General features: G+C 71.9%; 46 protein-coding genes and 2 pseudogenes (1 of these 48 running past the window's edge). 18 read left to right on the top strand and 30 right to left on the bottom strand.

The genetic code is table 11. The annotated features are described in order from the left end of the window. Together ACIRFL_RS15540 and ACIRFL_RS15535 are read left to right on the top strand one after the other, a co-directional pair. Positions 1-304: the final stretch of a helix-turn-helix domain-containing protein gene (locus ACIRFL_RS15540; RefSeq protein WP_404028434.1), read on the top strand. Its footprint begins 440 nt before the window's first position; 304 of the gene's 744 nt are visible here — the last part of the coding sequence; the start codon falls outside the window, past its left edge; it ends in the stop codon at positions 302-304. 184 nt (positions 305-488) lie between these two features. Further along, complete coding sequence (locus ACIRFL_RS15535; RefSeq protein WP_404028432.1) at positions 489-1661, top strand: 4-hydroxybenzoate 3-monooxygenase; 1173 nt, start codon at positions 489-491, stop codon at positions 1659-1661. A 144-nt stretch (positions 1662-1805) separates the two neighbouring features. Here the strand turns inward: ACIRFL_RS15535 and ACIRFL_RS15530 are convergent, their stop codons facing one another. Together ACIRFL_RS15530 and ACIRFL_RS15525 are read right to left on the bottom strand one after the other, a co-directional pair. Beyond that, complete coding sequence (locus ACIRFL_RS15530) at positions 1806-2474, bottom strand: response regulator (RefSeq protein WP_404028430.1); 669 nt, start codon at positions 2472-2474, stop codon at positions 1806-1808. Further along, positions 2471-3781, bottom strand: a complete 1311-nt coding sequence (locus ACIRFL_RS15525) for a sensor histidine kinase (RefSeq protein ID WP_404028672.1) — start codon at positions 3779-3781, stop codon at positions 2471-2473. Before ACIRFL_RS15525 ends, ACIRFL_RS15530 begins: the two co-directional genes overlap by 4 nt. Before the next feature lie 205 nt (positions 3782-3986). On the opposite strand from ACIRFL_RS15525, the gene ACIRFL_RS15520 reads away from it, so the two are divergent. Both ACIRFL_RS15520 and ACIRFL_RS15515 read left to right on the top strand, forming a co-directional pair. Then, complete coding sequence (locus ACIRFL_RS15520; protein ID WP_404028429.1) at positions 3987-4679, top strand: ABC transporter ATP-binding protein; 693 nt, start codon at positions 3987-3989, stop codon at positions 4677-4679. Next, positions 4676-7036, top strand: a complete 2361-nt coding sequence (locus ACIRFL_RS15515) for an ABC transporter permease (RefSeq protein WP_404028427.1) — start codon at positions 4676-4678, stop codon at positions 7034-7036. Before ACIRFL_RS15520 ends, ACIRFL_RS15515 begins: the two co-directional genes overlap by 4 nt. 173 nt (positions 7037-7209) lie before the next feature. Here ACIRFL_RS15515 and ACIRFL_RS15510 read toward each other — a convergent pair whose 3' ends face one another. Further along, a complete protein-coding gene (locus tag ACIRFL_RS15510) occupies positions 7210-9843 on the bottom strand; it encodes an amino acid adenylation domain-containing protein (RefSeq protein WP_404028425.1) in 2634 nt (877 codons plus the stop codon). A gap of 23 nt (positions 9844-9866) precedes the next feature. Here ACIRFL_RS15510 and ACIRFL_RS15505 point away from each other — a divergent pair. The 3 genes and pseudogenes from ACIRFL_RS15505 to ACIRFL_RS15495 form a co-directional block, all read left to right on the top strand. Beyond that, positions 9867-10061 (top strand): annotated as a pseudogene (locus tag ACIRFL_RS15505) (ABC transporter transmembrane domain-containing protein); the annotation flags it as partial. 40 nt (positions 10062-10101) lie between these two features. After that, positions 10102-10728 (top strand): annotated as a pseudogene (locus ACIRFL_RS15500) (ABC transporter ATP-binding protein); the annotation flags it as partial. Between the two features lie 19 nt (positions 10729-10747). Further along, a complete protein-coding gene (locus ACIRFL_RS15495) occupies positions 10748-11680 on the top strand; it encodes a TauD/TfdA family dioxygenase (protein WP_404028422.1) in 933 nt (310 codons plus the stop codon). A gap of 255 nt (positions 11681-11935) precedes the next feature. On the opposite strand, the gene ACIRFL_RS15490 is transcribed toward ACIRFL_RS15495, so the two are convergent. Next, the gene (locus ACIRFL_RS15490; protein WP_404028419.1) at positions 11936-12844 is read right to left on the bottom strand and encodes a LysR family transcriptional regulator; all 909 of its coding nucleotides are present in this window, start codon (positions 12842-12844) and stop codon (positions 11936-11938) included. Positions 12845-13034: 190 nt separating this feature from the next. Here ACIRFL_RS15490 and ACIRFL_RS15485 point away from each other — a divergent pair, with 190 nt between their 5' ends. After that, a complete protein-coding gene (locus ACIRFL_RS15485; protein WP_404028416.1) occupies positions 13035-13454 on the top strand; it encodes an ester cyclase in 420 nt (139 codons plus the stop codon). Positions 13455-13493: 39 nt separating this feature from the next. On the opposite strand, the gene ACIRFL_RS15480 is transcribed toward ACIRFL_RS15485, so the two are convergent. Beyond that, the gene (locus ACIRFL_RS15480) at positions 13494-14360 is read right to left on the bottom strand and encodes a DUF1963 domain-containing protein (protein ID WP_404028413.1); all 867 of its coding nucleotides are present in this window, start codon (positions 14358-14360) and stop codon (positions 13494-13496) included. Between the two features lie 160 nt (positions 14361-14520). Here ACIRFL_RS15480 and ACIRFL_RS15475 point away from each other — a divergent pair, with 160 nt between their 5' ends. Next, on the top strand, positions 14521-15687 hold the full coding sequence (locus ACIRFL_RS15475) for a PP2C family protein-serine/threonine phosphatase (RefSeq protein ID WP_404028410.1): 1167 nt from the start codon (positions 14521-14523) through the stop codon (positions 15685-15687). Positions 15688-15966: 279 nt separating this feature from the next. After that, entirely contained in the window at positions 15967-16896 is a 930-nt protein-coding gene (locus tag ACIRFL_RS15470; RefSeq protein WP_404028407.1) for an alpha/beta fold hydrolase, read from the top strand. A 379-nt stretch (positions 16897-17275) separates the two neighbouring features. Here ACIRFL_RS15470 and ACIRFL_RS15465 read toward each other — a convergent pair whose 3' ends face one another. From ACIRFL_RS15465 to ACIRFL_RS15395, 15 genes are all read right to left on the bottom strand, one after another. Next, complete coding sequence (locus ACIRFL_RS15465) at positions 17276-18082, bottom strand: ABC transporter ATP-binding protein (protein ID WP_404028405.1); 807 nt, start codon at positions 18080-18082, stop codon at positions 17276-17278. 3 nt (positions 18083-18085) lie between these two features. Beyond that, on the bottom strand, positions 18086-19048 hold the full coding sequence (locus ACIRFL_RS15460; protein WP_404028670.1) for a FecCD family ABC transporter permease: 963 nt from the start codon (positions 19046-19048) through the stop codon (positions 18086-18088). A 59-nt stretch (positions 19049-19107) separates the two neighbouring features. Beyond that, positions 19108-20139, bottom strand: coding sequence for an ABC transporter substrate-binding protein (locus ACIRFL_RS15455; RefSeq protein ID WP_404028403.1), 1032 nt, complete (start codon positions 20137-20139; stop codon positions 19108-19110). Next, positions 20085-20801 (bottom strand): AMP-binding protein, encoded by a 717-nt coding sequence (locus ACIRFL_RS15450; RefSeq protein ID WP_404028667.1) that lies wholly within the window; start codon positions 20799-20801, stop codon positions 20085-20087. The genes ACIRFL_RS15455 and ACIRFL_RS15450 overlap by 55 nt, the downstream gene beginning before the upstream one ends. Before the next feature lie 290 nt (positions 20802-21091). Further along, entirely contained in the window at positions 21092-21694 is a 603-nt protein-coding gene (locus tag ACIRFL_RS15445; RefSeq protein WP_404028401.1) for an RNA polymerase sigma factor, read from the bottom strand. Between the two features lie 226 nt (positions 21695-21920). Continuing rightward, positions 21921-22658 (bottom strand): hypothetical protein, encoded by a 738-nt coding sequence (locus tag ACIRFL_RS15440; protein ID WP_404028399.1) that lies wholly within the window; start codon positions 22656-22658, stop codon positions 21921-21923. 142 nt (positions 22659-22800) lie between these two features. After that, a complete protein-coding gene (locus tag ACIRFL_RS15435; protein ID WP_404028397.1) occupies positions 22801-24480 on the bottom strand; it encodes a right-handed parallel beta-helix repeat-containing protein in 1680 nt (559 codons plus the stop codon). Between the two features lie 259 nt (positions 24481-24739). After that, positions 24740-26911, bottom strand: a complete 2172-nt coding sequence (locus ACIRFL_RS15430; RefSeq protein ID WP_404028394.1) for a glycoside hydrolase family 3 N-terminal domain-containing protein — start codon at positions 26909-26911, stop codon at positions 24740-24742. Between the two features lie 117 nt (positions 26912-27028). Beyond that, a complete protein-coding gene (locus tag ACIRFL_RS15425; protein WP_404028664.1) occupies positions 27029-28621 on the bottom strand; it encodes an FAD-dependent oxidoreductase in 1593 nt (530 codons plus the stop codon). A 363-nt stretch (positions 28622-28984) separates the two neighbouring features. Next, the gene (locus ACIRFL_RS15420; RefSeq protein WP_404028392.1) at positions 28985-30022 is read right to left on the bottom strand and encodes a LacI family DNA-binding transcriptional regulator; all 1038 of its coding nucleotides are present in this window, start codon (positions 30020-30022) and stop codon (positions 28985-28987) included. Further along, positions 30019-31155, bottom strand: coding sequence for an ABC transporter ATP-binding protein (locus tag ACIRFL_RS15415; RefSeq protein WP_404028389.1), 1137 nt, complete (start codon positions 31153-31155; stop codon positions 30019-30021). The genes ACIRFL_RS15420 and ACIRFL_RS15415 overlap by 4 nt, the downstream gene beginning before the upstream one ends. Further along, entirely contained in the window at positions 31152-32210 is a 1059-nt protein-coding gene (locus ACIRFL_RS15410; RefSeq protein ID WP_404028388.1) for an ABC transporter ATP-binding protein, read from the bottom strand. Before ACIRFL_RS15410 ends, ACIRFL_RS15415 begins: the two co-directional genes overlap by 4 nt. A gap of 115 nt (positions 32211-32325) precedes the next feature. After that, positions 32326-33219 carry an ABC transporter permease gene (locus ACIRFL_RS15405; RefSeq protein ID WP_404028661.1) on the bottom strand — a complete coding sequence of 298 codons (894 nt, stop codon included), beginning with the start codon at positions 33217-33219 and terminating at the stop codon, positions 32326-32328. A gap of 15 nt (positions 33220-33234) precedes the next feature. Beyond that, positions 33235-34218, bottom strand: a complete 984-nt coding sequence (locus ACIRFL_RS15400) for an ABC transporter permease (protein ID WP_404028658.1) — start codon at positions 34216-34218, stop codon at positions 33235-33237. A 74-nt stretch (positions 34219-34292) separates the two neighbouring features. Continuing rightward, positions 34293-35954 carry an ABC transporter substrate-binding protein gene (locus ACIRFL_RS15395; RefSeq protein ID WP_404028385.1) on the bottom strand — a complete coding sequence of 554 codons (1662 nt, stop codon included), beginning with the start codon at positions 35952-35954 and terminating at the stop codon, positions 34293-34295. 565 nt (positions 35955-36519) lie between these two features. Between ACIRFL_RS15395 and ACIRFL_RS15390 the strand changes: the two genes are divergently transcribed. Both ACIRFL_RS15390 and ACIRFL_RS15385 read left to right on the top strand, forming a co-directional pair. Beyond that, entirely contained in the window at positions 36520-38529 is a 2010-nt protein-coding gene (locus ACIRFL_RS15390) for a beta-galactosidase (RefSeq protein ID WP_404028382.1), read from the top strand. Positions 38530-38654: 125 nt separating this feature from the next. Next, positions 38655-40649 carry a hypothetical protein gene (locus ACIRFL_RS15385; protein WP_404028379.1) on the top strand — a complete coding sequence of 665 codons (1995 nt, stop codon included), beginning with the start codon at positions 38655-38657 and terminating at the stop codon, positions 40647-40649. Positions 40650-40694: 45 nt separating this feature from the next. On the opposite strand, the gene ACIRFL_RS15380 is transcribed toward ACIRFL_RS15385, so the two are convergent. The 3 genes from ACIRFL_RS15380 to ACIRFL_RS15370 form a co-directional block, all read right to left on the bottom strand. Continuing rightward, positions 40695-41276 (bottom strand): EamA family transporter, encoded by a 582-nt coding sequence (locus ACIRFL_RS15380; protein ID WP_404028376.1) that lies wholly within the window; start codon positions 41274-41276, stop codon positions 40695-40697. A 27-nt stretch (positions 41277-41303) separates the two neighbouring features. Next, positions 41304-41534 carry a hypothetical protein gene (locus tag ACIRFL_RS15375; RefSeq protein WP_404028373.1) on the bottom strand — a complete coding sequence of 77 codons (231 nt, stop codon included), beginning with the start codon at positions 41532-41534 and terminating at the stop codon, positions 41304-41306. A 125-nt stretch (positions 41535-41659) separates the two neighbouring features. Beyond that, the gene (locus tag ACIRFL_RS15370) at positions 41660-42562 is read right to left on the bottom strand and encodes an MBL fold metallo-hydrolase (RefSeq protein WP_404028370.1); all 903 of its coding nucleotides are present in this window, start codon (positions 42560-42562) and stop codon (positions 41660-41662) included. Positions 42563-42715: 153 nt separating this feature from the next. Here ACIRFL_RS15370 and ACIRFL_RS15365 point away from each other — a divergent pair, with 153 nt between their 5' ends. The 3 genes from ACIRFL_RS15365 to ACIRFL_RS15355 all read left to right on the top strand — a co-directional run bounded on the left by ACIRFL_RS15365 (position 42716) and on the right by ACIRFL_RS15355 (position 44965). Beyond that, on the top strand, positions 42716-42925 hold the full coding sequence (locus ACIRFL_RS15365; RefSeq protein WP_404028368.1) for a hypothetical protein: 210 nt from the start codon (positions 42716-42718) through the stop codon (positions 42923-42925). Next, the gene (locus ACIRFL_RS15360; protein WP_404028365.1) at positions 42912-44336 is read left to right on the top strand and encodes an amidase; all 1425 of its coding nucleotides are present in this window, start codon (positions 42912-42914) and stop codon (positions 44334-44336) included. Before ACIRFL_RS15365 ends, ACIRFL_RS15360 begins: the two co-directional genes overlap by 14 nt. A 65-nt stretch (positions 44337-44401) precedes the next feature. Then, positions 44402-44965, top strand: coding sequence for a TetR/AcrR family transcriptional regulator (locus tag ACIRFL_RS15355; RefSeq protein WP_404028363.1), 564 nt, complete (start codon positions 44402-44404; stop codon positions 44963-44965). 65 nt (positions 44966-45030) lie between these two features. Here the strand turns inward: ACIRFL_RS15355 and ACIRFL_RS15350 are convergent, their stop codons facing one another. Further along, on the bottom strand, positions 45031-45972 hold the full coding sequence (locus ACIRFL_RS15350; RefSeq protein ID WP_404028361.1) for an alpha/beta hydrolase family protein: 942 nt from the start codon (positions 45970-45972) through the stop codon (positions 45031-45033). Positions 45973-46121: 149 nt separating this feature from the next. Here ACIRFL_RS15350 and ACIRFL_RS15345 point away from each other — a divergent pair, with 149 nt between their 5' ends. Beyond that, complete coding sequence (locus tag ACIRFL_RS15345) at positions 46122-46502, top strand: MerR family transcriptional regulator (protein WP_404028358.1); 381 nt, start codon at positions 46122-46124, stop codon at positions 46500-46502. A 75-nt stretch (positions 46503-46577) separates the two neighbouring features. Here the strand turns inward: ACIRFL_RS15345 and ACIRFL_RS15340 are convergent, their stop codons facing one another. Both ACIRFL_RS15340 and ACIRFL_RS15335 read right to left on the bottom strand, forming a co-directional pair. Then, positions 46578-46787, bottom strand: a complete 210-nt coding sequence (locus tag ACIRFL_RS15340) for a 4-oxalocrotonate tautomerase family protein (RefSeq protein WP_404028355.1) — start codon at positions 46785-46787, stop codon at positions 46578-46580. 65 nt (positions 46788-46852) lie between these two features. Beyond that, positions 46853-47620 (bottom strand): SDR family oxidoreductase, encoded by a 768-nt coding sequence (locus ACIRFL_RS15335; RefSeq protein ID WP_404028352.1) that lies wholly within the window; start codon positions 47618-47620, stop codon positions 46853-46855. 79 nt (positions 47621-47699) lie between these two features. Here ACIRFL_RS15335 and ACIRFL_RS15330 point away from each other — a divergent pair, with 79 nt between their 5' ends. Next, the gene (locus ACIRFL_RS15330) at positions 47700-48578 is read left to right on the top strand and encodes a helix-turn-helix transcriptional regulator (protein WP_404028656.1); all 879 of its coding nucleotides are present in this window, start codon (positions 47700-47702) and stop codon (positions 48576-48578) included. 95 nt (positions 48579-48673) lie between these two features. Further along, the gene (locus ACIRFL_RS15325) at positions 48674-51442 is read left to right on the top strand and encodes a sialate O-acetylesterase (RefSeq protein WP_404028349.1); all 2769 of its coding nucleotides are present in this window, start codon (positions 48674-48676) and stop codon (positions 51440-51442) included. On the opposite strand, the gene ACIRFL_RS15320 is transcribed toward ACIRFL_RS15325, so the two are convergent. From ACIRFL_RS15320 to ACIRFL_RS15305, 4 genes are all read right to left on the bottom strand, one after another. Next, entirely contained in the window at positions 51390-52403 is a 1014-nt protein-coding gene (locus ACIRFL_RS15320; protein ID WP_404028347.1) for a sugar-binding transcriptional regulator, read from the bottom strand. The genes ACIRFL_RS15325 and ACIRFL_RS15320 overlap by 53 nt on opposite strands. A 156-nt stretch (positions 52404-52559) precedes the next feature. Then, entirely contained in the window at positions 52560-53162 is a 603-nt protein-coding gene (locus ACIRFL_RS15315) for a TetR/AcrR family transcriptional regulator (protein ID WP_404028655.1), read from the bottom strand. 214 nt (positions 53163-53376) lie between these two features. Continuing rightward, on the bottom strand, positions 53377-56247 hold the full coding sequence (locus ACIRFL_RS15310; protein WP_404028345.1) for an FAD-binding and (Fe-S)-binding domain-containing protein: 2871 nt from the start codon (positions 56245-56247) through the stop codon (positions 53377-53379). 30 nt (positions 56248-56277) lie between these two features. Beyond that, positions 56278-57447 (bottom strand): anhydro-N-acetylmuramic acid kinase, encoded by a 1170-nt coding sequence (locus ACIRFL_RS15305; protein ID WP_404028342.1) that lies wholly within the window; start codon positions 57445-57447, stop codon positions 56278-56280. Between the last annotated feature and the right edge of the window lie 224 nt (positions 57448-57671).

Genomic DNA, 57671 nt, shown 5'->3' with positions numbered 1-57671 from the left:
CCTGCACGCCGACCCCGCAAGGACCGCGACCCTGGCCGAGCTGGGCCGCATCGCAGGAGCCAGCGAGCGCACCCTGAGCCGTCTGTTCCACACCGAACTCGGCATGAGCTTCCACCGCTGGCGCACCACTTTGCGCATCCACCACGCCCTGGCACACCTCACCGACGGCATGTCGGTCACCGACACCGCGGTGGCGTGCGGGTGGTCCAACCCGTCGAGCTTCATCGACGCCTTCAGCGAGGTCGTCGGCCAGACCCCGGGCAGCTACCAGGCAGACCTGCGCAACAGCCCGACGTCGCCGTAGCGGGCGGGCCCGCCGACCGCGTCAGGTTGGCGGGTTTCCGGTACCGGGTGTCCCTTCACCGGTGGTCGATGACCGACCTCGCGTTCCACAGTGGTGATCAGTGCGCCGCGCCACCGGGCGGGCACGGCCGTCCGCCTTCTGGCACGTTCGGCCCCCTTTTTCTCTGCGAGGAGTTCGAAAACACATGATCAGAACCGGCAAGGACGCGACCGTCGTGATCGTGGGAGGCGGCGTCGCCGGACTCGCACTCGGCACGTTCCTGCTGCGGAGCGGCATCGGGTGCACAGTCCTCGAAAAGCACAGCCGCGCCTACGTGGAACAGCGCCAGCGGGCCGGATCCCTCGACGCCGACGGGGTACGCGTGCTGCGCGAGTGGGGCATCGGCGAGGTCGTGGAGGGCTACGGCCACGGTGACTCCGGGTCGGGCATGCCGCTGCTGATCGACGGGGTGCGGCGGCAGTGGCGGACGGGCGACGACGACGCGGATGACGTGGACGGCGCGTACTGCCCCCAGCAGGTCCTCGTCCGGAACCTCATCAAGGTGTTCCTCCGAGACGGAGGCGATCTTCGCTTCGAGGCGGCGGACGTGTCGCTCCACGGCATCGACACCGAGCACCCCGAGGTTCGCTACCGGGACTCCGCCGGCGCGACGAAGACCGTCGGCTGCGACTTCGTCGCCGGCAGCGACGGCTACCGTGGCGTCAGCAGGACGGCCGTCCCCGCCGACGTCCTCACCTGCTCCGCCCATGAGTTCGGGTACGCCTGGCTGTCGGTCATGGCGGAGGTGCCGGCGGATCCGCTGGCCGTGCTGGCAGTGCACGAGCGCGGCTTCGCCGCGCAGATCACCCGCGGTCCGGACGCGAGCCGTCTCTACTTGCAGTGCCCGCTCACCGACACCGTCGAACAGTGGCCGGACGAACGCGTCTGGAGCGAACTGGAGGCTCGTTTCGGTCAGCCCGTGGCACCCAGGGGTCCGATCACGAGCAAGCAGGTCGTGCCGCTGCGCGCGGTGGTGTTCAGCCCCATGAGCTACGGCAGGCTCCATCTGCTCGGGGACGCGGCCCACCTCATCCCGCCGATGAGCGCGCAAGGCATGACTCTCGCCCTTCACGACGCCGATGTATTCGCCCGGGCGGTCGTCCAGCAGGTGGAGAAGCACGATTCCACACTGCTCGACACCTACTCCGACACCTGTCTGACCCACACATGGCGGCGGCAGGCGTCCGCGGTCTGGATGACCGAGACGATGCACGACTCCGGTGACACCTCCTACGCAGGGGAGTTCCGCAAGCAGATCGCCCGGAAGAACCTGGAAACCATGCTGGAGCCGTTGCCCGTGCATCGCCCGTCCAGGTGATTCGGCGAACGGCCGGACGGCTCCGACCGGTTCGGGGCGCCCCGGGTTCCACACGATGCGGCGCGCGCCGGCGGCGCAGGAACCGGCCGCCCCGCTGCCGCCGGCCGTACGACCGCCGCCGTTCGACCCGTGGCGGCGGGCGTGTCACCCTCCCGTGGGTGTCACCAGCCCCGTCTCGTAGGCGATGACCACCGCCTGGGCGCGGTCGCGCAGGTTCAGCTTGGTGAGGATGCGGGAGACATGTGTCTTGACGGTGGCCTCGGACAGCTGGAGGCGTTCGGCGAGTTCGGCGTTGCTCAGGCCCTGGGCCAGTTGGCGCAGCACGTCGAGTTCCCGGGGAGTGAGCGCCGCAAGGCTGCGGTGCAGCGCCCGGCCCTCCGGGTCCCGGCGGGCGAACCGCTCGACGAGCCGACGGGTGATGGCGGGTGCCAACAGGGCGTCGCCCGCGCGGACCGTGCGGACGGCGGCCACCAGGTGTTCGGGCGTGACGTCCTTGAGGAGGAAGCCACTGGCCCCGGCGGACAGCGCCGCGTACACGTACCGGTCGAGGTCGAACGTGGTCAGTATGACCACCCGCGGCTCGTCGGGGGCGCCGGACAGGATCCGCCGGGTGGCCTCAAGGCCGTCCATCTCGGGCATCCGGATGTCCATCAGCACCACGTCCGGCCGGGCGGCGCGGACGGTGTCGACGGCTTCGAGGCCGTTGGTCGCCTCGGCGACGACGTCGATGCCGTCGGCGGTGAGGATCATCCGGAAACCGGTCCGCACCAGCGCCTGGTCGTCGGCGACCACGACGCGCAGCGGTTCCGTCACACTTCCTCCAGGGGAATCAGGGCCTTGACCCGGTAGCCGCCCAGGGGGCGCGGTCCGGTGCGCAGGGTGCCGCCGTAGAGGGCGAGCCGTTCGCGCAGGCCGATCAGTCCGCGCCCGTTGCCCCCGGCCGCGGTGGGACTCGGACCGCCGCCCGTGTCGCTGATCTCTACGGTGAGCCGATCGGCGGCGTAGTCGACGAAGACGGCGGCGCTGGCGCCGTGTGCGTGCTTGACGGTGTTGGTCAGCGCCTCCTGCACGACCCGGTACACGGCCAGGCCGACGCCGTCGGGCACCGGGCGCGGGGTGCCGGTCACCGTCAGCTCCACCGGCAGGCCGGCCCTGCGGGTGCGTCCGACCAGGGCCTCCACCTGGTCGAGGCCGGGCTGCGGGACCAGTTCCGCGCCCGGCTCCGGGGGTGCGGAGCCGGGCGAATCCATCGTCAGCAGGCCCATCACGTGCCGCAGTTCGCCCATGGCGGACCGCCCGCCCGCCTCCACCGCGAGCAGCGCCTCGCGGGCCTGCTCGGGCGAGGCGTCCATGATCTTGCGGGCGGCGCCGGCCTGGATGACCATCATGCTGACGTTGTGCGTGACCACGTCGTGCAGTTCCCGGGCGATCCTCGCGCGTTCCTCCTGGACCGCGCGGTGCAGGGCCTCGGCCTGTTCGTGCTCGACCGCGGACAGCCTGGCCCGGCTCTCGGCGGCGCGCAGCTTCCAGGCGCGCAGCCCCAGCGCGGCCATCATCATCGGCACCAGGATCAGCAGGGGCGCGTACTGCGTGGGCACGATGGGCACGGCGGGCGCGACGCTGACGTACTGCGTGGGCGGCGTGCCAGAACCCGCGTCGCCGACCGTGCTGACCAGCAGGACCGCGACCGGCAGGCTGGCCAGGGTCGCCACCCGGTAGGGGCTGTAGGCGGCGGCGCTGTAGGCCGCGATGACGCAGGAGTAGAAGGTGAGGCGGGCCGCGCTGTCCGGGGTCAGGGCGGTGGCGGCCATGACGGTCCACAGCACGGCCAGCGGCCATCGGCGGCGCAGCACCAGCGGGGCGGAGGCCAGGAACGCCAGGCTCAGCAGGGCGACCCAGTCCACCGGCCGGTCCGGTGAGTCGATGGGGACGGGGCGGTCGTGCCGCGCCTCCCAGCCGTGCAGGTTGTCCAGGACGTACTGGGCGGCCGCGCCGCACAGGACGAGAGCGAGCACGAGGTCGAACAGTCTGCCTCGGCGGGTCTGGATCGGCGGCGGCCCGGTGGGGCGGGTGAGCGCGCCGACTGCCTCCCGCAGGCGGTCCCGCACCGACGTCTTCATCACCGGGCCATTGTGTCCGACCGGCCGGGCCGCGGGCATCCGTCCCGGCGGTGGGCGGGTCATCCCCGGCGCGTACATCCCAAGGATGACGTCTGTGGGCATCATCCGCGCGCGGTACGGAAGTTACCCCGCTGGACCGTCGTGCCCCGGGCCGCCCCCCGCCTAGCGTGAAAGGCGCCCGATGCGCGGACCGAGGGAGAGGCCCATGACCACACCGGTGATCGAACTGTGCGACGTCAGTCGCCGCTACGACGCCGGGCCGCCGGCACTGCGGGACGCCTCACTGACCGTGCGGGCGGGTGAGTCCGTGGCGATCCTCGGTCCGTCCGGCAGCGGCAAGTCGACGATGCTGAACCTCATCGCCGGCCTGGACCGCCCGGACAGCGGCACCGTCAGCGTGGACGGGGTCCGCGTCGACCGGCTCGGCGAGGCCGGCTCGGCCAAGTACCGGCGCTCGAAGATCGGCATGGTCTTCCAGTTCTTCAACCTGCTCGACGACCTGACCGTCCTCGACAATGTGGTCCTTCCCGCGCAGCTGGCCGGCATGAAGCGCCGCGAGGCGCAGCGCCGTGCCGGGCAGCTGCTGGAGTCGCTGGGCATCGCCCGGCACGCCGACGCCTTCCCGGGCCGGCTGTCCGGCGGTCAGCGGCAGCGGGTCGCCGTGGCCCGGGCGCTGATGAACCGGCCGCCGCTGCTGCTCGCCGACGAGCCGACCGGTGCGCTGGACTCCGCCTCCGGCGAGGACGTCGCCGAGCTGCTGCGGGAGCTCAACGCCGAGGGGCAGACCATCGTCGTGGTCACCCACGATCTGGCGCTGGCGCAGTCCTGCACGAAGCGCACCGTCCAGCTGGTCGACGGCCGGATCACCGCGGACGTGCCCGCGGAGGCCGCCCGATGAGCGCTCTGGGCCGGGTGGTCCGCTCCGGTGTGGCCCGCCGCCGGGTGCCGACGGTGGTGATCGTGCTGGCCACGATGATGGCGGTCACCGCGTCCGTCCTGGGCGGTGCGCTGCTCGTCGCCTCCGACGCGCCCTTCGACAAGGCCTTCGCACGGCAGCACGGCTCCCATCTGACCGCGCAGTTCGACGCGGCCACCGCCACTGCCGCCCAGCTGTCGGCCACCGCGGACACCGCGGGAGTCGACACCTCGTCCGGCCCGTTCCCCACCGCGTCCGTCACACCGCACATCAACGACGCCACCGTGGCGCCGTTGTCGGTCGTCGGCCGTAATTCCCCCGGCGGTTCCGTCGACCGGATCGCGGTCACCGAGGGGCGCTGGGCGAACGGGCCGGGCGAGATCGTGCTGTCGGCCGACTCGGGGCTGATCGCGCCCCTCGGCCTTGAGTTCCGGTTCCCGGACCTGCCGGGCGGTCCCACGCTGAAGGTGGTCGGGGTGGCCCGCTCGGTCAGTCGTACGGCGGACGGCTGGGTGACGTCGTCCCAGCTGGCCGCGCTGACCCCGGACGGCAGGCCCGCCGGGTACCAGATGCTGTACCGGTTCACGCGGGCCGACACGGCCGCGCAGGTCGACCGGGGCCGGGCCGCCATCGCCGCCGCCGCGCCGAAGGGGGCGATGGCCGGTGCGCAGTCCTGGCTCGCCATCAAGAAGGTATCGGTGCGGGACACCTCGCTCTTCGTGCCGTTCCTGGTGGCGTTCGGGATCCTCGGCCTGGTGATGTCGGTGCTGATCGTCGGCAACGTGGTCGCGGGCACGGTCGGGACGGGGCTGCGCCGGATCGGCGTGCTCAAGGCTGTCGGGTTCACGCCCGGTCAGGTGGTCCGTGCCTATATGAGTCAGGCGCTGCTGCCGGCCGTCGTGGGCACGGTGCTGGGTGTCGTCGCGGGTCATCTGCTCGCGGTGCCGGTGCTGTCGGAAACCGCCGACGCGTACGGCACGGCGGGGCTCGGCGTCGACTGGTGGGTCGATGTCGCCGTGGTGGCCGGGACGCTGGGCGTCGTGGCGCTGGCCGCGTGCGTGAGCGCCTGGCGGGCCGGGCGGCTGCGGACGGTCGACGCGCTGGCCGTGGGCCGCACGCCGGCTCCCGGCCGGGGCCGCCGGGCGGCGCGGCTCGCCGGGCGGCTGCCGCTGCCGCGGCCGGTGACGCTCGGACTGGCCCGGCCCTTCGCCCGGCCTGCGCGTACCGCCTCGGTGGTCGCGGCGGTTGTGTTCGGCGCCGCGGCCGTCACCTTCGCGACCGGGCTGGCCGCCTCGCTCAGCGAGGTGGTGACCGCGCAGGACCACAACGCGGCCGATGTGACGACCGGCGTGAGCGGTCCCCAGGCCGGTCCTGGCGGTCCGGGCGGGCCGGGCGGCGGCCGGCGGTCCGCTTCGGCCGACCCCGCGGCGGTGGACGCCGCGATCGCGGCCCAGCCGGGCACCGGCCGCCACTACGCCACCGCCACCACCGAGGCCACCGTGGCGGGTGTCACCGGGTCCACGAGTGTCGTCGCGGTCACCGGCGACGCCTCCTGGGGCGGCTATGCGATGGTGTCCGGCCGGTGGTTCGAGAAGGCCGGCGAGGCGGTGGTGCCGACGCCGTTCCTGACCGCGACGGACAGCGACATCGGCGACCGGGTCACCCTCCAGGTGGACGGCCGCCCGGTCACCGTGCGGATCGTGGGCGAGGTCCTGGACACCCGCAACGGCGGCATGCAGGTCTTCACCGACGCCGCGACGCTGAAGGCAGCCGCACTGGACCTGGCGGCGTCCAGCCAGTACATCGACGTCAAGCCGGGGACCGATGTGGGCGACTACGTCCGGTCGCTGAACGCGGCGCTGGAACCGCTGGGCACCGTGTCGACCAGCGAGAAGAGCCGCAGCGACAGCGACACCGTCGTCATCCTCAACTCGCTGACCGCGCTGCTGACGCTGATGCTCGTCGCGGTGGCCGGGCTCGGTGTGCTCAACGGGGTCGTCCTCGACACCCACGAACGCATCCGTGACCTCGGGGTGAGCAAGGCGCTCGGCATGACGCCCCGGCAGACCATCGCCATGGTCGTGACCTCCGTGGTGCTGTCCGGGCTGGCGGGCGGACTGCTGGGCATGCCCATCGGCGTGGCCGTGCACGACGCGGTCCTGCCGGCCATGGGCCGCAGCGCCGGCCTGAACCTGCCGGACTCCGTGATCGCCATCTACCACACGCCCGGACTCGTGCTGCTCGCTCTCGGCGGTGTGGTCATCGCGGTGCTCGGCTCCCTGCTGCCGGCGGGCTGGGCGGCCCGCACCCGCACGGCGACCGCGCTACGCGCCGAATGACGGCCGCGGGGCTCGGGGACGGCCGTCCCCGAGCCCCGCGGATCCGGGCGCGCGCCCGGCTCGCCCCTCCCCCGCAGCGGGGGTCCGTCCGCCCGGGCCGGGCGGGTCCCGCTATGAGCAGGGAGTCTCCGATGCGCCGTGCGCCGCTCGGGCCGTGCGCCCGGCCGCCGCTGTCACGCCTGGTCGAGCCACTGCGTGACGGCTTGCCAGACCTGCTCAAGGACCTCGGGCCGCGCCATGCCGGAGTGTTCGCACGGCAGCCCGACCGCAGCCACGGGCCCGGTGGCGTACGGCTCCCACAGCGCCCCGGCGCGGAACCCGGCGGGCTTGCCCTCCTCCGCGACGACCAGCAGGGTCCGTCCGTCGAACCGGCCGAACGTGTGGCCGGACCGGAGCGCCGCGTTGTTGCGGTAGACACGTGCCATGACCCGCAGCTCGTCGTCCGAGAAACCACCGAGCAGCTGGCCCAGTTCGGCGCGGATCCGCGCGACCATCGCGGAGTCGACCTCCGCCGCGTCGGGGGTGCCGCCCGGTCGCTCGGCCGCCGGGTCCGGCGGATAGGCGTCCAGGAGGATCAGCGACACCTGCTCGCCCGCCGCCCGCAGCCGGACGGCGATCTCGTGCGCGGGCGTGCCGCCGAAGGACCAGCCCACGATGTGGTACGGGCCGGACTCCTGTACGGAGCGGATCCGTTCGACATACGCGGCGGCCATCTCCGCGACGGAGCCCGCAGGTTCGCTGCATCCGTCGAGGCCCTGCGCCTGAAGGCCGTAGAGCGGGTGGCCCTCGGGAACGAACCGGGCGAGGGGCATGTAGCACCAGCTGAGACCGCCCGCGGGGTGCACGAAGAAGAACGCCGGCTCGCTGCCGGCGGTGCGGATGGGCAGGAGCCCGCCGAGCGCGTCCCGTACGGAGGACAGACCGAGCGCGCCCATCAGCCGGGCCGGCGTGGGATGGGCTACGAGATCACGCATGGACATCGTCACGCCCCGGGCGCGCAGCCGCTCCCGCAGCGACACCGCGAGCAGGGAGTGCCAGCCGAGCGCGAAGAAGTCGTCGTCGACGGCGACCCGCTCCAGCCCGAGCACCTCGGCGAAGGCCGCGCAGACCGTCTCCTCCAGCGCGCCCGCGGGGCCACGCGCCCCGGTCGCCTCGCCACCCTGGCCGTGCCGGGGCGCGGGCAGCGCCCTGCGGTCGAGTTTGCCGTTCACGGTCAGCGGCAGCGCGTCGAGCACCACCACGGCCGACGGCACCATGTACCGCGGCAGCCACTCGGCCGCGAACTCCCGTACGGCGACGGCCAGGACGTCGGCGTCCTGCCCCGGGTCGGCCGGTACGACGTAGGCGACCAGCCGCTTGTCGCCGGGCGTGTCCTCCCGTACGACGACCGCGGCCTGGCCCACTCCGGCCTGCGTGGTGAGGACGGCCTCCACCTCGCCCGGCTCGATCCGGAACCCGCGGATCTTCACCTGGTCGTCGGAGCGCCCGGCGAACACCAGCCGGCCGTCGGGTGTCCAGCGGGCCCGGTCGCCGGTCCGGTACAGCCGCGTGCCGTTCCCGGCGAACGGGTCGGCCACGAACCGCTCGGCGGTCAGCCCCGGACGCCCGGCGTAGCCGCGCGCCGGACCGGCACCGGCGACGTACAGCTCGCCTGGCACCCCGACCGGGACGGGGTCCAGCCGCTCGTCGAGCACGTACACGCGTGTGTTCACGACCGGCCTGCCGATGGCCACCAGCGCCGCGTCCGCCTCGCAGCGCCACAGGGTGGCGTCGACCGTGGTCTCGGTCGGCCCATAGGAGTTGAACATCGGGTGTGTGCGCGCCCAGCGGGCCATCAGCTCCGGAGTGCAGGACTCACCGGCGACCACCAGCACCGTCTCCGGGTCGACGGCGGACTCGTCAAAGGTGGCCAGGACGGCGGGCGGCAGCGTGACATGGGTGATCCGGTGGGCGGTCAGCCAGCGCGGCAGCGCCTCGCCGAGCCGCTGGTCGGTGGGGATCACCACGAGCGTCGCCCCGGTCAGCAGGGCCATCAGCCACTCCCAGCCGAACGTGTCGAACGCCGCCGACGCGAACTGCCCGACCCGCGCCCCGGGACCCACGCCGAGGTCCCTGTGCTGACCGGCCACCATGCTCGCCACCCCCACGTGGGACACGAGCACGCCCTTGGGCCGCCCTGTCGAACCCGATGTGTAGATGACGTACGCCGGGTGCTCCGGCCGCAGCCCGCCGCGCGCGAGCACCCCGCCCGGCACTCCGCTCGCCGCCTGGGCGAGCGCGAGCGGCGCGTGCTCGTGCACCAGCAGCTCCGCCAGTTGCTCCCGCCGCTCCGACAGGGCCCGCGTCACCCCCGTGTCACCGACGCGCACCCGCACCGGCAGGGTGTTCAGGAACAGCCCGGGAATGCGGTCGGCCCCGGCCCCGGCGTTCATCCGTCCGACAAGGACGGTGCCGAAGACGACGTCGTCCCGTCCGCTCACCGCGGCCAGCACCCGCGCCCACGCCAGATGGAACACGGTGGCCGCGCTCGTCCCGAGCGAACGAGCCGCCTCCCGCACCCGGCCGCCCAGCTCCTCGTCGAGCCGCAGATGCGCCCGCACCACGTCGCGTCCGTCGCCGTGCACGTCCAGCAGCCCGTACGGCGCGGTGGTCTCCTCCACGTCGCCGAGCAGGTCCGCGAAGTACCGCTCGTGCTCCTCCCGCGACACACCCAGCCGCGCCCGGGCCACGAAGTTCCGGAACGGCAGCGGCTCCGGCAGCAGATCCGCACGGCCCGACACGACGGTCACGACGGACGCGGCAGACACGACGGGCACGGCAGCGACCGCAGGTGATCGGGCTGTGTCTGGCGCTGGCCGGGCTGGCCCTGGTCGACGCCCTTGCCGTCTTCGTGCAGAACCGCTGCTCCGGCCGGGTCGGCGAGGGACTGGTGTACGAGCTGCGCACCCAGGTGTTCGCGCACGTGCAGCGGCAGCCGCTGGCGTTCTTCACCCGGGCGCAGACCGGCGCGCTGGTCAGCAGGCTCAACTCCGATGTCATCGGGGCCCGGCAGGCGATGACCACATCTGGTGCCGCGCCTTTACGACCCGCTGTCGGGCGCCGTGCGCATCGGCGGCGAGGACGTCCGCGAAGTGACCCTTCAGTCGCTGCGCGACACGGTCGGTGTGGTCACCCAGGAGGCCCACCTCTTCCACGACACGCTGCGCGCCAACCTCCTCTTCGCCCGGCCCGACGCCCGCGAGCAGGACCTGGTCGACGCCTGCCGGGCCGCGCTGATCTGGGACACCGTGGCGGAGTTCCCGGACGGACTCGACACGGTGGTCGGCGACCGCGGCTACCGACTGTCCGGCGGCGAGAAGCAGCGCATCGCGCTGGCCCGGCTGCTGCTCAAGGCCCCGCCGGTCGTCCTCCTCGACGAGGCGACGGCCCATCTGGACTCCGAGTCGGAGGCGCTGATCCAGCGGGCGCTGAAGACTGCCCTGGCCGGGCGGACCTCCGTGGTGATCGCCCACCGGCTGTCGACGATCCGGGACGCCGACCAGATCCTGGTGGTCGAGGCCGGCCGGATCAAGGAGCGCGGCACGCACGAGGAGTTGCTGCGGGCGGGCGGCCTCTACGCCGACCTGTACCGCACGCAGTTCGCCCACCAGGCCCCGGACAGCATGAGCACCGCCGTGCCCGGCGACGACTGACGGCGAGGAGGAGACCACGGTGACGGACACGACCTGGCTGCCGTACGAGGTGACCCCCGGGGACTCGGGTGTCGAGGCGAGCGCCGCGGGCCTGCTCGACCTGCTCGGGCGCATCGACCTGACCAAGGTGCTGACGGCGGAAAAGGCGCTGGTCCTGCGGGGGTTCGGCATCACACCCGACACCCACGGCGGCGTCGTCGACGCGCTGCTGCCGCGGCGGCTGGCGTACGTCCACGGCAACTCGCCGCGCACCAAGGTGGGCGACAACGTCTACACGTCCACGGAGTATCCGGCGGAGTTCGTCATCTCGATGCACAACGAGCTGTCCTACGCCTCCTCCTGGCCGGCCCGTCTGCTCTTCTACTGCGAGCAGGTCCCGCACACCGGTGGGGCGACGCCCGTGGTGGACGGGGCGCGGTGGCTCCGGTCGCTGGACGCGGAGGTGCGGGAGGCGTTCTCGGCGGGCGTGCGCTATGTGCAGAACCTGCATGACGGCTTCGGGTTCGGCAAGAGCTGGCAGGACACGTTCGAGACGGACGACCGGTCGACGGTGGACGCGCATCTCGCCGGTACGGGCGCAAAGTGGACGTGGACCCGCGACGGCACGCTGCGCATCACCCATCTCGGACCGGCCACCGTACGGCATCGGTTCACGGGCGCGGAGGTGTGGTTCAACCAGGCGGACCAGTTCCACTTCGCGGGCCTGGGCGAGCAGGGCGCCGAGGTCCGGGAGGTGCTGCCGGAGGACGAACTGCCGCAGGCGGTGACGTTCGCCGACGGCCGTCCCGTGCCGCCGGAGTACATCACGCACATCCAGGAGACGGGCCTGAAACTGGCGGTCGACGTGGAGTGGGCGGCCGGGGACCTGCTGCTGATCGACAACGTACTCGTCGCCCGCGGCCGCCGCCCCTTCACGGGCCCTCGGCGGGTCCTGGTAGCCATGTCGGACTGACCCGACCTGCGACCGAGCCGCCGCGGCCCCGGCCGCGAGTCCGGTGGTCAAGCGGCGCAGGTCCCGTGAAGTCCGCCGCGGTTCGCCCGCGCCCCGGAGGGGCGCGGGGCTTTATCGATATGCGGCTCCGCCGCGATGGGGGCCCCTGTTCGAGCGAAGCGGAGAACGCCGAGAACGCCGAGAACTTGGCGGAGCGACCAGCCACGACCGTGCCGCAGACGACCGACGGCACAGCGCGGCGCGCCCAGCGGAGCGCTATGGTTCGCCGGGGTCGGGGCCTGTGAGGTGGTCCTCGGCGGACTTGCGGAACGCCGTCACCAGGCGGCTGCGGTCCGCCGCCCGAGTCGCCAGGACGACATGGCCGGGCTCGACCCCGTGCAGCGGGACCACGGTGAGGTCGGGGCGCAGGCCGCCGGCGTGCAGGGCGGCCGGGACAATGGCCACGGCCTGCCCCGCGGCGATGGACTCCAGCTTGTCCTCGATCGTCTCCACGAGGGGACCGTCAGGTGCGGGGCTGCCGCCGGGCCGCGGGTCGATGCGCCAGTACGCGCTCCACTCGTGATCGGGGAACCGCGGAACGGGCTCGTCGGCGATGTCGTCGAGGGTGACCGATTCCTTGCCGGCCAGCCGGTGTCCCAGGGGCACCAGGAGCATCCGGGGCTCGTCGTAGAGGACGGTCACGTGCAGCCCGCCGGTGTGCAGGGGCAGCCGGGTCACCGCCGCGTCCACCCGGTGGTCGAGCAGGGCCTCGCGTGGCTCGTTCCACTCCAGGTGCAGGGAGTGCACCTCCGCCTCCGGGTGCTTGCCGCGCAGATCGCGCACGGCCGGGGTGATGATCAGGCCCGCGGTGTACCCGATGGTGATCCGGGTGGGCCGGGCGGCGGCCCGGGTGGCGGCGGCGGCCTGGGCGGCCGAGCGCAGCAGCGCCCTGGCACGCGGCAGAAAGACCTCCCCGGCCTCGGTGAGCCGGGTCCCCTGCCGCCCGCGGTCCAGTAGCCGGGCGCCGAGCTGGGCTTCGAGCCTGCGGATCTGCCGGCTCAGCGCGGGCTGCGCGATGCGCAGTTCGGCGGCGGCGCGACCGAAATGCCGGTGTCCGGCGACCGCGATGAAATACCGCACCAGCCGAAGATCGAGGTCCGCCGGCGGCGGATTCAGGTCCGACATGCCTCGACAGCATACTGCCGGACGCCGCCGATGCCCGGGAAAGACCCCATGAGCAGCACTGATGCCCCATCCGTATCACGTGGTGCGGAACAGGTCCTGGACTGCCGGAAGTGCCCGTTCGTAGCGTGAGGTCATGCGCCCGCCGCGGTCCGCGGCACCGGGCCTACCCCAGTCCTGGAGGAGATCCACGATGCCTCTGCACAGCACGAGCCGGGCCGAGACCACGGTCCGGCGTTTGTACGATGCGCTCAGCACCGGTGACACATCGCTGGTGGACGAGGCGCTGGCCGCCGACTGGGAGGCCGTCCCGGGACTGCGGACTCCTGGATCCGCCGGGTGGAAGGCGAGCATCGCTCACCTGCGCGGCGTGTTCACCGACCTGACCGTCACGATCGAGGATGTCGTGGTGTCCGGGGACCTGGTGGCGGTGCGCGCGGTCAGCCGTGGCATCCACACCGGCGAGCTTCTGGGTGTCCCCGGCACCGGGCGCACCGTCGAGTTCCGCGCGTCGGACTTCCATCGCCTGGCGGGCGGCCGGATCGTGCGGACCTGGCATCTGGAGGACTACTTCTCGATCGCCGCCCAGCTCGGGCTCAAGTTCTCCCTGTAGGGCCGCCCAGGGCTGCCCCGGGCGGCAAGTGACCGCCGCTCACACCATGTCGACGTAGACGTAGACCCGGTCGAAGCGGTGTGCGGTCAGGTCGGCGCGGCGGATCACCCAGTGGAAGAGGCCGCCGTCCAGGTGTTCCTCCGCGTCCTCGTCGGCACGCCACGAGGCCAGCAGCGTCCACTCGTCCAGGTCCCCGTCGAGCGGATGATCGTCGCGGGCGGCCTCGACCGGGTCCCAGTTGTGGAAGTTCGGATGACCGCCGAGCTGGAGCCGCCAGCGGGGGCGCCAACCGACCACATGTGACCAGGCGGCGCCCAGCTCGGCCGCGTGCGGCAGGCCCCGGTGGTCCTCGTCGGCGTCGTCGTCGTCGTCTTCGTCCTCGATCCACATTGGCCAGCACCACTGGTGGAAGGTGAAGTCGAGCACCGTCCGCCCGTACGGCTCGTACCAGTCCGGTATGTCCGCGCCCATGGCGCGCTCGACCAGCGGTGTACCGGCGGGAACGTACCGCACGGCGTCGGCCAGGACGGCACCTGATCCGGGATCGGGGTCGGCGAAGAACAGCAGGTGCCCCTCGGTGGGCAGCGGCAGATCGGTCGCCCCGGACGGCAGCGCCGCACAGTCGACGGCGGCGACGAAGCAGGCGTCGGGGAAGGCGGCGCCGGCGGGCAGTAGCGGGTAACCGCCGGTCCTCGCGGCCACCGGCCCCTCGCCGTCCTCCGCCAGATAGACCGCCGGGCGTGCGACACGTATGAACTCCGCCACCGCGTCCGCCGGCAATCCCCGCGCCGCGGCCTCCGCGCGAAAACGCGCGGCCCGCCCTTCCACCGCCCCCTCGGCCGGCTCTCCGCCCAAGTCACCGGCCCCACCGGCGGGTTCGGACCCGCCACGCCTCATCTCGCTCATACCCGGAATCTATCGTGACGCTGTCAGGCGTCTCACGGGGTGTCTCGCCGGTCGACGGCAGAGCGCCGAGGCGACATCCGTGTGACGGTGTCCCGCGCACACCTCCACCGACACGGATACCTTTACGCAAAGACCCCTTCGCCCGAGGAAGTGACGTTTTATGCCGTTGTCCAGCGCCCAGGGCAGGCACGCCACCGCGGTGAGCATCGCCCGTGCGTTCCCGGCGCTGCTGATTCTCGGCGGCGCGGCGGCCGACCTCTTCGCGCCCCAGCCGTACGTCGGCCTGCCGTTGCTGGCGGCGGCTCCCCTCGTGGGATGCACCGTGCTGCGCACACACCGTGGTGCCGCCGTCACGGCCGTCGCGGCCTGCCTGGCGTCGATCGTCGTCGATGTGCTGATCGGCCGCCCGGCAGCGGCCACTTCGGTGGACCTCGCCGTGGTGCTGCTGATCGGCCTGCTGGGTCTGTGGGTCAGCCACCTCATGTCCGTGCAGACGGGCCGGCTGACCGAGGCACGCGACATCGCGGAGGCCGCGCAGCGCGCCGTGCTGCCGGTGCCTCCGGCGTGGGTGGGCTCCTTCCGTGTGGCCGCCCGGTACGAGCCCGCTCAGGCGGAGGCCAGGATCGGCGGAGACCTCTACGCGGTGCAGGAGTCACCCTTCGGTGTGCGCGCCATCGTGGGAGACGTCGTCGGCAAGGGCATGCGCGCCGTGCCCGCGGTCTCCGCCGTCCTGGGCGCGTTCCGCGAGGCCGCGGAGTGCGCTCCCGACCTGGTTGTCCTCGCGCAGCGCCTCGAACACGCCCTGGAGCGGGACTGCCACGCGGCGGACGAGGACTCCGGGTGCCTCACCACCGTCCTGCTCGCCGAGATCCCGGCCGGCGGCGGCAGCATCTCCCTGCTGTCCAAGGGCCACCCCGCCCCGTTCCTCCTGCGAGCGGGCACGGTGACGCGGCTGGAGCCGACCGCACCCGATCCGCCGCTCGGCACCGGACTGGCCGACGCCGTCCCGAACGGTACTCCGGACACCTTTCCGCTGGCCGCCGACGCCGTCGTGCTCATGGTCACCGACGGCGTCCTGGAGGCCCGCAACGGTCAGGGAACCTTCTACGACCCCGAGCCCGACCTCTCCCGGCACACACGGGCCCATCCACGGGACATCGTCGACAGCCTGGTGCGGGACGTGTCGCGGTGGACCGACGGCGAGCGGCAGGACGACCTGGCCGTCCTCGCCCTGTCCCGCCCCGCGCACGGCTGTGGCGGCTCGCGGTCCTCTTCGAAGCAGCCACGGCGGCACCGGAAGCCTCTCTCAACGGTCCCCGGCCGGTGAGCGACACGCGAGGGGGCCGCCGCCGGCCACGGCGGGCGGACGTACGGCTGGGGCGCGAAGACGTCCGCCGCCGCGGCCGGCCCAGCTGCCGGGCGATGGCCGGGCGACATGCGGGACATCACTCCGATGCCGCGCGAACATCACCCGGTTGGATGTCATCGCCGGGCCCGTTCGGTCGACGGGGTGAACGCTGAGGTGCCGTAGGCCCCCATCGAGAGCGAGGTCGATATGACGGTACCCGCGATACGCGGCTCACTGCCGCGAAGCAGGGCGTTGCGCGTGGCGACGGCAGGGTGCGCGGTCGCGGCCCTGTGCACGGCGGCCACGGCTCCCGCGGTGGCGGACGGCGCCGTAAGCGCCGCCAAGCCCACGATCGTCCTGGTGCACGGCGCCTTCGCGGACGGCTCCAGCTGGAACGGCGTGATCGAGCGGCTGAAGCGCCATGGTTACCCCGTGATGGCCCCGGCCAACCCGCTGCGCGGCCTGTACAGCGACTCCGCGTACATCGCCTCCGTCCTGAAGACGATCAAGGGACCGATCGTGCTGGCGGGTCACTCCTACGGCGGTGCCGTCATCAGTACGGCCGCGGTGGGAAACCCCCAGGTCAAGTCCCTGGTGTACATCAACGCGCTGATGCCCGACGTCGGTGAGAGCGGTATGTCGCTGTCCGCTCGTTTCCCGAGCGCCCTGGGCACCGCCACGGACTCCGTGCCGTACCGGACCGCGGGTGCCGGCGGCACCGACCTGTACCTCAAGCGGGACAAGGTGCACCCGGTCTTCGCCAACTGCCTCCCGGAGAGCCAGGCGAACCTGCTGGGCGTCACCCAGCGCCCGGCCGCCACGACCGCGTTCTCCGAGACGGCCAAGGTCGCCGCATGGAAGCAGATCCCGTCCTGGGCGCTGATCGGACGGCAGGACATGACCATCAGCCCCCGGCAGGAGCGCTTCGAGGCCGAACGGGCCCACTCCCACACGCAGGAGATCGACTCCTGCCATGTGTCCCTCATCGCCCGCCCCGACGCCGTGGCCGGTCTGATCCTCCAGGGCGCCGCCGCGGCCGCGGGCAGCGCCGCCCCGCAGCTGGCGCACACCGGCACCGGCGGGCCAAGCGAGCAGGCCCTCGTGCTCGGCGGGATCGCCGCCGTCCTCCTCACCGTCGGCACGGCGGTGCTGTGGCCCGGCCGGCGACCGCGGCACACCACGCGCTGACGGACACGACCGACGACGGCCGCGCGTGCGCGTGACGCGCGGGCCGCCGGCCGCGTGGCGCCCGCACGCGAGCCGGCCTGGAAGCGGTGTTCACGGTGTGGCTCCGGCACGGGCGCCGGCGGAGGGTGCGCGCACAAGGCAACCCACTGCCCGGAGCGGACCGATTCGACCAGCAGCCGGGAGCCGTTACGGGTCTCCACGCGACTGACCTTTCGACGTGCGTCAGGCCCTGCGCCCCTTCCTTGAGCGGCTGAACGCCGAGACGTCCGAGACGGTCCACCTCGGCATCCTCGACGGCACGGCGGTGCGTTTCATCGACGCGGTCGAAAGCCCCCGCGCCGCCGCACGCCTGGGCCGGTCGATGCCTGCGCACTGCGCGTCACGCGGAGAACCCGGTCGCCGGGGTCCGGGTCCGTGCGAGGGGACGGGCCGCGTAGGTGATGCGGATGACACCGTCGGCGTGCCGTTCGGCGGTGGCGCGGACGCCGAAGACGTCGGCGAGGAGGTCAGGTGTGAGCACGTCCAGGACCGGCCCCGCCGCGGCCACGGCTCCGTCGCGCAGGACGACCAGCCGGTCGCCGAGGCGGGCGGCGAGGTCGAGGTCGTGCAGGACGACGAGGGTGGTGACACCGGTGGCGCGGATCAGGTCCAGGAGTTCGAACCGGGCCCGGATGTCCAGGTGGTTGGTCAGCTCGTCCAGGACGAGGAGCCGGGGGTTCTGGGCCAGTGCGCGTGCCAGCAGGACGCGTTGACGTTCGCCACCGGACAGGGAGGCGTAGGCGCGGCCGGCGAAGGGCCTGACCCCGCAGCGGTCGATGGCGTCGGACACGGCCTTGTGATCCCCGGGCCCGTCACGGCCGAGCAGGCCGTGGTGAGGAGCGCGGCCGAGGGCCACGATCTCGGTGACGGTCAGGCCGGTGGTGGCGCCGCCGGCGTCCTGGAGGACGGCCGCGGTACGGCGGGCCGCGACGCGCGGGGACAGTTCCCACACGTCGTCCTCGCCCACCCTGACGGCCCCGTCCGCCGGGCGCAGTGAACGGTAGACGGCGCGCAGCAGGGTCGATTTGCCGCTGCCGTTGGGGCCGACGAGGCCGACGATGTCGCCTGCACGGACCTCAAGGCTCACGTCACGGAGAACAGGGTTGCGGTCCAGGGTGATCCGGAGCCGGTCGACGAGGAGTTTCATGCTTCAGTCCAGGCCCTTGTTGCGGCGCAGCAGCCACAGGAAGAAGGGGGCGCCGAGCAGGGCGGTGAGAATGCCCAGCGGCAGTTCGTTGGGGCGGTTGAGGGTGCGGGAGAGCAGGTCCACAAGAACCAGGTAGACGGCGCCCAGCAGCGCCGTCAGCGGCAACAGCCGACGGTGGTCGGCGCCGATGGTCAGCCGCACCAGGTGCGGGATCATCAGGCCGACGAAGCCGATGCTGCCGGCGACGGCGATGACCGTACCGGTCAGCAGCGTGCTGAGGACCAGCAGGACGGCACGCAACCGGTTGACGTCGACGCCGAGCGCGGTCGCCGATTCGTCCCCGGCGAGCAGCACGTTGAGGCGGCGGCCGAACAAGGACAGCAGTGTGGTGGTGACGAGTACCACGACGGTGACCGTGGGCAGTTGGTCCCACTGGGCGCCCGCGACGCTGCCCAGCATCCAGAACATGACCGTCCGCAGTTCGGTGGGGGTCGCCTGGAGCTGGACGTAGCTGGTCGCCGCGAGGAAGACATAGCCGACGGCGACGCCCGCGAGCACCAGCCGGGTCGGCGCCAGCCGTCCGCGGCGCTGCCCGAGCGTGAACACCAGCGCGCCTGCGGCCACGGCTCCGACGAAGGCCGCCGCCGACACCCCGAGCCCGGCGAGTGCCACTTGGCCGCCGAGCGTGATGACGAGGACCGCGCCGAGCGTGGCGCCGTAGGAGAAGCCCAGCACGATGGGGTCGGCCAGCGGGTTGGACACCACGGTCTGCAGCACCGCACCGGACACGCCCAGGCCCGCGCCGACCAGGGCCGCCAGAATGACCCGCGGTGTGCGGAAGTTCCAGACGATCTGATCGAGCGCGGGGTCGGTGGGTGCCGCCCCGGCGCCGGTGACGTGGTGGAGGACGATGCTCCACACGTCACCGACGGGCACGTTGACCGCACCGATGCTGATCGCCACGATCGTGGTGGCAAGCAACGCGACGGGCAGGAGCGTGAACGCCAGCGGGGCCTGGAGCCGGCTCAGAAGGCGTCCGGGTGCAGCATCTTCGCGACCTTCTCCACGGCCAGGTCGTTGCTGGGACCCAGGTACATCGAGTCGGACAGCGTCACGTAGGTGTTGTTCTCGGCGGCCGGCCACTGGGGGAACTCCTTGAGCAGCTTCTTGGCGTATGCCGCCGGGTCGGGGTCGTTGTAGCTGATGACGACGAGGGCGTCGACGTCGGTGGCGGCCGCCTTCTCCTTGCTCAGGTCGGCGAAGGTGGTCCTGGCAGCGGTCTCGAAGGCGTTGGCGCCTCCGGCCTTGGCGAGGATGTCGTTGATGATGCCGTTGGCGACGACCGAGCTGAAGTCGTTGCTGCCCATGGACATGTTGGAGAAGAGCACCATGACGTTCGGGGTCTTTTCTCCCTTGACCTTTTCGGAGACCGCCGCGATGTTCTTCTCGGACTCGGCGATCAGCTTCTCGGCCCTGTCGCTGACGTTGAAGATCTTTCCCATGTCGCGCAGCAGCTGGTAGCTGTCGGCGACGGTCATCTTGGAGGGGTCGTCGTCGCAGCCCTGCGGGGAGACGTAGCTGCCCGCTCCTACCTGCTTCAGCTGCTCGCGGGTGGCGAAGCCGTTCTTCTGGTCGAAGCCGTACGTGGTGACGGACAGGACGAGGTCGGGGCGCAGGCCGAGCATGGCCTCGCGGGGGATATCGTAGGCCTCGTTGACTTTGACGTTCCCGGTGGGCAGCTTCTTGATGGCCTCGGCCCGGCCCGGCACCTCGGACATGCCGTAACTCTGCTGGTTGGCGACGATCTTGTCCCCGAGGCCGAGGGCAAGCAGCGTGGAGACCTCGGCCACGGAGGCGCCGTTCATGACGACGACACGGCTGGGGGCCTTCGTGAAGGTCTCCTTCTGGCCGCAGTTGTCGAGAGTCACCGGGTAGCCGGTCTTCGCAGCCGCGGTCGCCGTGTCGCTCGCCTTGTCGTCCGACGATGAGCCGCATGCCGCCGTCAGGAGGCAGACTGCTGCGGCCAGGGCGGCGGCGACCGGCCGGTTGATCGGCATGCGGGCTCCTTGCGTGAGGGATGTACGCGTGACGTGAAGGTGTCTGTTGCAGTAGTCGAGGTGAAGTGGCCGTAAGTTCCCGGCACGGTGTTGCCGGTCTCGGTCAGCCCGTAGATCTGGGCGAACTCGCAGTCCAGGACGGCGAGGCTCGCCCCCAGCAGCGCCTGCGAGATCGGGGAGCCGCCGTAGACCGTCTTGCGCAGGGTGGCGAAGTCCCGGGCGCTGACGCCCGGTTCGGTCAGCATCATGCGGAGCATGGCGGGGACCACGCAGACGGTGGTGATGCCGAGACCGCGGATCAGATCCACGGCCTGCCGGGCGGCGAACGCGCGCATCGCCACGACGGTGGTGCCGGCGTTGAAGTTCTGGGTGGCCCACCACAGGCCACCGACATGGAATGCGGGGATGCCGATCAGCGCGATGTCACCGGCCCGCCGGTCGATCCAGTCCAGTCCTTCGCTCGCGAGGGCGTCGCGGATCGCGAAGAAGCTGCGGTGGGCGAGCACGACCCCCTTGGGAAGGCCGGTGGTGCCGCTGGTGTAGAGCTGGGCGACCGGCGTGTCGGGGGTGGGCTCGAACTCCGTTTCCTCATCGGAGTGTTCGGCACGCCACGTGTCGATCGCGCTCACGAGGACGACGGTCTCGGGCGGCTCGGTGGGCAGGCCCTCGGCGATGGGGGTGAACTCCTCCTCCAGGAACAGCAGCCGTATGCAGGCCCCTCCTGGCCGCTACCGCCGTGGCCGGCCGCCGAGTCGGTGTCGCAGTAGGAGTCGGACGAACTGGCCAGGCAGTTCCCACGGCGATCCGGCACGTCGTCCGATCCCTTCGCCGCTCACCGGGCACGGACCGGCCACGAGGCGTGCCGTCGGGTCCCGGTGGCGCGGCCCCTTCCAGGGGGCCGCGCCACCGGGAGCTTCGGCACCGGTGGTCCCGGCGCGGGAAGGCGCCCGGGTCAGGCCGCGTGGCCGCCCGGCGCGTCGGCTTCCTGGAGCAGCCGTCCGAGGGTGGCCCGGGCGCGGGAGACCCGGGAGCGGACCGTGCCGACGGGACAGCCGAGGTGGCCTGCCGCCTCCTCGTACGACAGCCCGACCACCTGGGTCAGCACGAACGCCTCACGGCGTTGCCCGGGCAGCGTCTCCAGGAGGTCGAGCAGGGCCACGCCGTCGTCGAAGCCCGGCAGTCCGCACGGTTGGGTGCGTTCCACCGCCGTCTGCCAGTCGGTGGTGTCCGCGATCCGGGGGCGGACCGCGGCGCGGCGCAGGCTGTCGGCGACCGTGCGACGGGCGATCGACAGCAGCCAGGTACGGGCCGAGGCGCGGCCTTCGTAGCGGTGCAGGCTGCCGAACGCCCGCGCGAAGGTGTCCTGGGCGAGGTCGTGGGCGGTCTGGGGGTCGCCGCTGAGGCGGGCGACGTAGCGCAGCACGTCGCCGTGCAGGGCACGGACGAAGTGGTCGGCCGCGTCGGGGTCCCCGCCACGGGCGGCCAGCGCCCAGGCGGTCGCCGACGCGTCCGCGGCGGCACGATCCACCCGGCAAGCGGGCAGGACAGAGATCATCAGTGATGTCCTCCTCGGGTCTTCCGGGGCCCGGCCCGCACAGGGGCGTGGCTCACCGGCACATGGGGTGCGGCCGTACGCGAGAGGTACGGCGATGCCCGGGGCCGTCAGGAACGTTCTGCTCGCGGTGGCGCGTGGCCGCGCCACCGCGAGGAGCCTGCTGGAAGACCTGCGCGCGAGCGCCGCAGGAAGGGAGGCGGAGCGGGCCCCGGTGGATCCGGCTGTCTCAGCTGACAGCGGCACCCGCGGGCGGCCCCCGGAAGGTGAGGGAACAGCACAGCAGCAGACGCACCGGAGCCGGACAGGCGGCATCGCGGCAGCGGTGCACGGACGGGCGGATGAACGGCGTGGGCAGAGCAAGCAGCAGCCGCAGGGGCGCCGCCAGCCAGGCCGCCGCCGCCCGCAGGACACGGAAGACGGCCCGCTCGCCGTAGGCCAGCCACAGCCCGCACAGGGCCGCGGCCAGGAGGTGCGCGGCGAACATGCCGACCGAGGCGGCACCGCTCATGCCGGCCATGTCGGGCCCGTGCGTCATGCCGGCCATGCCGTGCCCCATGTGCCCCATGTGCCCCATGTGCGCGGACCCCAGGTCCGTGCCGGCCATGGAGCCCATGTCCATGGACCCCATGGAGCCCGGGTCCGTGGCGCTCATGCGCGTGGAGCCGTCGGCCCGGGGCACGGCGGCGGGAGCCGGCACGGATGCGGACACGAGGTTCTGCGCCAGGGAGAAGGTCTCGTGCAGGACCGCCTGTGCGGCGGTCACGACCGCGACGATCACCGTGCGTCCGCGCTCCCGGCCGGCCAGCGACCAGCCGGCCGCGCCGGTCCCGGTCGCCCCCGCCGCCATGGCCCACCAGGGGACGGCGGTCCCCGACATGGTGACGTGTCCGAGGGCGGCGAGCAGCACGCAGGCGGCGGCGAACACGCCGGCCCGCACCGCGCGGCACCACCCTCGGACAGTCATAGTGTGCCCATCCTCGCACCCGGCGCCCGGTGGTCGTCAGGGGATACGGATGAGCACCCGCCTCCCCACTCACCGGCAGGGGCGTGACTCAACTCACCCCAGCACACGGGAACTCGGGGACCGCGGGGAACGACTACCGCGGTTATCCGGCGTCGGCCCCGATGTTCGGCGTGCCCGGAATGGTGGTCCCGTAGTAGTCCACGCCGCCGTTGCCGGACACCGCCACACCCGCACCCAGCGCCGGGGAACCGGACTTGAGGGTGTACGCCTGCGGGCACGGCTGCGGCCCGGCGCCCGAGGCGGGCGACCATGTGCAGGTGCCGCCGGCGCCGGGCGAGGTGAACAGCGGGTCGCCCCACACCGCGCCCGACTCCAGCCCCGCCGCCGCCCACGCGGCGAAGTCGCCGTAGGTCGTGCCGCCCCAGCGCCATCCGGCGGTGTTCGTCCCGTAGTACAGGTTGTGGGACAGTGTCATCCCGGTCTGGTTGTAGGGGTTGTAGTAGAGCTGTCCGGTCTTGCCGAAGCTGCCCTTGTTGGCCATGTGGCAGATGTTGTCCTTGATCTGCGAGCCGCCGGCCCATGTGCCCGCCGCGTAGCCGAACAGGAAGCAGGCGCTGGTGCCGGCCTTCTTGTTGGTGCTCTGGTCCTTGTTGGTGAAGAAGGTGTTGCCGTAGATCGACAGCGCGTTCTTCGGGGCGTTGGGCACCACGTTGAACAGGCCGCCCTGCGCGTTCGCCCAGTCGTCGTTCTCGGACACGTTGTAGCGGAAGGTGTTCGGCCCCCACACCCGCGACCCGGCGGTCGAGGTGTACGCCAGCAGGCCGCTGCCCGCGTTGTGGTGGGTGTAGTTGTACTCCACGACCGAGTTCGTGGTGCCGCCGTCGAGATCGATGCCGTCCCAGTCGCAGCCGGCCGTGTAGTCCGGGACGGGCTGCACGTTGTAGACCTCGTTGTGACGGATCGCCACGTTGTTGGAGGTGTATGACATGATGCCGCTGGCGCCGCCGCACGAGGTCACGTTCGCGCCGATGTCGTGCACCACGTTGTGCTGGATGACCGCGCCGTCCCAGCCGTTCGCGGTGACGGCGGCGCCGGTGCTCTTGGCGGCCATGCCGAGGTGGTACACGGTGTTGCCCTCGACGCGCACGTTGGTGATGTTGACCCCGGAGCCCCAGCCGTAGACACCGGGACCGGCCTGGGAGGTCACGCCGGCGCCGTGCAGTGCGTTGCCGAGGATCTGCACGTCGTCCAGCGGCCCGGTGTTGCCGTTCACCGCGTACCCGAGCACCATGATCTGCCCGCCGAAGGTGCTGCTGCTGCCGCTCGGCGTCGCGAACCCGGAGATGTCCGAACCGGTCACCTTCAGCCCCTTGGTCGCCGTCGACGACCTCTGGTTCTGCAGCAGCACACCGGCCGCGGTCGTCGCGCCGTTGACCAGTTTCACACCGACCAGTTGGAAGCCGCTCACACCGTCGGCGGTGACCGCCGCCGAATAGTCCCCGGTGCAGTCGGAGGTGATAGTGGCCTGCCCGGTGCCGTACGAGGTCACCTTGAACGGTGTCGACGCCGACGAGGCGGGCACGTTGTCACCGTCGAAGACCAAGCAGCCGGAGAACGTCTGCCCGCCCTGGAACGAGACGACACTGCCCTGCGGGAAGGTGAAACCGTTGACCTTCCCGATCGACTTCCACGCCTGGTCCGGCGACAGACCGCTGTTGCCGTCGCTGCCGTTCGGCGACACGTAGTAGGTGGTGGTGGCGGCGTGCGCGGTTCCCGTCGCGGCGCCCGCCAGCAGCAGACCCAGCATTGCCTGGGCCACCATGGCCGCGCATAGTCTTGCCCTCATGCTTCTCCCCTCCGCGCGCCCATGACGACGCACCGACGCGCGGTTGACGACTCGTGGATGAGGCATGCCTCGACAACCACGTCCGGCGCAGCGGAGGTGGCGTCAGGCGACATGTAGCGAAGAGCGACTGCGGACTTCTCCTCGGCGCATCACTCCCTTCGGCCGGGCGGGGTTGCCGCCGCGGGCGGGGGTGGAGGGCGGCGCGGCGGCGGCTGTCGTGCCGCTTTGCCGGTGGTCAGGTGATCAGGAGGGTGTTCCGGGTGTGCGCCCGGGAGCCGGTGCCGGTGTGGAGGTGTATCTCGCCCGGTTCCACGGTGAACGCCCCGGCCGGGTCGTTGGTCCAGTAGCCGAGGTCGTCGGCCCCCAGGGTGAAGCGGACCTCCTTCTCCTCCCCCGCCGCCAGCCGGATCCGGCGGAACCCGCGCAGCCGGCGGACCGGCTGGGTGATGCTCGCGGCCGGATCCTGGACGTAGAGCTGGACCACTTCGTCGCCGGCACGGCCGCCGGTGTTGCGGACCGGGACGGTCACCTCCACTGTCGCGCCGGCCCGCAGTTCCCCGGCCCCGATCCGCTCACGGTTCAGCCGGGGCGCGCCGAGCATGAAAGTGGTGTAGCTCAGGCCGTGGCCGAAGGCGAACTCCGGGCCGTCGGCGAGGTCGAGATACTTCGAGACGTACTTCGCGTCCGCGGCGGCCGGGTCGTAGGGGCGGCCGGTCCGCTCGTGGTTGTAGTACAGCGGGATCTGGCCGACGGCCCGTGGGAAGGTCACGGGCAGTTTGCCGCCCGGGACGACGGCCCCGGTCAGTACGTCCGCGACGGCGGGGCCGGCCTCGATGCCCGGGTGCCAGGCCACCAGGATCGCCGGCACCTCGTCCGCCCAGCCGCCGACGGTGAGGGGGCGTCCTCCGACGAGCACCACCACACAGGGCTTGCCGGTCGCGGCGACGGCGCCGATCAGCTGCTCCTGGGCGCCGGGCAGGCCGAGTTCGCTGCGCACGGCCGCCTCTCCGCTGATCGCGGGCGGTTCGCCCACCACGAGCACGACGGCGTCGGCGGCCTCCGCGGCGGCCACGGCCTCCGCGATGCCGGAGGTGTCGGGCCCTTGCGGGGACACCCCGGCGGCGTGTGTGACGCGGGTGTGGGGCAGTGCCTCGCGCAGCGCGGAAAGGACGGGGACCGCCGCGGGGGCGCCGGGCAGGACCCAGGTGCCGAGCAGGTCACCGGAGTCGGCGAAGGGGCCGACGACGGCGAGCGAGCGCAGCGCCGACGCGTTCAGGGGCAGCACGTCGTCGTCGTTCTTCAGCAGCACCATGCAGCGCGCCGCGGCCGCACGCGCCGCGGCCCGTGTCTCGGCGGTCGGGGCGGTCAGGGCCGCGGACTCCTCGGCGTACGGGCGCTCGAACAGGCCCAGCCGCAGCTTCAGGCGCAGCACCCGGGCCACGGCGTCGTCCAGCCGTTCCTCGCTCAGCGTCCCGGAGGCCAGCAGGGCCCGGCCGTGGTCGACGAAGGTGGTGGACACCATCTCCATGTCCACTCCGGCGGTCAGGGCCCGTCGGGCGGCCTCGGCCTCGTTCGCCGCGTTGCCGTGCGCGATCAGCTCCTGCACACCCGTCCAGTCGCTGACCACGACGCCGTCGAAGCCCCACTCCTGCTTGAGCACGCCGGTCAGGGTGTGCGGGTTGGCGTGTGCCGGTACACCGCTGATGGTGTTGAAGGCGGCCATGACGGTGGCGGCGCCGGCGTCGACGGCGGCACGGAACGGGGGCAGGTAGAGGTTGCGCAGCCGCTGCTCGGACACGTCGACGGTGTTGTAGTCGCGGCCGCCCTCCGCGCCGCCGTAGGCCACGAAGTGCTTGGCGCAGGCGGCGATCCGGTCCGGCGCCGCCAGGTCGGCGCCCTGGTAGCCGCGCACCTTGGCCACCGCGTAGGAGGCGGTCAGATACGGGTCCTCGCCGGTGCTCTCGGCGATCCGGCCCCAGCGTGGCTCGCGGGTGACGTCCATCATCGGGGCGAACGTCCAGTGGGTGCCGTTGGACCGTGCCTCGCGCGCGGAGACCTCGGCGTCCTGCTCCGCCACGGCCGGGTCGAAGGCCGCGGCCTGGGCGAGCGGGATCGGGAATGTGGTGTGGTAGCCGTGGATCACGTCCAGGCCGAAGACCAGCGGGATGCCGAGGCGTGACTCCTCCACGGCGATGCGCTGCAGGGCGTTGCCGGCCGCGGCGCCGACGACGTTGAGCACCGAGCCGAGCAGGCCCTTGCGGGCGGCGGCCTCGGCGGCCTCGGTGTCGGCGCCGCCCGGGCCGGTGTCCCAGGCCCAGGCCAGTTGCTGCAGCTGGCCCAGTTTCTCGTCGACGGTCATCCGGGCCAGGAGTTCCTTGATCCGGGGCTCGTGGTCATGGCCGCTCATGGCGGGTCCTCTCAGATGTGTGATCGGGCCCGCGCCCCGGCTGTCAGGGGACCAGGGGCGCGGGAGCTGTCCGCGGTGCGGCCCGACTGCCGCCCCGGTGGCGTGCGCGGCCGGGCCTCAGTAGTGGTGCGGCCGGCTGCGGATCTCCTCCGGCCAGGCCAGCCGGATGCCGAGCGTGTCGCTGAGCAGCCGCTGGTAGTCGGCCAGTTGGGCCTGGTCGGAGCGGGCCTTGCGGGGTGGCAGGGCCCGGTCGAGGCAGAACGCGGCGAGGGCGCCTGCGGCTTCGCCGATGGACCACTCCACGGGGTGCAGCCGGTAGCAGCCGTTGGTGATGTGCGTGGTGCCGATGTTCTTGTTGGCGGGCAGCAGGTTGTCGACGCGTACGGGGATCAGGGCGCCCAACGGGATCTGGAACGGGTAGGACTCGATGTCGATGTAGGTGCGGCCACCGGTGCTGGGGTGCAGGTCGATGCGGTAGCTGCCGAGGCCGACGCTGTCGTGGAACACCTCGCTCCCGGAGCCCGGCGGCCGGGCCGCGACCCCCACGTGTTGTTCGAGAACGGTGAACTCGGCCTTGATACGGCGCGCTTCGCGGATGTACGGCGTCTTCGCGAGGCCGTCAGCGGTGCCGGTGACATCGGGGCGCAGCCGCAGTCCCGGCCACCCGGTGCCGCCGTCGGGGCGGGGCGCCTCGGTCTGCAGCCAGTACAGGAAGGACAGGGACAGCGCGCGGCTGGCCGCGAGCGCCGCGTGCCGTTGCTCGGCGTCGACACCGAGCAGCGGCGTCTCCCAGTAGTCGATCTGCGGCCAGTTGACGACGGTGAGGTCGGAGGCGAAGGCCCCGGCGGTGAAGTTCTCGCGGGCCAGGATGCGGCGGAACCGCCACAGGTCGAAGTGCTCGCCGGCTTCCCGGTCCGCCCCCATCAGCGCCCAGGTGCGGCGCTTGAGGGTGATCGGGACGACGTCGGTGAAGGAGAGTTGCGGGCCGGGCCAGAACGGGGCGACGGTGGTGCGCCAGTGCTCGTAGGCGGCGGGCCGGTCGATGACATGGTCCTCGCCGGGCCGGTGGTCCAGGGCGAAGCACCAGGACACGGCCTGCTGGTCGTGGGGGTCGGCGGCCTCGGGCGCGTGTGGCTCCCCGGTCTCGTCGCGGCCCTCGGCGCCGATGACGTGCTCGACTCCGGCGAGTTCCAGCAGGTCGCCGAGTTCGGTGGCGTCGGCGACGTAGGCGGCATGCACGGTGATCTCGGGTCCGTCGTGCCGGTGGGCCAGCGTGACGGCCTCGATGCGGTCGCCGTCGGTGTGCGCGGCGACGGGCTCGTAGCCCGTGAGGACGGTGATCGCACCGGAGGACCGCCACGGAGCGAGCATTTCCTCGATGACGGCCACGGCGACGCGCGGTTCGTGGCACATCCGGCTCACGACGCCGAGTCCGGGGTCGAGGAGCGGGTCCCGCGCGGCACCGGGTCTGAGGGGGTAGGCGCGGCGGTAGTAGTCGCGTACCCGGCGGCGCAGTTCGGCGTAGCCGGGCGGGGCGGCCGGACCCTCGATCCAGGGATGCTCGTCGGGCGGTACGGCCTGTGCGGTGAGCTGCCCGCCGAGCCAGTCGGTGGCTTCGGTGAGCACGACCGTACGGCCGAGCCGGGCGGCGGTGAGCGCCGCGGCCACCCCGCCCAGTCCACCGCCGACGACAAGCATCTCGGTTCGCATTTCTGACATGGCGCCTGGGGCTCCTTCTGCCGATGACGGGCGTACCAGGTGGTTGAGCGGTGGTTCGCGCCCGAAGGGGCGCGGGGCTGTATCGATTTGCGGCTCCGCCGCGCGGGCGCGACCAGCCACAACGCTGCCGCACACAACCGACCGCGGATCGCGCCCCCAAGGGGCGCGGGGCTGTATCGATTTGCGGCTCCGCCGCGCGGGCGCGACCAGCCACGACGGCGCCGCACACAACCAACGCCAGGTCGCGCCCCAAAGGTCGCGGCGGTATCGATATCCGGCTCCGCCGCGCGGGCCGCGCCAGGCCACAACGGCGCCGCAGCCGAACGACGGCACAACGCGGCACAACCAGCGGAGCTACACCGCAGCAACCGTGGTGCCCGCGATCACCGGGCATGGCACCAGCAGGCTCCCGGTCCGCTGCTCGGGGTCGTCGAGCATGGCCTGCAGCCGGTCCACGGCGATGCGGCCGATCTCGATGCGGGGGATCACCAGGGAGTCCCACTGCCCGGACAGGTCCGCGGGCGCCGCCTCCAGCACGGCCACGGACACGTCGTCGGGTATCTTCCGCCCCCGGGCGGCCAGTTGCTCGCGCAGGGACTCGGCGAGCCCCACGCTCTCCACCACGATCGCGGTCACCGCGCCGCGCGCCACCTCGTCGAGCCAGGCCGCCTCGATGCCCTGCGCGCCGTGGAAGCCCGGGGAGGTGTCGGTCAGCCCGAGCCGTTCGACGGCCTCCGCGTAGCCGACACGGCGGTCCTCGTAGGGCTCCATCTCCATCCAGTCGCGTACGTAGCCGAGCCGCCGGTGACCGTGTTCCACGAGCCGTTCCACGATCCGCGCGCTCGCCGCCCGGTAGTCGGGGACGATCTGCGGGATCTCGGCGCCGGGCACCTCACGGCGGCCGATGTGGACGAAGGGGTAGCCCTCGTACCAGAGCCGGGCCAGCTCGCCGCGGTCGGTGGAGACACCGAGCAGGATGCTGCCGTCGGCCAGGTTGAGCCGGTTGGTGCCGTTGCGGTAGATCTTGCGCTCGCCGTCGTTGCCGGACCCTGTGGAGGTGAACAGCACCAGGTCGAAGCCGGTCTCCTCGGCCCGCTCCTCGATCCCGAGCAGGAACTCGAAGTAGAAGTCCTCGCGTGCGTGCGGGAAGACGCGCTCGAAGGTGTGCACGCCCAGCAGGTTGTTGCGCTGTTTGCGCATGGCCCGGGCGGCGGGGTTGGCGACGTATCCGAGCTTGCGGACCGCCTCGAAGACCCGCTGCCGGGTTTCCTCCGGGATCCGGGCGGTCGCCGCGTTCCCGCTGATCACGCGGGACACCGCCGACTGGGACACGCCGGCGAGGCGGGCCACGTCCGCCTGGCTGGGTGCCTTGTCACGCCGTCGTGCTGTCACGATGCCCCCTGAAGCGTGTCGCGCCGGGCGGTGGCCGCCGCGGCGTGTGTCGTCTCGGCCAGTTCCCCGGCCCGGCCCTTGACGTGCAGCCAGCACATCGTCCAGTGCCCGTCGCCCAGCTCCGTGCGCGGCGGTGCCTCGCTGCGGCATTCCGGCATCGCGAACGGGCAGCGGGGGTGGAACCGGCAGCCCGTCGGCGGGTCGATCAGGCTGGGTGGCTCGCCCAGCTCGTCGGCCCCCGCGAAGAGCGCGTCGCGGTCGCCCACTCCGCGCTCGGGGTCCGGGGAGGACTCTATGAGCAGTTTGGTGTACGGGTGCTGCGGAGCGGCGATCAGGTCCTCCTTGGGGCCGGACTCCACCATCTGCCCGGCGTACATCACGGCGATCTCGTCGCACAGGTAGCGTGCGCTGGCGATGTCGTGCGTGATGTACAGCAGCGCCAGGCCGTCCTCGGTGCGCAGCCGCTGGAGCAGGTTGAGCATCTCCAGCCGGATCGACACGTCCAGCATGGAGATCGGCTCGTCCCCGAGCAGGACCTTGGGCCGCACGGCGAGCGCGCGGGCGATCACGACGCGCTGGCGCTGTCCGCCGGAGAGCTCGTGCGGGAACTTCGCCGCGAAGTCCGCGGCCGGGGTGAGGCCGATCCGTTCCAGCAGCTCCGTGATCCGCTGCTCGCGCCCGGCGGCGGTCAGCCGCGGCTGGTGCAGGCGCAGCGCGCGGTCGAGGTTGTAGTGGACGCGGTGCAGCGGGTTCAGCGACCCGAAGGGGTCCTGGAAGATCAGCTGCACCTCGGAGTGATAGGCGCGCCGGGCCCGCCGGCTGCCGCTCACGGGCTCACCGCGCAGCACGATCTCGCCCCGTGTCGGTTCGTGGAAGCGGGCCAGCAGCCGGGCGAGGGTCGTCTTTCCACTGCCGCTCTCCCCCACCAGCGCCAGGATCTGACCGGGTCTCAGGCGTACGGTCGCGTCCTCGACGGCCCGGACGACGGAGGTGCGGCCGAGTTGGCCGCGGACGGTGAAGTGCTTGGAGACGTTCCGTGCTTCCAGGACGTACGCCGGTTCCTCGTCCGGCTCTGCCGCCCGCGCCGTCTGCCCCGCGGCGGCGGCCGCCTCCTCGTGCAGGGACTTGCTCATCGGGTCCCGCCTTTCGTCTCACGGCCGGTCTCATTGAGCAGGCAGGCCGCCTCGTGCCCTGGTTCGGGTCCGACCGGCAGCAGTGCCGGCAGCCGCTCGTCGCAGCCCTCGGTGCGCCGCGCGCAGCGTGGGTGGAACGGGCAGCCGGCCGGTGGGCGGCGCAGGTCGGGTGGGGTGCCGGGGATGCCGCGCAGGGTCCGCAGCGGGGCACGCAACGGCGGGAAGGAGTCCCGCAGTCCCTGGGTGTAGGGGTGTTTCGGGGTGCTGTAGAGGGCTGCCGCCTCGCCCACTTCGACGATGCGTCCGGCGTACATGATGGCGATGCGGTCGGCGAGTTCCAGCAGCAGCGACAGGTCGTGTGTGACGAAGACGACCGCGAAGCCCAACTCCCGGCGCAGCCGCAGCACATGGGCGAGGATCTGGCGCTGCATCACGACGTCCACGGCGGTCGTCGGCTCGTCCATCACCACCAGTTCGGGGCGGCAGGCCAGGGCCAGGGCGATGGCGGCGCGCTGGCGCATCCCGCCGGAGAGCTGGTGCGGATAGTCGCGGACCCGGTCGGCGGAGATGCCGACCAGGGCGAGCAGGTCCGCCGCCCGTGACCAGGCGTCCCGCTTGGTCATCGAGCGGTCGCGGGCCCGCAGGACGTCGGCGAACTGGTCGCCGATCCGCATCACCGGATTGAGCGCGTCCATCGCGGACTGCAGCACGATGGACAGCGCCGTCCACCGGTAGCGGCGCAACCGCCTGCCGTCGAGCGCCATGAGGTCGACGGGTGGGGCGCCGTCGCGGCCGTGGAAGAGGACCTGGCCCGCGGTGGTGACGGCGGGCGGGCGCTGCAGCCGGGTCAGCGCGGTGATCAAGGTGGACTTCCCTGAGCCCGACTCTCCCGCGACACCCAGGATCTCGCCCCGGTGCAGGGTGAAGGAGACGTCGGAGCAGGCGCGCACGGGGACGCCGCCGGTGGCGTACTCGACGGTCAGGCCACGGACCTCCAGGACGGCCTGCCCGGCGGGGGCCATGGACGGCCTGTGCTGCTCGGTCTGTACGGTCATCGCAATCCGCCTCCGGGCTGCACGGTCGTCGAACACGGCGGTAGGGAACACGCGGTCAGCGAACACGGCGGTACACAAGACGCGGTCAGCGAACACGGCGGTGCGGAACAGGCGGTCATCGCATCCCACCGCCCGCCCGCGCGAGCCGCTTGGCGCGCCGCACCCTCACGGGGCGTGCGGCCCGCAGCTTGGGGTTGGCGAGTTCGTCGACGCCGAAGTTGACCAGGGCCGCCGCCGTACCGATCAGGGCGATGCACAGGCCGGGCGGTACGAACCACCACCACAGGCCGCGCAGGACGGCACTCTGCTGCTGCGCCGACTGGATCATCGTGCCCCAGCTGATCGCCGAGGAGTCGGAGATGCCGAGGAACGCGAGTCCCGCCTCGGCCATCACCGCGCCGATCATCGCGTGCAGGAACATGGACGCGATGAGGCCGGTCAGATGGGGCAGCACTTCGGCGAAGACCAGTCGGCGGCCGCGTTCGCCGAGCATCCGCATGGCCCGTACGAAGTCACGGTTGGCGATGCTGAGCGCCTGGGCGCGCAGCGTGCGTGCCCCGCCGGACCAGCCGAAGAAGCCGATGATCAGGGCGATGGTGGTGAGCCCGGTGCCCTGCAGATAGCCGGCCACGATCAGGACGAGCGGCAGTACCGGCAGGACGAGGAACAGGTTCGTCAGGAAGTTCAGGGCGGCGTCCACCCGGCCGCCGTAGTACCCGGCCGGTACCCCGACCAGGATCGCCATGGCCGTGCCGACCACCGCGCCGAGCAGCCCGACATACATCGAGCCGCGGGCGCCGGCGATGACCTGGGCGAGGACGTCCTGCCCGAACTGGTTGGTGCCCAGCAGGTGTGCGGCGCTGGGCGGCCGGGCGATGACGCTGGTGTCGTTGGCGCGCGGGTCGAGGCCCAGCAGGCTGTGTGCCAGCCAGGGGCCGAGCACGGCCAGCAGACAGAAGAAGGCCAGTACGGCGAGTCCGGTGCGGACCTTCCAGCCGGTGAGGAACACGGTGCCCAACGCCCGTCACCCTCCTTCTCTGATACGCGGGTCGAGCAGGGCGTACACCGAGTCGGCCAGCAGGTTGGCCAGCAGGACGGTGAGCATGATGAGGAAGAAGACTCCTTGCATGACCGGGTAGTCGCGCTGCTGGAGCGAGGTGTAGAGCAGATAGCCGATGCCCGGGTAGTTGAAGACGACCTCGGTGAGCAGGGCACCGCCGACGACGTGGCCGAGGGCGAGGGCGAAACCGGTGAAGTTCGGCAGGACTGCGTTGCGGGCGGCGTAGCGGAGCAGCACCCTTCGGCCGGACAGGCCCTTGGCCTGGGCGAGCAGGACGTAGTCCTCACGGACGGTGGTCACCGTCATGTTGCGCATGCCGAGCAGCCAGCCGCCGAAGGCCGAGAACACGATGGTCGCCGCGGGCAGCGCCCCGTAGTGCAGCACGCTGAGGAGGAACGACGGGGAGAAGCCGATCGGCAGGTCGGCGTCGTATCCCCCGGACAGCGGGAACCAGCCCAGCAGGAAGGCGAACAGCCACAGTCCGAGCAGCGCCATCCAGAAGTACGGGATGGCCGAGACGAACGTGGTGAGCGGGCTGACGACGGTGTCGAAGCGGCCGCCCGCCTTCCAGCCGGCCACCGCTCCGATGCCCGTGCCCAGCACGAACGCGATCACCGTGGTCGTGCCGACGAGCAGCAGCGTCCAGGGCAGGCCCTGCCACAGCAGGTCGCTCACGGGGGTGGGGAAGTTGCTGATCGAGATGCCGAGATCGAAGTGCGCCAGCCGGCCCAGGTAGTCGAGGTACTGGCGGCCGAGGTTGGCGCCCGGTTCGCCGAAGACCTTCTGGATCGACTCCAGGGCGCTCGGCGACAGTTGCTGGCCGCTGACACGCTGGAGCTTGTCGACGATCGCGGCGGACGGGTCGCCCGGCATCAGTCGCGGCAGGAAGAAGTTCAGGGTGATCGCCGACCAGGCGGCGGCCAGGTAGAAGCCGAGGCGACGGGCCAGGAATCCCCAGCGGCGCGGGGCCCTGGCACGGCCCGCGGCGGGCGCGGCGGAGGCGGCGGGGGCGGTCACCGCGGTCACTTGGCGGCCTGCTTCAGGTTCAGGAGGGTGAGCGTGGTGTCGGGGCCGAGGCCGGGGAACGGCACGTAGGAGAAGTGCTCCGGGGTGGGCCAGCCGGCCCAGTGACCGGCGTTGATGGCTATGAACCAGTAGCTGTTGTAGATGGGGCTGTACGGCACCTGTTCGGCGAGGATCTTCTGGAGCTCGTGCCCCGCGCTCCTCGTCACCGCGGGTTCGTTCGTCCCCAGCAACTTTCCGAGCGCGGCATCGGTGGCCTCGTCCTTCCAGCGCCCGAAGTTGGTGGCGGCCTTCTCACCCAGCGGGCGGTAGGCCCGGCTGCTCAGCGCGCTGTAGATGCCGCCGATGCCGGCACCGAAGGTGAAGTTGATGGTGAGGTCGAACTCGCCGGTCTGCTGCTGCTCGAAGAGGTTGGCACCGGGGGCCCCGACGGACTTCACGTTGATCCCGAGGTGTCGCTGCCAGCTGCGGATCATGATGTTGGCGTACGGGTCCCAGCCGTAGTCCTGGTTGAACGAGAGCTTCGGTGCGTAGGACTTGCCGTCCTTGACCAGTTTGCCGCCCTCGACCTTGAAGCCGCTCAGCGCCAGCTCCTTCTGCGCTCCGGCGGCGTCCACCGGCTGCACCTTGTGGCGGTACTCGGGCAGGATCGCATCGCCGAAGACCTCGTCGACCAGTCCGGTGGGACCGGCCTCCGTACCGGGACGCTGCAGCGTGGTGACGATGTCCTTGCGCGGAACCGTCATCGCCAGCGCCCGGCGCAGATGGACATTGTCGAAGGGTGCCTTGGCGGTGTTGAAGAAGAGGGCGTAGGTGCCACCGGTTGCGTACTTCTGATACAGGTGGCGCGTCGGGTCCTTCGCGACGTACTCCTGCTCGGCTCCGTTCCAGGCCACGAGCGCCCAGTCCACGTCACCGCGCAGCAGTTGGGCCCGTACGGCGTCTCCGCTGGTCGGGACGATCTTGAGCTGCTGCACGGCGAACCGGCCGCCCCAGTAGTCGCTCCGGGCGGCCAGGGTGACCTGCTGGGGTGCGAACCGCTCCAGGGTGAAGGGACCGGTGCCCACCGGGTCGGGGTTGGTCCAGCTCTTGAGGTCCTTCCCCTCCCAGATGTGCCGGGGCACGACCGGCACCTGCACCGATGCGAGCTGACCCAGTTCGCTGAAGGCCGGCCGCTTCCAGTGCAGGGTGACGGTGGTGGCGTCCTTCTTCACGACGCGGTCGTAGGTGGTGCCACCGGTGTTGAACTCGGGGTCCTTCAGCGGAATGCCCAGTGAGAAGGCCACGTCATCGGCGGTCATCGGCTTGCCGTCCGAGAACGTCACGTCGTCGCGCAGTCTCACGGTGAGGGTGGTGCCCGACTCGTCGAACTCCAGGCTCCTGGCCAGCCAGGGCTTGACCTTCGCGCCGTCGCTGTAGTCGATCCGCGCCAGCGGCTCATAGATCAACTCGTTGTTGGGTGACTTCTGGACGGCCGGGCCGAACATGTTGTAGTTGCGGATGAACGTCGTCCCGCCGTCGGTCTTGCCGAACACGAGCGCCCGTGTGCCTTTCCCGCCCGCCCCGGTTCCGCCGGTACCGGCCGTGCAGGCACTCGCTCCGAGGGGGATCGCCACGGCCGCCGCCGCGGTGCGCGCTAGGAAGGCTCTTCTCGTGGGCATGGCTGACTCCTGGCTCCTCGTGAGGGCGGTGCGGGGCGCATAGGAAGGTGCTCATACGTATGAGCATCAGCTGTCGGAGACTCCCGAACTCTGCTTCTACGTATGACCAGGGAACGTACGGAGGTTGCGACACGGCGTCAAGAGTGTGACGTCAAGGTTTTTTGAGCCAACATCAAGCCGCTTGCGGGCTCAACGGGACAGCGGCGGGGACGACTTGCCAGCCACGGCGGATTCGGCCTGCGGCCGGCAGGAGGCTGCTGCGACGCTCCGCCGCCGGCGTCAGCCCACGCATTGACACCCCGGCGCGGCCCGCCTACGTTGAGCGTCCTTGGGTGCGCAGCATCGCTTGCCGCCGCACCGATGCCGCATGGGGCAGCATGACGGGACGTCGTGCGTGCCCCCTTCCTCCCGCTGACGTCCGGACTTCCGATCCCGCACGTTCTCGTGGGCAAGCCGCCCCACCGCGCCGGCCGCCGCACACCCCGTCCCGGCCCCGGCCGCCGCGGCTGACCGCACCGGCCCCACCGATTCGACACCCCGCAGCTCAGGACCGAGGAGTACCGCCATGCCGCGATCCGACCGTGCGCACCCCGCATGGGGCCGAGTCCGGCGTCCCGCCTACGGCGCCGACTACAACCCGGAGCAGTGGGACAGGGCGACCCGGAAGGACGATGTCCGTCTGATGCGCGAGGCCGGCGTCAACCTGGTGACTCTTGGCGTCTTCGCCTGGTCCTGGATCGAACCCGGGCCGGACACCTTCGACTTCTCAGGACTCGACGAGGTCATCGCCCTGCTGCACGAGTCGGGCATCGCCGTCGACCTGGCCACACCGACCGCCGCGCCCCCATTGTGGTTCTCGCACGCTCACCCCGAATCGCTGCCGGTGACAGCCGACGGGCGGACGCTCGCGCCCGGCTCCCGTCAGGCGTACTGCCCCTCGTCACCGGCCTACCGGGAACGCGCCGCGCTGGTCACCCGCCGCCTCGCCGAACGCTACGGCGACCACCCCGCCGTGGTGATGTGGCACATCAACAACGAGTACGCCAACGCCAACGCCCATTGCTGGTGCGCGGCTTCGGCCGACGCGTTCCGCGACTGGCTGCGCACCAGGTACGGCGACGACCTGGACGTGCTCAACGACCGCTGGGGAACGGCGGTCTGGGGCATGCGGTACAGCGACTGGGACCAGGTCGTACCTCCACGCACCAGCACCGGCGGCCTCTCGCCCGGCCTGTGGATGGATTTCTACCGCTTCAGCGACGCCGAACATCTGGACTGTTTCCGCGCCGAGCGTGACATCGTGCGCACCCACTCCCCCGGGCGCTCCGTCACCACCAACTTCATGGCCGGCGCGCTGCGTTGGAGCGACTACTGGCGCTGGGCGCGCGAGGTCGACATCGTCTCCAGCGACCACTACCTGATGTCCGAGGACCCCGACCGCGCCGCCGACCTCGCCTTCGCCGCCGACCTCACCCGTTCGCTGGCCGGCGGACAGCCCTGGATGCTCATGGAGCACTCCACCTCCGCGGTGCAGTGGCAGCCCCGCAACCTCGCCAAGGCTCCCGGGGAAATGGCCCGCAACACCCTGACCCATCTCGCCCGCGGCGCGGACGGCGCCCTGTTCTTCCAGTGGCGCCAGTCCGCCTACGGCCCGGAGAAATGGCATTCGGCGATGGTCCCCCACGGCGGGGAGGACACCAGGATCTTTCGGGAGGCCAAAGCACTCGGCAACACGGTGGCCGGCCTCGCGGACATCGCCGGCAGCACCTGCCCGCCCGCCGACATAGCCCTGCTGCTCGACTACGAAGCCATGTGGGCCCTGCACCTGCCCCACCGGCCCAGCGGCGACCTGACCTGCGGCGATGCGCTGCGTGACTGGCACCGTGCGCTGTGGACCGTGGGACTGCCCTGCGACCTGGTGCCCGCCCCCGGCGAACACCGCCTCCTGCTGGTGCCCTCGCTCTACGCCCTGTCCACCGCCACGGCCCGGGCGTTGGAGGACTATGCGGCACGCGGCGGCCATCTGGTCGTCGGTCCCTTCAGCGGTGTGGCCGACCCGCACGACCGCGTGCACCCCGGCCCGTATCCCGGCGCGCTGCGTGATCTGCTCGGCCTGCGGGTGGACGAGTACCTTCCGCTCGCTGCCGGCGGGACGGTCGGCCTGGACGACGGCTCGACCGGCCGTCTGTGGGCCGAACGCGTCCTGCCCGACCCGGGCACGGAGGTGGAGTGCCGGTTCACCGACGGCCCCGCGGAGGCAGGCCCGGCGATTCTCCGCCGCGGCACCACCCGCTACCTCGCCACCCGCCCGGCACACTCCTCCCTGCTGCGGCTGCTCCCCCAGTGGGCCGCGCACGCCGGCTGTGCCCCGCCGGTCGGGGGCGCCGGACATGGAGTCGAGGTCACCCGGCGGACCGCACCCGACGGCAGGTCCTGGCTCTTCGCCGTGAACCACACCGGGCGGCCGGCGCGGGTCGCCGCAACGGGAGTCGACCTGTTCTCCGGCGTCCGCTCGGCAGGCGAGGTCACCGTCCCGGCGGGGGACGTCGCCGTACTGGTCGAGACCCCTCGGTGACCTGGCCGAGCGGAGCCGCCGGCACCCGGTGCCACCGCACACCCAACAAGCCCTGACAGCATGCGCGATTCAGCGAAGGCACGTATTCCCGCGGCCTTCGGTCGCGTCCGACAGAGAGGTGATCCATGAAGGCCCGACTGTTCGCCGTCATAGGTGCGCTGGTCCTGGGAGTCGTTCCGGGCACCGCCTCCGCGGTGGCCGACCGAGCTTCCGTCGCAGCGGTGGGAGGTGATCCCCTGGCCGCGCAGCCGGTGCTGCTCAACCAGAGCGGCTTCGGCCTCGGCGAGTCCAAGCGGTTCACCGCACCGCGGGCCGAGGACGGCGCGCGGTTCACGGTCACCGACACATCCGGCAGCATCAGATACCGGGGCGAGGTCAAGGGCGGCGTAGGCGAGTTCACCGCGTTCGACCCGCGCGATGCGGGCGACTTCGTCGTCACCGTCACGGGAGTGGCCGGTGTGGGCACCTCCGTGCCCTTCGGGATCGGCGCGTACTGGATCGACCGGGTGTCCTATCGGCGTGCCCTTGAGTTCATGGCGGGCAGCCGGTGCTACTTCGGTGACTCCACCCGCAAGACGGCCGAGCCGGTCAGCGACGAGTACGGCCCGCGCGACTGCATGAAGGGTGTGGCCTGGCGCGACGCGGCTCACTACTCGCGGGAGATCCAGACCCTCGTCGACATGTATCTGGCCAACCCCAGTGCGTTCGAGCAGATACATGTGGACGGCGCCGACTCCACGGGGCTTCCGGTGACACTGCCGGAAGGCACCCCGGACATCGTGCGTCTCATCTACTGGGGTGTCGAGCTGCTTCTGCAAGGAGACGTCAACGATCCCCAGTTGAAGGAGCAGTTGGCCGCGTTCGTGTACGCCTACCCGCAACTCGGCCAGTACATTCCGGCCTCGGTCTACCGGCGGGCCTGCGATCACCTTTTCTCCTCCTGGGGTGGCCCTGCTCGCGATCGGTACCACTGGCAGGCGTTCACACCCCACACGGGCGACCTGTTCCAGGTGTACAAGCAGGTGGGGACGGGAAAGGGGGAGCTGGCTCCGGGTCATTCGGTGTGGCCGAACCTGATGATGTACGAGGTGGCGCAACGCGAGGGCCGTGATGATGCCGGCCGCTATCTGCGTGCCGCTCAGGAGCAGGCCGCCTGGCTGATCGACAACCTGGACCTCTCGGATCCGCGGGTGACCAAGGGCCAGCGGCAGAGTGAGTACGTACTGATCACCGGACTGGTGCAGTTCGCCGAGATGTATCCGGGCGAGTCACCGAAGGGCATCAGGCGGTTCGTCCGGGACTGGGCTCACCTGGTGGTCGACCGCTCGGCCAATCTGTGGGACTTCCGCCGGTACTCCGACGACCGCTGGACGATCCCGGCCTTCACCGGGGGCGGCGCCGACGACCCCAACGAGGTCGGGAACGTGGCTGGTTTCTCCGCGCCGGCACTGGCCGCCGCCCGGCTGCTGGGCGACGATCCGCTGGCCGGCCGACTCCGCGAGATCGCCACGGCGCAGGTCGACAACATCTTCGGCCGCAACCCCACAGGGCGGCACGCTTCGTACGACGCCCCCGACGAACAGGTGGGATTCGAGGGCGTGGAGCACGGATGGTTCTCCGAGTACTACGGTGGCGCGGGGCTGCTGGAGCATGTGCCCGGCGTACTCGACGGAAGCCCGAAGAACGGGCACTACCCCTTCCATCCGGAGCAGGGCAACATCGGGCACACCGAGGGCTGGGTCGCCTTCAACACCGCATGGAACGAGGCGCTGGCCTGGCGGGCGGCCGACCAGTCGCACCTCGAGGTGAGCACCCACGACCGTACCCCCGCACATGTCGTGCGCAGCGATGCGAAGGTGCGGGTCGACCTGGCCGCGCCCTTGAACCTGGACGCCGACGCCGTCGACCGGGGCACCGTCGATGTGCGCGTGGGCGACCGCGGCACCAAGCCCCTGACCGTCACACAGACCGCGAAGAACTCGAAGACGTTCAGTGCCACCCTCAGCCTGCCGGCACTGGGCGCCAGACCTCACGACGTGATCACCGTGACCTACGGCCATGGACCGTTCACGCGGTCGTACTCCTTCACCGTGGCCGGCCCGGAACCCGACACCCACTGACGGCCACACCCTGGATCGGCCCGCGCCTGCACAGCGGCATGCGGCTCAGCCGAGGGCGAGGAGGACGGTGGCCGCCGCCGCGCCCAGCAGGCCGGCGACCTGGCCCCGGTCGACCCGCTCGTGCAGCACGGAGAGTCCCAGGATCACCGGCAGGGCCGGGTACAGGGAGGCAAGGACGACGGCGACCGCGAGCATCTGCTGTCGAGTCGCGAGCAGGTACAGCATCAGCGCCAGGGCCGCGCCCGCTCCGGTCAGGATCGCTTGGGCACGGTGCGTCGCGGGAACTCCTCGGTGCCGCAGTGCGGTGGGCAGCAGGACCGCGACGGCGGCGAGGCGGCCTGCGGCCACCGGCCACAGCCCGGTCGAGGGCCCGGCCTGGGCGAGTGCCAGGTACTGCACGGCGACCCCGATGCTCGCCGACAGGCCGTCCCAGGTGCCTCGGCCCTTGGTCGCGTCCGGGCTGCCCGGGGAGGCGGTCCGCCCGCCGGAGACGAGCCACAGGGCGGGCGCCGTGACGGCGATGCCCGCCCAGGCCAGGGGTGTGGGCCGATCACCGAGGACGAGAACTCCGCCTAATACGGAGAGGACCACGGACGTGACGGCGCTGACGGGCACCACCACGCTCATCGCACCGCGGCTCAGCCCACGGTTGAGCTACAGCATGGCGACGGCGCTGCCGACACCGGAGATGGCTCCCCAGCAAAGGTCGGCAAGGTGGACGGAGAGGGCCGGGACGAGAAGGGCGGCCCCTACGGCGAACAGCAGCCCGCCGAGCTGACCGAGAAAAGTGACCGTGGTGAAGTGGACACGGCGGGACAGGATCCCCCCGACGAAGTCGACGATGCCGTAGCACACGGCGGAGGTCAGCGCGAAAAGGACACCCATTCGCTCAAAGGTGCCCCGATGGGAGGACTCAAAGCCCCCGTGGGCGTGCGCTGTCTGTGGGCCGGGACGAGCGGGATCCGTCGCGGGGCCGGTTGAGGGGGGCGGGGTTTCGGGGAGGGGGTGGGTCAGGGGGCGGGGGAGAGTCGATAGGCGCCCTGGTGGGTGACGACGCGGCCGGCGGTGGGCGGTGCGAAGTGGGTGCCCAGCACGAGCGTGCCGGTGTCGGCGAGGGAGCCGAGCAGGGTGCGGCGTGAGACCTCGGACTGCCGCGGGTCGATGTCGACGCAGGCGCCGATGGCGGGGTGGGCGAACTGGACGGGATGGTGGATGGAGTCGCCGGTGATCAGCGCCGTCTCCCCCTGGCTGGTGAGTGCGACGGCGACATGGCCGGGGGTGTGACCGGGCGTGGGGAGCAGGCGCAGCCCCGGGACGACGTCGACACCTTCGGCGGGGACATCGACGAGGTCGAGCAGTCCCGCCCGCTCGACCGGGATCACGGAGTCGCGGAACATCTGCCGGCGCGCCTCGTCCATGGCGAATCCCGCCCAGAACTCCCTCTCGGTGCGGGAGGTGAGGTAGCGGGCGCGGGGGAAGGTGGGAACCCACTCGCCGTTCACCTCCCGTGTGTTCCAGCCGACGTGGTCGGTGTGCAGATGGGTGAGGATCACCAGGTCGACCGAGTCCGGGGGGAATCCGGCGGAGCCGAGCCGCTGAAGGTAGTCGGTGTTCAGGTTGTGCCAGGCGGGGTTGGCCCGCTCCTTGCCGTTGCCGATGCCGGTGTCGACGACGACGCGCAGCCCGCCGACGGTGAACGCGAAGCTGTGGCTGTCGATGTGCAGCAGGCCCTCGTCGTCGGCGAAGTGGGGGCGCAGCCAGTCCTGTCCGGCGACGAGAGCGGGGGTGGCGCCGGGCAGCAGCCACGGTCCGGTGGCCGGTGGCAGGAGGGCCTCGTCGATGCGGTGGACGGTGATGTCGCCCACGGTCCAGGACGGGACGGTGGGCGGGGCGGTGGCGGATGGAGTGCTCATGAGGGGTGTCTCCCGCGGTCGTCACGGACGGTCAAGCTAAAAGCAACACGTTTGCTTTAAGTCACCGTAGGCCCTACGGTCTACTAACGCAAACACTTAGCTTTTGACGCTTGGGTTTGCTCCGCCGCTCCGATCCCGAGGGAGAGAACGCCGATGTCCGCCGCAGAACTCACTCCGCCCGAAGCGGCCCGCTGGGCCGCACGCGCCGGGCTCCCGCTGCCCGCCGACCGCCACTGCGCGGTCGCGGCCGCCGCCCGTCACATCCACTCCGTCGTCGCGGTCCTGCGGGAGCTGGACTTCGGGGACACCCCGCCCGCCCCCGCCTACCGCGCGGAAGAGGAGAAGCACGTTGCAGCCGTATGAACTGTCCCTGGCCGCGGCGGCCGACGCGATCCGGGCGCGGCGGCTGTCACCCGTCGAACTGGCGGACTCCGTCCTGGAGCGCGTCGCGCAGGTGGAGCCGCGCCTTCAGGCGTACGCCACCGTCACCGCCGAGCGCGCCCGCCGGGCCGCGCGTGAAGCCGAACACGACATCGCGGCCGGCCGCTACCGCGGTCCGCTGCACGGCATCCCCATGGCCCTGAAGGACCTGATCGACGTCGCGGGCACGGCGACATCGGCCGGCTCCCGGGTCAGGGCCGGCCACCGGGCGCGGACCGACAGCACCGTCACCGCGCGCCTGTCGGCGGCCGGAGCCGTCCTCGTCGGCAAGACCCACACCCATGAGTTCGCCTACGGGCTGACCACCCCGCAGACCCACAACGCCTGGGATCCGGACCGGATCGCAGGCGGCTCCAGCGGCGGGTCCGCAGTCGCCGTCGCCGCGGGCACCGCCACCTTCACCCTGGGCACCGACACCGGCGGATCCATCAGGGTGCCCAGCGCGCTCAACGGTGTGGTCGGCCTCAAGCCGACGTACGGCCTCGTCCCCCGCCACGGCGTCACGTCCCTGTCCTGGTCGCTGGACCACGTCGGCCCGATCACCCGCACCGTCGACGACGCGGCCCTGGTCCTGACCGCCCTGGCCGGACCCGACCCGCGCGACCCCGCCTCCCTGACCACACCCACCAGGGACTACCGGCCGGCGCCGGGCACGGACCTGAGGGGGCTGCGCATCGGTGTGCCGCGCACCTACTACTTCGACCACGTCGACACCGGGATCGAAGCCGCCGTCCGGCGCGCCATCGACCAGCTCCAGGCCATCGGCGCACGCCTCGTCGAGGTCGAGATCCCCATGACGCGCTACATCCAGGCCACCCAGTGGGGCCTGATGGTGCCGGAGGCCACCGCCTACCACCAGGGCACCCTGCGCACGGTCCCCGAGCTCTACCAGGCCGACGTCCGCATCCTCCTTGAGGCCGGGGAGCTGATGTCCGCCGGCGACTACCTGCGCGCCCAGCGCTCCCGCACCCTCATGCGGCAGGAGTGGGCCCGCATGATGCGGGACGTCGACGTGATCGCCGCCCCCACCGTCCCGGCGACCGCCGTCGAGGCCGGGCAGGAGACGATCACCTGGGCCGACGGCACCGTCGAAGGCGTCTCCGACGCCTATGTGCGCCTGTCGTCCCCCGCCAACATCACCGGAATACCGTCCCTGTCGGTACCGGTCGGCCATGATGCGGCGGGCCTGCCGATCGGCATGCAACTCCTCGGACGACCCCTCGGCGAGAGCACACTCCTGCGGGTCGGGCACGCCTACGAACAGACCCAGCCCGCCCGCCGGATCGCGCACGCGGCGTGTGCGGTGACGACAATGGCGGCGACGCAGCGGTAGACCGGGCGACGGGTGCCGGCACCGCGGGCCTTAGACGCAATGATTTTGCTTTAAGGTGGTGTGCCATGAGCAGGCAGATGGTGCGCCCCGGCGGGCGCAGCGCCCGGGTCCAGGCATCGGTGCACGCCGCCGTGCGCGAACTCGCCGCGGAGGTGGGCCGGGACGCGCTGACCGTACCGATGGTCGCCCAACGCGCCGGCGTGACACCGTCGACGATCTACCGCCGCTGGGGCGATCTTCAGGAACTGCTGTCGGACGTGGCGGTCGAGCATCTGCGGCCCGAGACCGCGCCCGGGGACCACGGCGGCCTGGACCGCGACCTGACGGCCTGGGCCGAGCAGTTCCTCGACGAGATGGCCTCCCCCGCCGGACGCGCCTACATCCGCGACGCCCTGCTCGGCGACCCGGACGGCTGCAACGCCGGCCAGTGCTCCGCCTACGCCGCCGAACAGATCGACGTCATCCTCGCCCGCGCGGCCCGGCGCGGGGAGGAGACACCCGGCGTCGAGACGGTCATCGACCGCGTCGTCTCCCCTCTGATGTACCGCATCCTCTTCCGCCCGCACGGACTCGACGCCGCGTACGCCCGCCGGCTCGTCGCCCAAGCCCTCGGCCCGAACGGCCGGTGACCCGGAGCGACCGCGCATCGACTGAGGTCAGGGACTCGCTGTCGCCCTGGGACGCGGCGAAGACGTCACTTCGATTCCAGTCGGCCCAGCGGGTGGGCGTCACCGGTGAGCGCGGCCCGTGCCGCCTCCCAGCCGGTGTGGTCGATGCCGGCGATGTGCCGCAGGTAGGCGAGGGTGACCCGCCGGACGAGGGCGACGCGCTCGGGGTTCTCGTCGGTGGTTTCCGCCGCCTCGTAGCCGGCGATGCCGCCGAGGGAGTGCTGGCCGCCATGGACCGTCAACAGGCTCTTGCCGCCGCCGCTGAGGGTGTACGGGTCGGTCGTCCAGGACGGTCCCCGGGTGGAGAGCGGAAGCTCGTCCTTGTCACCGGCGACGACGAGCCCGGGTGCGGTGATGTGCGAGAAGTCCTGGTCGCGCAGCCAGGGAGCGTTCTCGTGGGCGAAGGGCGTCAGTTCGTCGCCGCCCCTGCCGGCGGTGGCCAGCTGGACACTGGCCATGACCCGGGGGTCGGACATGTCCTGCGCGACACCGGTCTGCGGGTCCATGACGCGCAGACCCACGAGGATGCCCGCGGTCTGGCCGCCGAAGGAGTGTCCGGCCGCGACGACGCGACGGTGGTCCACCCGCCCGGCCAGGCCGGGCACCGAGGCCTCCAGCGTGTCGAGTTCGTCGAGGATGCGCTTCATGTCCTGGACGCGGTAGCGCCACAACTGGGGCTTTCGAAGGTCGTCCGCGGCCAGGTGCAGCCTCCTGGAGTCGAGGTGGGTCGCCTGGATGACCACGAAGCCGTGGGAGGCCCAGTGATCCACCAGCGGCGCATAGCCGTCCAGGTGGGAGCCGAAGCCGTGCGCGAACAGCACGATCGGCAGATCGGTGCCGGTGACCGGCGCGGAGACGCGTACGTGCAGGTCCTCGCCGCGCTCCGGTGCGGGCAGTATGACCGGCTTGACCGAGATGATCGGGGTGGGCTCGGGCTCGCTGAGGTCGATCGCCCTGTAGGTGCTCATACGTGTGCTTCTTTCAGGTGTGGCGGGCATATCCGAATCAGGCCGCTCTGAGGCCGACGCGACGGCCGTGATGGCGCACGTCCGTTACGCTAAAACCTCACGTTGACGTGAGAGGCAAGGCGTGGCGCGTACGTCATCAGGGAGAGCACATGCGCATCGGGGAACTCGCCGCCCGGACCGGCGTCAGTGTCCGGGCCCTGCGCTACTACGAGGAGCAGGACCTGCTCGTCGCCGAGCGCAGCACCAGCGGCCAGCGCCACTACCCCGAGAGCGCGATCGACCAGGTGCGGCTCATCCAGCAGCTCTACGCCGCCGGGCTGTCCAGCAGGACCATCGTGGAACTCATGCCGTACGTCGTCGACGGCCAGGCCACTCCCGCCCTGCTCAAGCGGTTGGCGGCGGAGCGCGAGCAGGCCGACCGGCGCATCAGCGAGCTGACCCGTACCCGGGACCGGCTGGACTCGATCATCACCGCCGCCACCGGCAGCATGCTCACCGGCGCTTCCTGCCGGCGGGAAACCACCGCCTAGCAACACCGGTCGGCCGGAGCAGTGACGCCGTGTGGGGCCCGGCCCGCCGGCCGGGCCCCACACGGGTGGTCGGCGTCAGTCGTCGCCGTTGAGCATGGCCGCGGTCAGGATGTTGCCGGCGACACCCCAGCCGCCGTCGGCGACCTCGTCGACGAGCACGACGGTGGTGGGGCGGCCCCGCTCACCGTAGATCTCCGCGTACAGGTCGGTGGTGCGCTCGACGATCTTCTTCTTGTCCTCGGCGGTGATGGTGCCCGCGGGGACCTTGAAGTGGGCGAAAGGCATGGGTTTCTCCTTCGAGTGGGTTTCTTGCGCGGGTTCGGGGGCCGGCCGGTGCTGGCGTGGTCAGCTCACACCATGCCTCCGTTGGCCCGCAGGATCTGGCCGTTGACCCAGTGCCCCTCGGGGCTGGTGAGGAAAGCGACCACGTCGGCGATGTCCTCCGGGGTGCCCAGCCGCTCCAGCGGCGGGGTCTTGGCGAGCCGGTCGATCTGCTCGGGCGTCTTGCCGTCGAGGAACAGGTCCGTGGCCGTGGGGCCGGGCGCGACGGTGTTCACGGTGATGTCCCGCCCGCGCATCTCGCGGGCGAGGATCAGTGTCATCGCCTCGACGGCGCCCTTGCTCGCCGCGTACGCGCCGTACGCGGGGAACTGGGTGCCGACCACGGAGCTGGAAAACCCCACGAAGGAGCCGCCCGCACGCAGGCGCCGGGCCGCCTGCTGGGCGACGACGAAGGTGCCGCGGACATTGGTGCGGTGCACGGCGTCGAGCACGGCGAGGTCGAGTTCGGCGATGGGCGACAGGGCGAGCAGGCCGGCGGAGTGCACGACGACGTCCACGCCGCCGAACTCCTGCTCCGCCCGGTCGAACACCGCGGCGACCGCGTTCTCGTCCGCCACGTCCGCCTGTACACGGATCGCCCGCCCGCCGGAAGCGGTGATCGCGGTCACCGTCTCCTCGGCGGCAGCCGTGTCGTGGGCGTAGCACACCACGACGGCCAGGCCGTCCTGGGCGAGCCTGCCGGACACCGACCGGCCGATGCCGCGTGATCCTCCGGTGACGACGGCGACCCGCGCTGCCGCCGGTCCATCAGCCCGGGCTGGGTGGTTCTCAGTCATGTCCTCCACGATGCGCGGGACTGACCAGCGCAACCAGGGGATGTCATCCCCTGGGTCAATGGCCCTGGCCGCGCACACAATGGAGGGCATGAGGTCTGTGAAACACACCGAGCTGGGGGCTTTCCTGCGTTCGCGGCGTGAACGCATCCGCCCGGCCGACGTCGGGCTGCCGACCGGGCCCCGGCGCCGGGTGCCCGGGCTGCGCCGCGACGAGGTCGCCCAGCTCGCCGGGGCATCGGTGGACTACTACAACGAGTTGGAGCGCGGAGCGGGGTCCCAGCCGTCCGAGCAGATGCTCGCCGCGCTGGCGAGGGCCCTGCGGCTGAGCGCCGACGAACGCGACTACCTCTACCATCTGGCGGACCGCCCGGTGCCCGTGCAGGGTGGGGCGGCCTCGCATGTGCACCCCGGCATGCTCGATCTCCTCGATCGTCTGGCCACGACACCGGCGCAGATCATCACCGACCTGCATGTCACTCTCGTGCAGAACCCGGTAGCGGTGGCCCTGCTCGGGGACCACTCGGGTTTCCGCGGGGCCCGGGCCAGCTTCGTCCACCGGTGGTTCACGGAGCCCGACGCCCGGCGTCTGTACCCCGAAGCCGATCACGAAGCCCAGTCGCGTGCCTTCGTCGCGGATCTGCGGGCCGCCGCCGCGCGCAGGGCCGCGAAGGACACCGAAGCCACCTCGATGATTCATGCGCTGCTCGGCGCCTCCGCCGAGTTCGCCACGCTGTGGGCCGACCACGACGTCGCGTTCCGACGGGACGACCGCAAGCGCCTCAACCACCCGGCGCTCGGTCTGATCGAGGTCAACTGCCTCACTCTGTTCAGCGAGGACGGGCGGCAGCGCCTGTTGTGGTTCACTCCCGCAGCCGGTACGGACAGTTCCGGCCTGCTCGACCTGCTCGCGGTCATCGGCACCCAGGAGATGCCTATTCGTCATGCACAGGAAAGGTGACGCTCTTTATGGGTGACCCTGTTCACCGATGAATGAGCGGATAAGTGAACATAGAAATACGTTTCTCGCGTCGGTTTCTTGCGATCGTGCGGTCGGTGCTCACGGTCGCGTTCATCGCCGCCGGAGCGTCGCTGCCGCCTCCGGTGCAGGCGGCAGCCGTGAGCGCGGCCGATCCGACCGGGTGCGAGACGGTCGACGAACTCTCGGGATATCTCCCGTTGTACGAGCTGAACGTCCCGCGGGCGGCGTACTGGCGGGGCGGTGCCGGTGTTCCCTACGCGGTGAACAGGTCCGTCGGACCGGACAACAAGCCGAGCACGTCGTATCTGGACCGGGTCGCGTACTGCCTGGATACCGTGACGGCCGCGGGCGAACATGAATGGGCCTACGCCTCGTTCGACGCCTTCACCAACAACCCCCGCCTGCTGGGCGTACCGAGCACCACGACCGCGCGGCGGGTGACCGGCCTGACGACGTGGGGCAGCAATGTGAAGCACGTCGAGCGGGCCGACGGCGGGTACATCGAGTTCTGGCCCGGCACCTACCGCGCGACCGCCTCGCCGTCGGTTCCCACCGGCGACAGCACCGCCTACGACTTCTCCGACACGTCGAGGGGTAACGGTTCGGGGTACGGGTCGATGCAGGTGCACAACACCGCCGACCGGGAGACGGTGCTGGCTCTCAACGGATGGAGCCACAGCCGCGGCCGGTACCTGGACATCGGCACGGGCAACCAGAAGACCGGGCACCCGGACTGGACGTTCTCCCAGTCGGGCCGGAGGCTGTCCTCGGCCACGCTGAAGGTGTACGTCAAGCCGGCCGCGCCGAACGCGACCCGGTGCGAGCAGACGGTTGGCGAGCTGGCCGACTACCGGCTGTTGTACGACGCTGAGATTCCCCGGACCGCGGCGGCCTGGGCCCATGGTGTGCCGTACACGGTGGACAATTCGGCGTCGATCCGGGCCCCGATCTCCCGTGTCGCCTACTGCCTGGACGGCATGTACGGCCCCACCCCGGCATGGGCCTACGCTTCCATGAACACCTGGACTCAGGATCCGAAGGCATTGGGCGTGCCGATGTCCGCGACGGTCCGGCGCACCGTCGCCGATCTGACCGTACGGGGATCCGCGGTGCGTCCGTCCGACCACAGCACCGGATACCTGGAGCTGTGGCCGAACCGGTACGGCCCCGGGCTGCCGCCTTCCGCACCGTCCGGTGGCAGTGCCACCAAGTGGGACATCGTCGACACCCCTCGCCCGGCCACCGGGCAGATTCCGGGTGCGGGCGGCTACGGGTCGTTCCAGGTACATGACCTGACGCACCGGCAGACCGTACTCGCGGTCAACGGCTGGGCACACACACCGCAGACACGCGTGTCCGCAGGTGTCGGTACCGCCCCCGTCGGCCAGCCGGACTGGACCTTCGCCGAGAACGCGGGCAGGTGGACGGCACCGCATCTGCGGGTGTATGTGAAACCGGCCGGTGTGGACATCGTCACGGGGCCGACGAACGCACAGCTGTACCCCCGGGACCGGGCCACGAACACGGCGGCGGTCGCGGTGCGCAGCCATGTCACCGACCCGGACGTCACCGCCCTGCACATGAACGTCTACCGTGCGGGCGCGCTCGTCTCCACGCAGCGGGTGCAGGCCGAGGAATGGTGCACGATGAGCGCCCTGATCACCGCGGAGCGGGCCTCCTACACGGTCGAGGTGTGGGCGCAGCGGCCGTCGGGCACAACGCTCGTCCGCCGCGCCACCGACATCGTCGCCGGTGACGTGTACGTCATCGAGGGCCAGTCCAACGCGGTGGCCGCGGGCGCCGGGTATGCCGGTACCGCCAGCTCGACGGACCAGTCGCCCTGGGTGCGCACCTTCGGGTACGACAGCGAGGATCCGGCGCGTTCCGTCCTCGACCGGAACTGGTACCGGGCCACCGGGGAGGGCTCCGAAGGGACCCACACCTCGGTGCGCGGTGCGATCGGTCAGCTCGGGATGCGGCTGGGGCAGGACCTGGCCGACCAGACCGGTGTTCCGGTGGCGATCCTCAACGGCGCGCACGGCGGAAAGCCGTCGACCTTCTTCCAGCGCTCCGACAACGCGCCCACCGACCCGGCCACGAACTACGGCCGGCTGCTCGGCAGGGTCGTCGACGGCGGCCTGGCCGGTGCGGTGCGGGCTGTCATCTGGTACCAGGGCGAGGCGGACAACGGCCAGAACGGCAGACCGACGGCGGCGCGGCACAACGCGAACGTGCGGTCCCTCCTCGCCGACTGGCGGACCGACTTCACCGGCCTCGAACATGTCTACGTCGTCCAGATCCGCAAGCACTGCGGGGCGGTCCGCAGCGCCGCCGTCCAGGAGGTGCAGCGCCGACTCGCCACTGTCGCGGGCACGTCGGTGATGACGACCATGGGGCTGGACGGCCACGACGGCTGCCACTACACCTACCGGTCCGGCTACCGTCAGCTCGCCGACTGGCTGAGTCTGGCGATCCGCCGCGACCTCCACGGCGCCCGGCCGGCCACGCCGGCGGACCCGCCGAACCCGCTGCGTGCGGTCTGGGAGGACCCGGCGCACAACAGGATCCGGATCGACCTCACGGATGCCACGCAGACGCTTCGCTGCGATGCCGGAAGCAAGGCCGACTTCACCCTGAACGGCACGACCGTGAAGGTGGCGGACGTCGGCTGCGGTACCGGCCGGGTGAGCCTCGCCCTGACGGGCCGGGTCACCGGTCCGGTGAGCCTCACCTACGCCGGCCACCCCGGCCGGGCCACCGCCTCGGCGACGCCGGCCACCGCGTGGCTCGTCAACGCTTCGGGGATGGGGCTGCTGGCCTTCGACCGGCTCCCGATCGGCTGACGAGGAGTTCCCGGGCCACCTCGACATCGGTGATCAGGATGTTGATCCACTTGCCGCGTACCGCACCGCGGATCGCGGCCGCCTTGCCGATGCCACCGGCGACGCCGATACGTCGTTCCACTGTGCGGAGCTGGTCCGGCTCGATGCCGATGAGCCGGTCGTTGAACGGCGCGTCGACGGGGTTTCCGGCGCTGTCGAAGTACCGGGCGCAGACGTCGCCCACGGCGCCCAGTTCCTCAAGTCGTGCCTGGTCCTCGGGCGTGATGGCGTTGCCCGAACGGCGCAGCAGGGGTGACGGTTCGAGCGTGCCGATGCCGAGCAGCGCCAGCGTCAGCCGGGACCAGGCCCTCATGGTCTCGGCCATGGCGGGCTCCCGCGACAGCAGGTCGCGCAGTTCCCTGCTGCCGACCAGTGCGGCGGACGGGGCGAACACCGGCCGGGCGCCGGTCAGTTCGGCGAGCCGGCTGGTGAGCCGGGTGGCGTGCAGCTGTACTTCCGGGCTGCCGGACCCGCCGATGATCTGGACGACTTCCTGAGCCACGGAGGACGTCTTGGCGCGCATGACGTTCACCGACTCCAGGAGGGTGGCGCTCCACGAAGAGATACCGATGACATCGCCGCCGGTAAGGGTGGCGTCGAGGTAGGTGGCCGTGGCCGCGGCGAGGGCGGGGATCACGTCGAAACCCGAACCCTCCACCTCCACGACGACGGCGTCGCGCAGTCCGAACCGTTCGACCAGCGCGTCTTCGAGCTCGGCGTGCACGCCTTCGGGGGGCACGACGACGGTGCGCACCACGCCGCGGTCGACGGCTTCCTTCAGGAGGCGGGAGATCCTGGGCTGCGACATGTTGAGGCGGGCCGCGATCTCGGGTTGCCGGATGCCGCGCTCGTGATACATACGGGCCACCTTGACCAGGAGCCGTACGTGATCGGGGCTCGGAGTGGTCGCTGCCGCCGGCACCCTGCCTCCATCCTTCGTGGTCCCGGGGTCGGGCACAGGTACGTACCTGACCTCGCTGACATGCTATCGGGCCCCGGCTCCACCGCGTCCGCCCGGCGGAACACCGCGCCCGCGCCGGCCCGGGTGTGCTCTCGCGGTGCCGGTCCGTGCGGCCGTTCAGCGTTCGTCGGCTCCGGTGACCCGCCGTACCAGGTCCGTCCAGGTGTGCCGCAGACGTGCGGTGCCGGCCTGCCGCTCCTTGCGCAGGTGGTCCATGGTCTCCAGGTCCGTGAAGGCCAGCATGGCGTGGGCGAGCATGTCGTGGTCGCCCACCACCCCCGCCTCCCGCAGAAGCGATGCGACGTGCCGGTGGAAGGCCTGTCCGTAGTGCGAGGTCTTTCGGCGTTCGACGGGGATCTGGCGTGCCAGCGCGGGGCCCAGGTCCGTGTCGTCGGCGAGGCGTTCGATCAGGGCACAGCCGAACGCCGTCAGCCGGTGTGCCGCCGGTGCTCCCGGTCCCAGCGGAGGGGGGCCGCAGGAGTACGCCTCGTGGAACTCGGCCTCGACATCGCCCAGCAGGGCCAGCAGGAGCCCGGTGCGGTCGCCGAACCGGCGGAAGAGCGTGCCCTTTCCGACCCCGGCCGCCTGTGCGACCTCGTGCATCGTCACATGCTCGGCTCCCCGCTCGGCCACCAGGCAGGCAGCCGCCGCCAGCAGCCGGGCCCGGTTGCGGGCGGCATCCGCCCGCTCCCCGGTGGGATCGTCCGGCGTGGGCGTCATCGAGCGCTCCGATAGCCGCTGCCGGGCATCGCTCTCCTCGGGTACGTCCATGGCGTCGGGCGGCCGCCGCTCCACCGGGGCATCGGGCAGACCTCCCGGTGGGCGGCGTCACCTGCGTGATCGTGACCGATTGCCAAGGGTAGCGACGCCGTCGGGCGCCGGCGCCCGTCCCCGGCCCGAGCCGGCCTCGGCCCATGGTCCTAGGCCGCCGTCCTCAGGCGGTGGCTTCGTCGAGGAGTTCCAGTACGTGTCGGTAGGGGCGGCCGGTGGCACGGGTCATGCCCATCTCACAGGTGCGGTTGCAGGAGGCGTACGCGTCGTACGTTCCGGCGGTGATCTCGGCGGCCTGGGCGGCGGTGGCGGCAGCCGTGACCTCCGGGTGGAGCAGACCGCGGTCGCCGGCGAACGCGCAGCAGCCCCAGGTGTCGGGGACGGTGACCTCGTCGCTGACGGCCGCCGCCAGGGTGCGCAACGCGCCCTCGCTGCCCAGGTGCACGGTGGAGCAGGTGGGGTGCAGGGCGAGGGTGCGCAGCCGGCGGGGTCGGGGCAGGGCGGGAAGCAGGTGTTCGGCGGCGAAGACGACGCTGTCGACGAACGTCAGCGACGCGAAACGGGCGCGGTCGGACTCCGGGAGGGCGTCGGGCAGTTGCTCCAGGCCGTGGGTGCAGGAGGAGGCGTCGCAGACCACGGGGAGCCGGCCGTGGTCGCTCGCCTCCCACAGTGCCTGAAGGGTGCGGGCGGCCATGGTCCGGTGTCCGGTGGTGTAGCCCTTGGACTGCCAGGGGGTGCCGCAGCACAGTCCGGCCAGTTCACCGGGCACGGTGACGGCGACGCCTGCCCGTTCACACAGCCGCAGGAACGCCGTCGCCGAGCCCGCCGTCCCGCCGGGAGCGGCCTCGGGGGCGAAGACGCTGCCGATGCAGGCGGCGAAGAACACCGCGTGGGGCGCGGCCGGGCGCCGGGGCGCGGGACGGGCCGGGCCGCCGCGGGGGATGTCGTCCGCCCAGGCGGGGACCAGCTCCTGCGCTCCGAGCCTGCGGGCCGCGCCGGTGGCGGCGCGCAGTGCGGGGGCGGGCAGGGCGTGCGCGGTGTTCAGCACCGTGCGTACGCCGTTGACCGCGGTCGCCCAGTGCCGGGCCGCCGCGTTCCCGGCGCGTTGTGCGGCGGCGCCGTGCCGTTCGGCGCGCAGGCGTTTCATGACCGCGCCGGTGTCGATGGCGACCGGGCAGGCGGTGACGCAGAGGCTGTCGGCGGCGCAGCTGTCGACGGCCGCGTAGGTGTAGTCGGTCTCCAGGGCGCGGCGGCGTTCCTCGTCGCCGGCGGCGGTGGCCAGTGCGATCTCCCGCTGGAGCGCGATGCGCTGACGGGGCGTGGTGGTGGCGTCCGCGGTGGGGCATACGGGCTCGCAGTAGCCGCATTCGACGCAGGCGTCGAGCGCGGGATCGACCTGCGGGACGCTCTTGAGGCTGCGCAGGTGGGCGGCCGGATCGTCCTCCAGGATCACGCCCGGGTTGAGCACGCCGTGCGGGTCGCACAGCCGCTTCAGCTCCCGCATGACGTCGTACAGTTCGTCGCCGTACTGGCGGCGGACGAAGGGGGCCATGGCGCGGCCGGTGCCGTGCTCGGCCTTCAGCGTGCCGCCGGCGTCCAGGACGAGGTCGACCATGGCGTCGGTGAACCGGGCGTAGCGCTCGGTCTCCCGGGCGGAGTCGAAGTCCTGGGTGAGCATGAAGTGGAGGTTGCCGTCGCGGGCGTGCCCGAAGATCACCGCATCCTGGTAGCCGTGCCTCTCGAAGAGGGCGATCAGGCCCTCGCAGGTGCGGGTGAGCCGTTCCATCGGGACCGCGATGTCCTCAAGGAGCGCGGTGGTTCCGGGACGGCGGGCTCCCGCCACCGCGGTGTACAGGCCCTTGCGCAGGTGCCAGAGCCGGGCCCTGGTGCTCGGGTCGCGGGCGAGCGAGGTCCCGGTGACGGCGGGCAGGCGCTCCAGGACCGGCCGCGCGGCCGTCACCGTCTGCTCCAGCAGTTCGGCGTCGTCCTCGGCGAACTCGACCAGCAGGGCAGCGTGTTGCTCCACGCGCAGACCGCGCAGTTCGTCGACCGGGTGCGGGGAGTGCTGCGCCACGCGCAGTGAGGCGGCGTCGAGGAGTTCGGCGGTGCGGGCGCCGGCGGCGAGCAGGGCCGGCAGGGCGTCGGTGGCCTCCGCGAGGCCGGGCAGTACCAGCAGACCGGTGGCGGTGTGCGGCAGCAGCGGGACGGTGCGGAAGACCGCCTCCCCCACGAAGGCGAGGGTGCCCTCGCTGCCGATCATGAGGTGGGCGAGGATGTCGGCCGGATCGCTGTGGTCCAGGAACGAGTTGAGCCCGTAGCCCAGGGTGTTCTTCATCGCGAACAGCCGCTCGATGAGAGCACGGGAGGCGGCGGAGGCGCGGATGCGGTCACGCAACCGCATCAGGCCGGCGTGCAGTTCGGGCTCGCGGGCGCGCAGTGCCTCGTCGGCGTCGGGGGCCGCGGTGTCGACCACGGTGCCGGAGGGCAGCACGAACTGCAGGGATTCCATGGTGCGGTAGGCGTTGTCCTGGGTGCCGCAGTTCATGCCGCTCGAGTTGTTGGCGACCAGGCCGCCGATGGTGCAGGCGGACTCGCTGGCCGGGTCGGGGCCGATCCGGCGTCCGTACCGGGCGAGCCGCGCATTGGCCTGACGCACCGTCAGTCCTGGTTGCAGCCGGATGCGCAGGCCGTCGTCGAGGACCTGTGCGCCGCGCCAGTGACTGCGGACGTCCACGAGGATGCCGTCACCGCTCGCCTGCCCCGCCAGGCTGGTGCCGCCCGAGCGCAGGGTGAGCGGCAGCCCGGCCGCGTGCGCCCCGGCCATCAGGGCGCCCACCTCGGCCGACGACGCGGCGCGCACGACGGCGCGCGGTGTGAACAGGTACGGCGAGGCGTCGTGGGCGGCCGCGACCCTGCGCGGCACATCGGTCGTCACCCTGGACGGGTCGCTGACGCACGCGGCGAGGATCGTGGCCAGACGGGCGTCCTCCTGCGGGGCGGGCGGCGCGGGGACGGTCGGGGTGGAGGGGGTCATGGGTCCTCGATGCCGGGATCGGGATGGGGGTCAGTGCCTGATGCGCAGCAGGCGCGGCGGCTGTGCGGCGGGTTCACCCAGCCGCAGCGGCAGCAGGCCGGGGGTGATGCTACCGAGGAGGGTGGCGCGGCGGGCTCCGGTGCCCGAGGGGAACGTACCGGGCAGGCCGTTGACGGTGAGGAAGCCGAGCACGGCGAAGGCCAGGGCCTCCTTGGCGTCACAGGGCAGGCCCAGGGCGTCGCTGGGGCGGACCGGCACGCCCGGCAGTTCCTCGGTGATCATGCGCATCAGCACCGGGTTGCGGGCGCCGCCGCCGGAGACGATGAGGTCGGTGACGCCGTGCGTACGGCAGGCGTCCGCGACGGTGACGGCGGTGAGCCGGGTCAGGGTGGCCAGGACGTCGTCGGGGCGGGGCGTGGGCACGGCGTCGAGGGCCCTTTGCAGATAGGGCAGGTGGAAGTGCTCCTTGCCGGTGCTCTTGGGCGCCGGCCTGCGGTAGTAGGGGTCGTCCAGCAGGATGGCGAGCAGTTCGGGGTCGGTGTGGCCGGCGGCGGCCCTGCGGCCGTCCTCGTCGTAGGCGGCGGCGCCCGCGCTGAACTGCCGTACGGCGGCGTCGAGGAGGGCGTTCGCGGGCCCCGTGTCGAAGGCCAGCGGGTCGGCGCCGGGGGCGACGACGGTGACATTGGCGATGCCGCCCAGGTTGAGTGCGGCGGGGGTGCCGGGCAGGGTGCGCAGCAGCAGGGTGTCGGTCATGGCGACCAGTGGGGCGCCCTGGCCGCCGGCGGCGACGTCCCGGCTGCGCAGGTCGGAGACGACGGGAAGGCCGGTCGCTTCGGCGATCCAGGCCGGCTGGCCGAGTTGGAGGGTGCCGCGCACGATGCCGTCCTCCACCCAGTGGTACATGGTCTGGCCGTGCGAGACGACCAGGTCGGCGGTGCCGTCGCACAGTTCGCGCAGGGCGTCTTGGGCGGCGTCGGCGAAGGCCTGGCCGATGCCGGTGTCCAGGGCGCACACGGCCTCGGTGGTGGTGGCCGCCGGCGGGAGGGTGGCGGCGATCAGGTCCCGCAGGTCGCCGGGGTAGGGCCGGGAGAGGTGGCCGAGGGGCCGCAGGTGCAGGGCGTCGCCGTGCAGGGTGAGGTCGGCGGCGGCTGCCTCGATGGCGTCGTAGGAGGTGCCCGACATCAGGCCGATCACGCGCACGGCGTCTCCTCGCCCACGTTCCGCCGCGCGGGCGGGGTCGGCTGCGGTTGCTGCATGGCTTCTCCCCAGGGGTGCTGTCGCTTGACGGGGGTGGGGGGGGCGCGGGGCCCCCGCACCGGGTCGGCTGCGTGCCTCGTCACTCGGTGCCGACGGCCGCCGCCGCGCGGTCGGGTCCGGACCCCCCGGCGCCCCCACCGGCCACGGCGGCCTCGGGGGCGCGGTGG

It is taken from the genome of Streptomyces sp. NPDC102462 (genome assembly GCF_044765425.1).
In the GTDB taxonomy this organism is placed as follows: Bacteria; Actinomycetota; Actinomycetes; order Streptomycetales; family Streptomycetaceae; genus Streptomyces.
This window is presented reverse-complemented; position numbering and strand designations above follow the sequence as displayed.

Coding starts and splice junctions, on each gene's coding strand:
- ACIRFL_RS15535 (WP_404028432.1), top strand. CDS start 489: ATGATCAGAACCGGCAAGGACGCGACCGTCGTGATCGTGGGAGGCGGC.
- ACIRFL_RS15525 (WP_404028672.1), bottom strand. CDS start 3,781: ATGAAGACGTCGGTGCGGGACCGCCTGCGGGAGGCAGTCGGCGCGCTC.
- ACIRFL_RS15520 (WP_404028429.1), top strand. CDS start 3,987: ATGACCACACCGGTGATCGAACTGTGCGACGTCAGTCGCCGCTACGAC.
- ACIRFL_RS15515 (WP_404028427.1), top strand. CDS start 4,676: ATGAGCGCTCTGGGCCGGGTGGTCCGCTCCGGTGTGGCCCGCCGCCGG.
- ACIRFL_RS15490 (WP_404028419.1), bottom strand. CDS start 12,844: ATGTCGGACCTGAATCCGCCGCCGGCGGACCTCGATCTTCGGCTGGTG.
- ACIRFL_RS15485 (WP_404028416.1), top strand. CDS start 13,035: ATGCCTCTGCACAGCACGAGCCGGGCCGAGACCACGGTCCGGCGTTTG.
- ACIRFL_RS15480 (WP_404028413.1), bottom strand. CDS start 14,360: ATGAGCGAGATGAGGCGTGGCGGGTCCGAACCCGCCGGTGGGGCCGGT.
- ACIRFL_RS15475 (WP_404028410.1), top strand. CDS start 14,521: ATGCCGTTGTCCAGCGCCCAGGGCAGGCACGCCACCGCGGTGAGCATC.
- ACIRFL_RS15465 (WP_404028405.1), bottom strand. CDS start 18,082: ATGAAACTCCTCGTCGACCGGCTCCGGATCACCCTGGACCGCAACCCT.
- ACIRFL_RS15455 (WP_404028403.1), bottom strand. CDS start 20,139: ATGCCGATCAACCGGCCGGTCGCCGCCGCCCTGGCCGCAGCAGTCTGC.
- ACIRFL_RS15445 (WP_404028401.1), bottom strand. CDS start 21,694: ATGATCTCTGTCCTGCCCGCTTGCCGGGTGGATCGTGCCGCCGCGGAC.
- ACIRFL_RS15440 (WP_404028399.1), bottom strand. CDS start 22,658: ATGACTGTCCGAGGGTGGTGCCGCGCGGTGCGGGCCGGCGTGTTCGCC.
- ACIRFL_RS15435 (WP_404028397.1), bottom strand. CDS start 24,480: ATGGTGGCCCAGGCAATGCTGGGTCTGCTGCTGGCGGGCGCCGCGACG.
- ACIRFL_RS15430 (WP_404028394.1), bottom strand. CDS start 26,911: ATGAGCGGCCATGACCACGAGCCCCGGATCAAGGAACTCCTGGCCCGG.
- ACIRFL_RS15425 (WP_404028664.1), bottom strand. CDS start 28,621: ATGCGAACCGAGATGCTTGTCGTCGGCGGTGGACTGGGCGGGGTGGCC.
- ACIRFL_RS15415 (WP_404028389.1), bottom strand. CDS start 31,155: ATGAGCAAGTCCCTGCACGAGGAGGCGGCCGCCGCCGCGGGGCAGACG.
- ACIRFL_RS15410 (WP_404028388.1), bottom strand. CDS start 32,210: ATGACCGTACAGACCGAGCAGCACAGGCCGTCCATGGCCCCCGCCGGG.
- ACIRFL_RS15395 (WP_404028385.1), bottom strand. CDS start 35,954: ATGCCCACGAGAAGAGCCTTCCTAGCGCGCACCGCGGCGGCGGCCGTG.
- ACIRFL_RS15390 (WP_404028382.1), top strand. CDS start 36,520: ATGCCGCGATCCGACCGTGCGCACCCCGCATGGGGCCGAGTCCGGCGT.
- ACIRFL_RS15385 (WP_404028379.1), top strand. CDS start 38,655: ATGAAGGCCCGACTGTTCGCCGTCATAGGTGCGCTGGTCCTGGGAGTC.
- ACIRFL_RS15380 (WP_404028376.1), bottom strand. CDS start 41,276: ATGAGCGTGGTGGTGCCCGTCAGCGCCGTCACGTCCGTGGTCCTCTCC.
- ACIRFL_RS15375 (WP_404028373.1), bottom strand. CDS start 41,534: ATGGGTGTCCTTTTCGCGCTGACCTCCGCCGTGTGCTACGGCATCGTC.
- ACIRFL_RS15370 (WP_404028370.1), bottom strand. CDS start 42,562: ATGAGCACTCCATCCGCCACCGCCCCGCCCACCGTCCCGTCCTGGACC.
- ACIRFL_RS15365 (WP_404028368.1), top strand. CDS start 42,716: ATGTCCGCCGCAGAACTCACTCCGCCCGAAGCGGCCCGCTGGGCCGCA.
- ACIRFL_RS15355 (WP_404028363.1), top strand. CDS start 44,402: ATGAGCAGGCAGATGGTGCGCCCCGGCGGGCGCAGCGCCCGGGTCCAG.
- ACIRFL_RS15350 (WP_404028361.1), bottom strand. CDS start 45,972: ATGAGCACCTACAGGGCGATCGACCTCAGCGAGCCCGAGCCCACCCCG.
- ACIRFL_RS15345 (WP_404028358.1), top strand. CDS start 46,122: ATGCGCATCGGGGAACTCGCCGCCCGGACCGGCGTCAGTGTCCGGGCC.
- ACIRFL_RS15340 (WP_404028355.1), bottom strand. CDS start 46,787: ATGCCTTTCGCCCACTTCAAGGTCCCCGCGGGCACCATCACCGCCGAG.
- ACIRFL_RS15335 (WP_404028352.1), bottom strand. CDS start 47,620: ATGACTGAGAACCACCCAGCCCGGGCTGATGGACCGGCGGCAGCGCGG.
- ACIRFL_RS15330 (WP_404028656.1), top strand. CDS start 47,700: ATGGAGGGCATGAGGTCTGTGAAACACACCGAGCTGGGGGCTTTCCTG.
- ACIRFL_RS15315 (WP_404028655.1), bottom strand. CDS start 53,162: ATGACGCCCACGCCGGACGATCCCACCGGGGAGCGGGCGGATGCCGCC.
- ACIRFL_RS15310 (WP_404028345.1), bottom strand. CDS start 56,247: ATGACCCCCTCCACCCCGACCGTCCCCGCGCCGCCCGCCCCGCAGGAG.